The sequence below is a fragment of the Prevotella aurantiaca genome (genome assembly GCF_015262605.1).
In the GTDB taxonomy this organism is placed as follows: Bacteria; Bacteroidota; Bacteroidia; order Bacteroidales; family Bacteroidaceae; genus Prevotella; species Prevotella aurantiaca.
Genome location: NZ_JABZSJ010000001.1, coordinates 115,344 through 173,014 on the forward strand (window position 1 = coordinate 115,344; position 57,671 = coordinate 173,014).

The 57,671-nt window shown below is 42.4% G+C and carries 43 protein-coding genes; 18 read left to right on the plus strand and 25 right to left on the minus strand.

The window, feature by feature from the left end; all coding sequences use genetic code 11:
• Nucleotides 1-218 precede the first annotated feature (218 nt).
• A complete protein-coding gene (locus HXN26_RS00420; RefSeq protein ID WP_024999739.1) occupies nucleotides 219-2,324 on the minus strand; it encodes a prolyl oligopeptidase family serine peptidase in 2,106 nt (701 codons plus the stop codon).
• 176 nt (nucleotides 2,325-2,500) lie between these two features.
• Between HXN26_RS00420 and HXN26_RS00425 the strand changes: the two genes are divergently transcribed.
• Complete coding sequence (locus HXN26_RS00425) at nucleotides 2,501-3,208, plus strand: four helix bundle suffix domain-containing protein (RefSeq protein ID WP_024999740.1); 708 nt, start codon at nucleotides 2,501-2,503, stop codon at nucleotides 3,206-3,208.
• A 224-nt stretch (nucleotides 3,209-3,432) separates the two neighbouring features.
• Here HXN26_RS00425 and HXN26_RS00430 read toward each other — a convergent pair whose 3' ends face one another.
• Nucleotides 3,433-4,392, minus strand: a complete 960-nt coding sequence (locus HXN26_RS00430) for a bifunctional methionine sulfoxide reductase B/A protein (protein WP_273158185.1) — start codon at nucleotides 4,390-4,392, stop codon at nucleotides 3,433-3,435.
• Nucleotides 4,393-4,910: 518 nt separating this feature from the next.
• Here HXN26_RS00430 and HXN26_RS00435 point away from each other — a divergent pair.
• The 10 genes from HXN26_RS00435 to HXN26_RS00480 all read left to right on the plus strand — a co-directional run bounded on the left by HXN26_RS00435 (nucleotide 4,911) and on the right by HXN26_RS00480 (nucleotide 15,436).
• Nucleotides 4,911-5,144: a hypothetical protein gene (locus tag HXN26_RS00435; RefSeq protein ID WP_024999742.1), complete on the plus strand. Its 234-nt coding sequence runs from the start codon at nucleotides 4,911-4,913 to the stop codon at nucleotides 5,142-5,144.
• 821 nt (nucleotides 5,145-5,965) lie between these two features.
• Nucleotides 5,966-6,136 carry a hypothetical protein gene (locus HXN26_RS00440; RefSeq protein WP_159102244.1) on the plus strand — a complete coding sequence of 57 codons (171 nt, stop codon included), beginning with the start codon at nucleotides 5,966-5,968 and terminating at the stop codon, nucleotides 6,134-6,136.
• A gap of 64 nt (nucleotides 6,137-6,200) precedes the next feature.
• Nucleotides 6,201-8,789 (plus strand): hypothetical protein, encoded by a 2,589-nt coding sequence (locus tag HXN26_RS00445; RefSeq protein WP_273158093.1) that lies wholly within the window; start codon nucleotides 6,201-6,203, stop codon nucleotides 8,787-8,789.
• A 346-nt stretch (nucleotides 8,790-9,135) separates the two neighbouring features.
• The gene (locus tag HXN26_RS00450) at nucleotides 9,136-9,621 is read left to right on the plus strand and encodes a ferritin (RefSeq protein ID WP_273158095.1); all 486 of its coding nucleotides are present in this window, start codon (nucleotides 9,136-9,138) and stop codon (nucleotides 9,619-9,621) included.
• Between the two features lie 678 nt (nucleotides 9,622-10,299).
• Nucleotides 10,300-11,403, plus strand: coding sequence for an Mrp/NBP35 family ATP-binding protein (locus tag HXN26_RS00455; RefSeq protein ID WP_273158097.1), 1,104 nt, complete (start codon nucleotides 10,300-10,302; stop codon nucleotides 11,401-11,403).
• A gap of 77 nt (nucleotides 11,404-11,480) precedes the next feature.
• Complete coding sequence (locus HXN26_RS00460) at nucleotides 11,481-12,383, plus strand: hypothetical protein (protein ID WP_273158100.1); 903 nt, start codon at nucleotides 11,481-11,483, stop codon at nucleotides 12,381-12,383.
• Entirely contained in the window at nucleotides 12,370-13,086 is a 717-nt protein-coding gene (locus HXN26_RS00465; RefSeq protein ID WP_273158101.1) for a hypothetical protein, read from the plus strand. The genes HXN26_RS00460 and HXN26_RS00465 overlap by 14 nt, the downstream gene beginning before the upstream one ends.
• Before the next feature lie 73 nt (nucleotides 13,087-13,159).
• The gene (locus HXN26_RS00470; RefSeq protein WP_273158103.1) at nucleotides 13,160-13,879 is read left to right on the plus strand and encodes a hypothetical protein; all 720 of its coding nucleotides are present in this window, start codon (nucleotides 13,160-13,162) and stop codon (nucleotides 13,877-13,879) included.
• Between the two features lie 46 nt (nucleotides 13,880-13,925).
• Entirely contained in the window at nucleotides 13,926-14,645 is a 720-nt protein-coding gene (locus tag HXN26_RS00475) for a hypothetical protein (RefSeq protein WP_273158105.1), read from the plus strand.
• Between the two features lie 212 nt (nucleotides 14,646-14,857).
• Complete coding sequence (locus tag HXN26_RS00480) at nucleotides 14,858-15,436, plus strand: DKNYY domain-containing protein (protein WP_420541264.1); 579 nt, start codon at nucleotides 14,858-14,860, stop codon at nucleotides 15,434-15,436.
• A gap of 160 nt (nucleotides 15,437-15,596) precedes the next feature.
• On the opposite strand, the gene HXN26_RS00485 is transcribed toward HXN26_RS00480, so the two are convergent.
• Genes HXN26_RS00485 through HXN26_RS00495 form a run of 3 tightly spaced genes read right to left on the minus strand, consistent with a single transcriptional unit; the run spans nucleotide 15,597 to nucleotide 17,646 of the window.
• The gene (locus tag HXN26_RS00485) at nucleotides 15,597-15,971 is read right to left on the minus strand and encodes an Imm10 family immunity protein (RefSeq protein WP_273158107.1); all 375 of its coding nucleotides are present in this window, start codon (nucleotides 15,969-15,971) and stop codon (nucleotides 15,597-15,599) included.
• Nucleotides 15,971-16,549: a hypothetical protein gene (locus HXN26_RS00490; protein ID WP_273158109.1), complete on the minus strand. Its 579-nt coding sequence runs from the start codon at nucleotides 16,547-16,549 to the stop codon at nucleotides 15,971-15,973. Before HXN26_RS00490 ends, HXN26_RS00485 begins: the two co-directional genes overlap by 1 nt.
• 38 nt (nucleotides 16,550-16,587) lie before the next feature.
• Nucleotides 16,588-17,646: a DNA/RNA non-specific endonuclease gene (locus HXN26_RS00495; protein WP_273158111.1), complete on the minus strand. Its 1,059-nt coding sequence runs from the start codon at nucleotides 17,644-17,646 to the stop codon at nucleotides 16,588-16,590.
• Nucleotides 17,647-18,028: 382 nt separating this feature from the next.
• On the opposite strand from HXN26_RS00495, the gene HXN26_RS00500 reads away from it, so the two are divergent.
• Nucleotides 18,029-18,586 carry an NAD(P)H-dependent oxidoreductase gene (locus HXN26_RS00500; protein WP_273158112.1) on the plus strand — a complete coding sequence of 186 codons (558 nt, stop codon included), beginning with the start codon at nucleotides 18,029-18,031 and terminating at the stop codon, nucleotides 18,584-18,586.
• An 84-nt stretch (nucleotides 18,587-18,670) separates the two neighbouring features.
• Nucleotides 18,671-19,039, plus strand: coding sequence for an MmcQ/YjbR family DNA-binding protein (locus HXN26_RS00505; RefSeq protein ID WP_273158114.1), 369 nt, complete (start codon nucleotides 18,671-18,673; stop codon nucleotides 19,037-19,039).
• Between the two features lie 210 nt (nucleotides 19,040-19,249).
• Here the strand turns inward: HXN26_RS00505 and HXN26_RS00510 are convergent, their stop codons facing one another.
• The 8 genes from HXN26_RS00510 to ileS all read right to left on the minus strand — a co-directional run bounded on the left by HXN26_RS00510 (nucleotide 19,250) and on the right by ileS (nucleotide 30,204).
• Entirely contained in the window at nucleotides 19,250-19,570 is a 321-nt protein-coding gene (locus tag HXN26_RS00510; RefSeq protein ID WP_273158116.1) for a hypothetical protein, read from the minus strand.
• Between the two features lie 1,145 nt (nucleotides 19,571-20,715).
• A complete protein-coding gene (locus HXN26_RS00515; protein ID WP_273158118.1) occupies nucleotides 20,716-22,353 on the minus strand; it encodes a dipeptidase in 1,638 nt (545 codons plus the stop codon).
• Between the two features lie 50 nt (nucleotides 22,354-22,403).
• Entirely contained in the window at nucleotides 22,404-24,047 is a 1,644-nt protein-coding gene (locus HXN26_RS00520; protein ID WP_273158119.1) for a M23 family metallopeptidase, read from the minus strand.
• Between the two features lie 70 nt (nucleotides 24,048-24,117).
• Nucleotides 24,118-24,333, minus strand: coding sequence for a hypothetical protein (locus HXN26_RS00525; protein WP_273158120.1), 216 nt, complete (start codon nucleotides 24,331-24,333; stop codon nucleotides 24,118-24,120).
• Nucleotides 24,330-25,301 (minus strand): DUF4296 domain-containing protein, encoded by a 972-nt coding sequence (locus HXN26_RS00530; protein WP_273158122.1) that lies wholly within the window; start codon nucleotides 25,299-25,301, stop codon nucleotides 24,330-24,332. The genes HXN26_RS00525 and HXN26_RS00530 overlap by 4 nt, the downstream gene beginning before the upstream one ends.
• Before the next feature lie 38 nt (nucleotides 25,302-25,339).
• Nucleotides 25,340-26,029, minus strand: a complete 690-nt coding sequence (locus HXN26_RS00535; RefSeq protein WP_273158124.1) for a lipoprotein signal peptidase — start codon at nucleotides 26,027-26,029, stop codon at nucleotides 25,340-25,342.
• Between the two features lie 8 nt (nucleotides 26,030-26,037).
• Nucleotides 26,038-26,421, minus strand: coding sequence for a TraR/DksA family transcriptional regulator (locus HXN26_RS00540; protein ID WP_024999760.1), 384 nt, complete (start codon nucleotides 26,419-26,421; stop codon nucleotides 26,038-26,040).
• 114 nt (nucleotides 26,422-26,535) lie between these two features.
• On the minus strand, nucleotides 26,536-30,204 hold the full coding sequence (ileS, locus tag HXN26_RS00545; RefSeq protein ID WP_273158127.1) for an isoleucine--tRNA ligase: 3,669 nt from the start codon (nucleotides 30,202-30,204) through the stop codon (nucleotides 26,536-26,538).
• A 402-nt stretch (nucleotides 30,205-30,606) separates the two neighbouring features.
• Between ileS and HXN26_RS00550 the strand changes: the two genes are divergently transcribed.
• Together HXN26_RS00550 and HXN26_RS00555 are read left to right on the plus strand one after the other, a co-directional pair.
• Nucleotides 30,607-32,451, plus strand: a complete 1,845-nt coding sequence (locus tag HXN26_RS00550) for a DUF2436 domain-containing protein (RefSeq protein ID WP_273158129.1) — start codon at nucleotides 30,607-30,609, stop codon at nucleotides 32,449-32,451.
• Between the two features lie 1,053 nt (nucleotides 32,452-33,504).
• Complete coding sequence (locus HXN26_RS00555; RefSeq protein WP_273158130.1) at nucleotides 33,505-35,343, plus strand: DUF2436 domain-containing protein; 1,839 nt, start codon at nucleotides 33,505-33,507, stop codon at nucleotides 35,341-35,343.
• A 479-nt stretch (nucleotides 35,344-35,822) separates the two neighbouring features.
• On the opposite strand, the gene HXN26_RS00560 is transcribed toward HXN26_RS00555, so the two are convergent.
• Nucleotides 35,823-35,972 (minus strand): hypothetical protein, encoded by a 150-nt coding sequence (locus HXN26_RS00560; RefSeq protein WP_273158132.1) that lies wholly within the window; start codon nucleotides 35,970-35,972, stop codon nucleotides 35,823-35,825.
• Between the two features lie 691 nt (nucleotides 35,973-36,663).
• On the opposite strand from HXN26_RS00560, the gene HXN26_RS00565 reads away from it, so the two are divergent.
• Together HXN26_RS00565 and HXN26_RS00570 are read left to right on the plus strand one after the other, a co-directional pair.
• Nucleotides 36,664-36,837, plus strand: coding sequence for a hypothetical protein (locus HXN26_RS00565; protein WP_273158134.1), 174 nt, complete (start codon nucleotides 36,664-36,666; stop codon nucleotides 36,835-36,837).
• A gap of 16 nt (nucleotides 36,838-36,853) precedes the next feature.
• A complete protein-coding gene (locus HXN26_RS00570; protein WP_273158136.1) occupies nucleotides 36,854-38,860 on the plus strand; it encodes a hypothetical protein in 2,007 nt (668 codons plus the stop codon).
• Between the two features lie 691 nt (nucleotides 38,861-39,551).
• Here the strand turns inward: HXN26_RS00570 and HXN26_RS00575 are convergent.
• The 4 genes from HXN26_RS00575 to HXN26_RS00590 form a co-directional block, all read right to left on the minus strand.
• On the minus strand, nucleotides 39,552-41,036 hold the full coding sequence (locus tag HXN26_RS00575) for a hypothetical protein (RefSeq protein WP_273158137.1): 1,485 nt from the start codon (nucleotides 41,034-41,036) through the stop codon (nucleotides 39,552-39,554).
• An 819-nt stretch (nucleotides 41,037-41,855) separates the two neighbouring features.
• The gene (locus HXN26_RS00580) at nucleotides 41,856-43,343 is read right to left on the minus strand and encodes a hypothetical protein (RefSeq protein ID WP_273158138.1); all 1,488 of its coding nucleotides are present in this window, start codon (nucleotides 43,341-43,343) and stop codon (nucleotides 41,856-41,858) included.
• Nucleotides 43,344-43,751: 408 nt separating this feature from the next.
• Nucleotides 43,752-45,587: a hypothetical protein gene (locus HXN26_RS00585; protein WP_273158140.1), complete on the minus strand. Its 1,836-nt coding sequence runs from the start codon at nucleotides 45,585-45,587 to the stop codon at nucleotides 43,752-43,754.
• Nucleotides 45,565-45,762, minus strand: a complete 198-nt coding sequence (locus HXN26_RS00590) for a hypothetical protein (protein ID WP_273158141.1) — start codon at nucleotides 45,760-45,762, stop codon at nucleotides 45,565-45,567. Before HXN26_RS00590 ends, HXN26_RS00585 begins: the two co-directional genes overlap by 23 nt.
• Before the next feature lie 1,373 nt (nucleotides 45,763-47,135).
• Between HXN26_RS00590 and HXN26_RS00595 the strand changes: the two genes are divergently transcribed.
• Nucleotides 47,136-48,389: a hypothetical protein gene (locus tag HXN26_RS00595; RefSeq protein WP_273158142.1), complete on the plus strand. Its 1,254-nt coding sequence runs from the start codon at nucleotides 47,136-47,138 to the stop codon at nucleotides 48,387-48,389.
• A gap of 543 nt (nucleotides 48,390-48,932) precedes the next feature.
• Here the strand turns inward: HXN26_RS00595 and HXN26_RS00600 are convergent.
• From HXN26_RS00600 to HXN26_RS00630, 7 genes are all read right to left on the minus strand, one after another.
• Complete coding sequence (locus tag HXN26_RS00600; RefSeq protein WP_273158143.1) at nucleotides 48,933-50,765, minus strand: hypothetical protein; 1,833 nt, start codon at nucleotides 50,763-50,765, stop codon at nucleotides 48,933-48,935.
• Nucleotides 50,766-50,925: 160 nt separating this feature from the next.
• The gene (locus HXN26_RS00605; protein WP_273158144.1) at nucleotides 50,926-51,090 is read right to left on the minus strand and encodes a hypothetical protein; all 165 of its coding nucleotides are present in this window, start codon (nucleotides 51,088-51,090) and stop codon (nucleotides 50,926-50,928) included.
• 271 nt (nucleotides 51,091-51,361) lie between these two features.
• Entirely contained in the window at nucleotides 51,362-52,054 is a 693-nt protein-coding gene (locus HXN26_RS00610) for a HEAT repeat domain-containing protein (protein WP_273158146.1), read from the minus strand.
• Between the two features lie 144 nt (nucleotides 52,055-52,198).
• A complete protein-coding gene (locus HXN26_RS00615; protein WP_273158147.1) occupies nucleotides 52,199-52,723 on the minus strand; it encodes a hypothetical protein in 525 nt (174 codons plus the stop codon).
• A 155-nt stretch (nucleotides 52,724-52,878) separates the two neighbouring features.
• Entirely contained in the window at nucleotides 52,879-53,538 is a 660-nt protein-coding gene (locus HXN26_RS00620; RefSeq protein WP_273158149.1) for a ParA family protein, read from the minus strand.
• A gap of 129 nt (nucleotides 53,539-53,667) precedes the next feature.
• Entirely contained in the window at nucleotides 53,668-54,345 is a 678-nt protein-coding gene (locus HXN26_RS00625) for a hypothetical protein (protein ID WP_273158151.1), read from the minus strand.
• A 522-nt stretch (nucleotides 54,346-54,867) separates the two neighbouring features.
• Nucleotides 54,868-55,569, minus strand: a complete 702-nt coding sequence (locus HXN26_RS00630; RefSeq protein ID WP_273158152.1) for a hypothetical protein — start codon at nucleotides 55,567-55,569, stop codon at nucleotides 54,868-54,870.
• Between the last annotated feature and the right edge of the window lie 2,102 nt (nucleotides 55,570-57,671).

The window sequence follows — 57,671 nt, forward strand, 5'->3', positions numbered from 1 at the left end:
GGCTTTTCATCATGTATTTTTTTATCTGCAATCGTTAGAAATATAGAACGAGCAAAAGACTATATTCCTGCTCTATATTGGTAAAATAAATCGCCCCCAACCCCTTGCTGAAGATGCGCAAGTGGTTGGGGGGCGATGCTGTTATCGGCACTATCCTACTGCGTTAGGTTCGCCAAAAGCAGCGAAACATAGGCAGATGGCGTGTCTTCAGTGGGCGTTTATTTAAACTTCATGCCCATGTTGTACATAATAAAGCTGTATATATCGGCTTGTTCCTCGAGCTGTTTCGCCAATGGTTTGCCGCTTCCGTGACCCGCTTTGCTATCGATTCGGATAAGCACAGGGGCTGAACCGCCTTGACATTCCTGCAAAGTTGCAGCGAATTTGAACGAGTGAGCAGGTACCACACGGTCGTCGTGGTCGGCTGTTGTAACGAGAGTTGCAGGGTAGCTTACGCCCTTCTTCAAGTTGTGCAGAGGCGAATAGCCATACAAGTATTGGAACATCTCCTTGCTATCTTCGCTCGTTCCGTAGTCAGGGGCCCAGTTCCAGCCGATAGTAAACTTATGATAGCGCAGCATATCCATTACTCCCACTTGTGGAATACATACTTTGAAGAGGTCGGGACGCTGTGTCATACATGCGCCAACGAGCAAACCGCCGTTGCTTCCGCCCACTATTGCGATGTGATTCTTACTTGTGAAGTTGTTGGTAATGAGCCATTCGGCTGCCGAAATAAAGTCGTCGAACACGTTTTGCTTCTGCATCTTGGTGCCAGCGACGTGCCATTCCTCTCCATATTCGCTACCGCCGCGGAGGTTTACCTGTACATATATGCCGCCATTCTCAAGGAATGGGATACGCATAGACGAGAAACTGGGTGGCAAAGCAACGTTAAAGCCGCCGTATCCATATAGGAATACAGGATTTTTGCCGTTGCGTTTCATGTCCTTTTTATAGGTAAGGAACATCGGAACACGTGTTCCGTCCTTGCTGGTGAAGAACACTTGCTGTGTAGTATACTTGTTAAGGTCGAACTTAACCTTAGGTGCTGTGTAGAGCGTGCTCTTGTTTTGCGCAATGTCGTACTGGTAAATGGTGCCCGGAACAGTGAACGAAGAGAAGCTGTAGAAGCACTCTTTCTGTCCGCGTTCGCTGCTAAAGCCTGCTCGTCCAACGGTAGGGAGCTTTATTTCGGTTATCTCTTTGCCGTCAATGGTGTAGAGATAAAGGTGTGTCGATGCATCTTGATTGTAGGTAAGCACCATCTTATCGTCGGCAAACTCTACGTTGTCGAGCATGTGTTTGCTCTCTGGTACCAGCTCTTTCCAGTCTTTAAAGCCTGGTTTATGTATGTTTGCAACCATCACTCGTCCACGTGGTGCACCGTCGTTGGTAAGCATATAGATGTTATCACCGATGGTTCCGATGGGGTTATACTGCATATCGAGGTTGGAAGTCATCTGTATAAACTGAGCGTTTGGCACACGAAGGTCGCGCACATAGACGTTCTGACCAGAGCCAGCGCCACTCTCGTAGAGGAACATAATGGTTTCTTCGTCGTTGATAGATACCGAATAGAAGCGCAAAGGATAGGCAGGGTTCTGGTAGAACAATACGTCTTGGCTCTGTGGAGTACCTATCTTGTGGTAGTAAACCTTGTGGACTTCGTTCTTAGAGCTAAACTCTTTGCCTTTTTCGGGGGCGTCGTAAGCACTATAATAGAAGCCGTTGCCACACCATTGTGCGCCTCCAAACTTCGCCCATTCTATGTGGTCGGTCAGCAATTCGCCCGTTGCAATGTCCTTCACGTATATTTCTTGCCAGTCGCTACCGCTGCGCGAGATAACGTAAGCCATGTATTTTCCATCTTTAGAGAAGCTTGTGCTTTGCAGCGCAACAGTGCCGTCGTCGCTCAATTTGTTAGGATCGAGGAACTCACGGAGCGGTCCTCCCAGCTCGTCCATTTGGTAAAGAACGCTCTGATTCTGTAGTCCGTTGTTCTTATACACGTACCATTTGTCGTTCTTCTTAAACGGAGTGCTCACCTTTTCAAAGTCAGCCACTTCCTTCAAGCGTTTCAATAGTTTTGCACGGAAGGGTATTTTAGAGAGGTAAGCATTGGTTACTTGGTTCTCAGCCTCTACCCATGCGGCTGTTGCAGGGCTTCTGTCGTCTTCCAAAGGGCGGAAAGGGTCGGCCACTTTCACCCCGAAGTAAGTGTCTATCGTACCGTCTTGCGGTGCTTTAGGATAGGTAATGTTCTGTGCTGTCATTGTTGTTGTTGTCAGCGCGAGTGCCGATAAGGCGATAATTTTACTCATTTTATATATAGGTTAATGTTATTCAGATTTCTCAAACGCTACAAAGATAGTAATATTTTTTATATTGTTGTGGAGTGTTTCCTAAAACTTTTCGTTCCGATACTTGTCGTAAGTACGTTAAATAACTATCTTTGCACGGCATCTTAATAGTTACAATGTTACAAACTACAACTACTATGAACAAACCAGAAGAGGAAAAACATGAAAAAGAGGTAAGTGTTTTGCGAAAGAATGTGCCTTATAACGAATTGTTTTTCTACCAAAAGGCCGATGCTATTTATCAGCTAACGTATGTCTTTTGTCAGCGTTTTCTACCTAAATATGGCGACCGCACGGTCGATCAAATGGTACAAGCGGCTCGTTCGGGTAAGCAAAACATCGTGGAAGGCATAGAAGATGGCAACACATCAACGGAGATGGAGCTGAAGCTTCTTAACGTTGCACGCAGTTCGTTGCAGGAGTTACGCGAGGACTACGACGACTTTTTGCACACTCGTTGTCTTACTCGTTGGACATCAGAGCATTCTCGTTACAATGCCATGCTGCGTTTTTGCAAATATCACAACAAGGCGAACGACTATCTATCTTACGCCAACAAGTGGACAGCAGAGGAGTTTTGCAACACGTTACTGACGCTTTGCCACATCACAGATAAGATGATGTGTAGCTATTTGGCCCGATTGGAGAAGATGTTTATCGAACAAGGGGGCATTAAAGAACGTATGCATGCTGCACGAACAGGCTATCGCAAGGCACAGGACGAGTTACTAAAAAAGCTGCAAACAGAGAATTTGCAGCTTAAAACCGAGCTGGGAAGGCTACAAAGCGAGGCACAGACGCTGCGCCAAGAGGTGGAAAGGCTGCACCAAAAATTGCAAAGGTAGCCAGCAATAATGGGGGTAGCATTAAGGAAAGGGTTTCTTTTTGCTTCCTGCCAATGTTTAGGAGCTATGTTGAAACATAGCCCCTAAAGGTTTTGTTTTCCTAGTTTTCCTAGGGGTTCTAGGGGTTCTAGAGCCCCTAGCTTCCTATCCTTTCTAGGGCTCCTAGGGTTCCTAGAATCCCTAGTTTCCTATCCTTTCTAGATTTCCTAGCCTTCCTAGAAGCACTATTTCTGCCTCGCTTTCCTCGCATATTCAAACAGCGACGAGGGCAGATGGCAATACCCCTGAGGGTTCTTCTCAAGATAATCTTGGTGATATTCCTCCGCCGTATAGAAATTCTTAAGCGGAAGAAGTTCCACTTCGAGCGGCACAGAATACTTGCGTTCTTCCGCATCGAACACCTTTTTAATAATAGAACGGTCGGCTGGGTCGGTGTAATACACCCCTGTTCGGTACTGCGAACCGCGGTCGTTGCCCTGCCGATTATAGCTTGTGGGGTCGATAGACACAAAGTATAGCTTCACAAGGAAGTCCAATGACACCACATTAGGGTCGTATTTGATGTGCACTGCTTCGGCAAATCCAGTGGCATCGGTGCATACTTCTTCGTAAGTAGGGTTCTTTGTGTTGCCGTTAGCATAGCCCACTTCGGTCGATAGCACTCCTTTTATCTGCTTGATGTAGTGTTCTGTGCCCCAGAAACAACCGCCTGCAACGTATATTTCTTTCTCTTTGCGCACCAGTTTGGTGTACGCTCCATAACCTTCTTTCTCCATTTCGGCAAGCGGAATAAAGCGTAACGAAGCACTATTGATACAGTAACGCAATCCGCCCTTATCGGTTGGACCATCTTCGAATACGTGTCCAAGGTGGGCATTGCCTGTGCGGCTCTTCACTTCGATGCGCTGCATACCATGCGAATTGTCGGCTTTCTCTACCAAAAGACGCTTGTCTATGGGCTTCGAAAAGGCGGGCCAGCCGCACCCCGAGTCGTATTTGTCGGTGGAAGAGAATAGCGGTTCGCCCGTAGTAATATCTACATAGATACCTGGACGAAACTCTTTGTCGTACTGATTGGTAAACGGTCGCTCGGTAGCAGCGTGCTGCGTAACGGCATATTGTTCTGCTGTGAGCTGGCGACGGAGTGTTTCGTCGTCGGGTTTGGTGAACTTTCTTATTGTCATATTGCTTGTTTTGTTTGACGTATTATTTTTAATGTTTGTAGAATCGCCCCCTCCATTGGCTGTCCACTTGGTATTATTGCTGCACGACGCACCCATCGCAACGCAACATAATACGAAAAACGACAAAACAAAATGTAGGGTTCTTGCTTTCTGAACACACATTGCCCACTTAAAAATGTAGGGCAAATGCATTGTGTCTGTTATAAAAGTTCGCTTTTTCATCATCTATTCATGTTTATATTTTGGTGATGCTAAAGTACTAAAAAATATCCAACCACATAGCGTTATTTGCTCTTTTTTAACTAAATAGTGATGAAATTAATGTTACTTTCGGTTTGAATTGTTTTTTATAATATTCATAATTATTTCTTAATATTTACTTGCATATATTAAAATATAGTTGTAAATTTGCCGCATAGTTCTCACGTTAAATGCCTAAGAAGGGGATATTTGATAGAAAATATGGTCCCTTTTGGGTTATTTAATTTTCACAAACAACATAAAAATTTATCTTAGTTATGAAGAAAAAGATGTACAAAACGCCTAAAACTAAAGTTTATCCATTGGAGATAGAAGGCTATTTACTTACAGGATCAGGAAGCAGAAGCGGCGCAAAAGGGTTTGAAACGACACTTCCAACAATTCCGGGCGCTATTATAGGAACCATCCCTATCACTGGAAGAACATTAGGAGCAAAGACTGAACAAAAGGAAAACGAAGTAGAAATACAAGACGAAAACAATACAATATAATTATCAGACATCATTGTTTAATATTATAAAATAAGTCGATTTGGGGGAAAGGTCGTGTACCTAATCCCCTTTTTTATTGCTCATAACGTAGATGTTTGCCACCACTTGGCAGATTGTCGTTCGTCATTTGCCCAACCATAGCAGAACAAGAAACGCAGTTTCGCAATGCACTTACCCATACCACGAAAAACAAAATCCAAGTATTTTCAACACCGCAACGATGTAAACATTTTTTCAAACAGACTAAATCGTGTAACTTTCTATATTTCAACGCTTTGCAATACCCATTGTTTTGCAATGCAAAAGCGCCTGTTTTGCACGCCAAAAGTGCCTATATTGCAACGCAAAACAGGCACTATTGCAACGCAAAACAGGCACTATTGCAACGCCAAACAGTTTACTTTCGGATTTAGCATGTACTTTCTTTACAAACTAAACACCTTCTTTGCACCCTCCACACAAATTCTTTCGACTTACTGAAAGGGGTAAAATAGACATTGTTGGCGTAAAACTTATGTAATAAACCGATTATTTTGCCGAATTGTTTTGGTCTTCTGGAATAGTAAAAACCACGCTATCGACACCTGCGCAATTGGCTTTTATAAACTAAAAAGATGTGAAATGAGGTTTCATTGAGCCGAAACGACTTTCCTATACATTTATAATAGTTTTTTAATTTTTCCTTGCATATTAAAGAAAATAGTCTTATATTTGCAGCGAAATTATCGCCATAGGCCCACAATAACTAAGTCAGTATTGTAGAAACTTACCAGTTTTAACGTGTTTGATATTTAATAACAATATAAAATTTTAATTTAATAATGAGAAAAGAAGTGTATAAAACACCTACGACACAAGTATATCCTCTTCAAGTGGAAGGATATATGTTAACCGATTCGCAGCGCCAAAAGCGTATGGATAGATTTGAATCAACGCTTAAACCATTTGCTGACGGCGGTACAGAAGAGTTGGAAGACGAGAATGCTGAATAACCTTTCAACTATAATTCAAAAGATTCAAGACAACATTTAAAAATTAAAACAAGGGAAAAAGAAAATGAATAAAACAAAGAAAGCAACCTATGCGATGTTAGGCATAGTTGCGATTGCAGCTTCATTTGTAACAGCTTGTAGTAATATTGAGGCTCTTCCAAACCCTGAAGAGAATATTACTGAGGGCATCAGATTCGACGTTAACGATGTGCAAGAGACTTCTGAAGCGTCTCTTCCTAAAACTCATGCAGCTTCAGTATATGCAACTCGTACCATCGATTTGCAAGGAGAAGGCTCTGAAGGCTTCTATATAGACGAATCAACCATCGAAGGTGTAAACCCAATGCAGATTACACCAGCTACACGTGGTAGCATTAAGACAGCCGTAGATGCCAACTTTAGCGTCTTCGCAGCTAAGCCAGGAGAACAGCCAGCCTACCTTTATAATGCACAAGTAGGGAGCAACGGCGTGATGGCAACACCTAAAGAATGGAAGGTAAGAGAAGCAAGCGCATTGTCGTTCTATGCCATTTGCCCTGCAACTGCTACTGGTTTGAGCATCACCCCAAATACTGCTACAACACCAACAAAGCCTGTTATCACTTACAGCCCAGCGGTTAATGCAAAGAATCAAGTCGATCTTTTGGTGGCAGCCAACGAGAATTTGACATTCAATAAGTACGAGACTGATAACAAAATCACACTGCCTTTCACCCACGCAACAACTGCTATTATCTTCCAAATCGGTAAGGATTTGTCGTACAATCGTAAGGTTGAGAAGATCGAATTGATAGGTGTTTACGGCAAAGGTAAGTTCAATCTCACCGAACAAAAGTGGGAAGCTGATGGCTATTCAACCCCTACTACCTTCACACTCGACTATGGAACAACTGGCACTTCTACCGCTAATGTAGAGGGAACCATACTGAATCCTAACGAAGGAACATTCCTAATGCTCCCTCAAACATTGCCAAGTACAGCCAAAATAAAGATTACTTTCAATGGCGGTAAGACTTGGACTGCGTCGATAGGAGGCAAGGAATGGGTGCAAGGAACTACTAAAACATATAAGATTTCGAACACTAACGATACGGAAGATCGTGACTTTATGCTCACTGCAACACCAGAATCGAATACTCTCAACTATACACAGACACAAGCAGAGTTCCTTATTCGCAGCTATAGAAGGCCAAAAGGCTATCCTGAAGCAAATACAAACCGCGATAAAGCAGAGCCTTGGGAAGTTGTAGGATACAATCTCGATGGCAGTAATACTTGGATAGCTCCCTCTGCAAATGGCAAAGTAAAAACTGCCACTGCACCTAATTTCGATGGTGGAAGTGCTGGTGTTAAGCTCACAGTAACTGTCGATCCAGACATTATAGACCTATTGGCAGAGCGTAACAAAGTTCTTAAAACTGCTGCAAAACCAACATCAAGACTTGACCTATCAATAGTAAATGGTGTAAGAAGAGCCGCTAACTGCTACATTGTGTCAGCCCCTGGCGAGTATCAAATCCCTATAATATATGGTAATGCATGGGATAATGGTGCCAAAAACGAGCAAGCTTATAAGCCAGGTGGCGTTTCAGGAGACAATGCTTTAAAGATTTTCCAAAGCGGTTGGGGCAATATTGACCAGCCTTATATCACGCAAGGCGATAAGGCTGAGGTGATATGGGAAAGCAAAACAGGACTTGTTACAACCGAAGGCGTAACTGCTAATAGTGGTGAGAACCGCTTTATTAACTTCAAAGTTGACGAAAACAACATCGAAGAAGGCAATGCAATCATTGCTTTAAAGAAGGGTAATACCATCTATTGGAGCTGGCATATCTGGATAACAGGTAAGGAAGTAGCCAACGTTACATCGGGTAATTTCATGCTTGAGCCACTCGGTCTCAAACATGAAACATGGTTTAAGACTGCTTATGACGTTGATCGTACCATACATATTAAGCTAAGACAGACAAGAGCAGATGGCAAGGGAGCAACTAAAATCATTAAGGTTATCCAAACGCCAGGTTCAAAAGAGACTGGTACTGCAATGTTCTATCAATTCGGACGTAAAGATCCGCTGTTAGGAAATAATCCTAAATTCGTAACAAAAGCTAATGGATACTCGTTGAAAGAGGCTGCTCAAAACCCAATAACATGGGCTGGTCAGTGCAACAAAGGCATTGGTGCAAGTACAACAACACAAGGAATGTACGACTGGAACACCGACCATAATAATGATAACTCGTATTACAACCTATGGGATGCTAAGAATACGACAGGCAATTCATACGCTGGTGCGTTCATTAAAACGGTTTACGACCCATCTCCTGCAGGCTTCCATGTACCACGAAGGGCAGCGTTTAGCATTATCCAAGATGGTAAATATGCAGGCAAACCATTCTTGCCAACAGCTGGATACTATAAGCCAGGCGTAGCAACAGACCCAAAAGCAAACGAGAATGGCTATGATATTTATAAAAATGTAGGTACTGGTTACATTTGGACATGCGAAAAACTAAAATGGATATGGCCTGGTCAGACTGCACATCGTGGTATGGCTGCCTACACCAATGGCAACCATTTAGAAATGCTTCCAGACACTTATCCATTAGATTTGCACTTTGGTGTCAACGTAATTCCTATTAAGGAATAATGAATTCATAATATTCTAAATTAATAATCGCTATATATTAACTCGGTAGGGCCTATGCTCTACCGAGTTTTTTATTAAGTTAAAATAAGACCATAGAGATTTAGTGGTAATCAAAGAAAAGGTTTGTTCTTCTTTGATATTAGTAAAAACATGTGTTCATGGTAAAGCAAAACAGATGCTATAAGGCTCAGGCTACACTCAAACGAGGGGGCATTTAGCTTTTGAAACTGATTGTAAAGATTATAAAAAGTATGGATATTATTTGGAAAATTCAGAAAAAATGACTAATTTTGCAACCTGAAATAGAACAATAATACTATTATAATAATATAAAAGAATTGTAATTATGGATATAAACAAGACAATGGAAGCTGCTTTTAACAAGCAGATTGAAGCAGAATTATGGTCAGCAAACATTTACCTCGCTATGGCTTTTTGGTTCAAGAAAGAGGGCTGGAACGGCTTCGCAAGCTGGCTTTTCAAGCAAGCTGACGAGGAAAGAGGACATGCACTTGATATGGCTGACTACTTAATAGCACGTGGTGGAGTACCTACAATTGGCGCTATTCCTGCAGTAAAGAACGACTGGAAGGACGCTAAAGAGGTGTTCGAAGCTGTACTTAAGCACGAACAACACGTTACAGAACTTATCAACGAGTTGGCAGATGTGGCTGATGCAGAGAAAGATCGTGCTTCGCAGAACTTCGTTGCAAAGTATATTGACGAACAAGTTGAGGAAGAGAAGAACGTGAAAAATATTCTCTTGCTCTTCGAGCAAATGCCTTTACACGCGCTTTCACACATCGACCGCAAGCTTGGAGAGCGTGAATAAGAATATTTCATAGTTATACAATGGAACAAAGAGAGGGATAGGCAGTGTGCCTAATCCCTCTTTTTTTCTTTGTGAGTGGGAAGGTATGGAGAGTAGAAGGGTTAGGAAGAATGAATGGGTTAGGGGTTCTAAGGAAACAAGAATGTCTTGGAAAACAAGGAAAAACTATAAACTCGAGGAGATTGATAGAAGCTAAAAGAAAAACAATACCTCTGACCTGCAAGCTGAAAAAGACGTACCTGTAAGCTCAAAAAAACGCACTTGCAGGACCGAAAAAATGTAAACATTTCGCAGTATAGCCTCAACGCTGTAATCGTTTGAGCTACAACGCTTTGCAATACCCCTTGTTTTGCATTGCAAAAGTGCCTGTTTTGCTCGGTAAAAGTGCCTATATTGCAACGCAAAACAGGCGCTTTTAGAACGCAAAACAATTATTATAGTTTTTTCATTGAAGTTTCTTTACAAAATCAGAATCATTTTATGGACTTTCAAACACGGGGCTGGTAGAAGGGAATGGGCCCTGAAATAGCCTTGTTCAGCATTTCTTTTGAATTGTTTTGTAAGGTCAATTGCACCATTAAAAATAAAGTTTCCAATAATATAGGCGCCGTTATTCGTTTGCAACTTCAAGTTTTTTCTGTAACTTTGCAAACACTATACAATATAAACAAGACGAATATGGAATTATATCCAAAACTCATTACCGACGCCTTGGAGCAGGTAATGTATCCCGGAACTAAGAAGAACTTGATAGAAAGCGATATGCTCGCTGACGATATACGCATTGATGGAAACAAAGTAAGCTTTACTTTGGTGTTCCCACGCGAGACCGACCCCTTCATGAAATCGACCATTAAGGCTGCCGAAGCACAGATTCACTACTCTGTTAGTAAGGATGTTGAGGTGGAAATCAAGACCGAATACACGTCAGCACCACGCCCTGAGGTTGGAAAAATGCTACCACAGGTGAAGAATGTAATCGCTGTTAGCTCGGGAAAGGGCGGTGTTGGCAAGAGCACCGTATCGGCTAACCTTGCCATTGCCTTAGCTCGCTTGGGCTATAAGGTGGGTTTATTGGACACAGACGTATTCGGTCCGAGCATGCCAAAGATGTTTGGCGTTGAAGATGCACGCCCTTTTGCAGTGGAAAAAGACGGCCGACAGCTCATCGAACCTGTTGAAAAGTATGGCGTAAAGCTACTTTCTATTGGCTTTTTCGTTAATCCCGACAGTGCAACATTGTGGCGCGGAAGCATGGCTTGCAACGCTTTGAAACAGCTAATAGCCGATGGCAACTGGGGAGAGTTGGACTATTTCATTCTTGATACGCCTCCAGGAACCAGCGATATCCACTTAACGCTGCTCCAAACCTTAGCCATCACGGGTGCAGTTATCGTAAGTACGCCGCAAAACGTGGCCTTAGCTGACGCTCGTAAGGGCATTGACATGTACCGAAACGATAAGGTGAACGTGCCGATACTGGGCTTAGTGGAGAACATGGCATACTTTACGCCAGCCGAACTGCCCAATAATAAGTACTATATCTTTGGCAAAGAGGGTGCGAAACAGCTGGCGAAGGAAATGGAATGCCCGCTTTTGGCACAGATTCCGATAGTGCAAAGCATCTGCGAGAACGGAGATAAGGGCGAGCCTTCGGCTGTAAACATCGACAGTGTAACCGGTCAAGCCTTCATAAACCTTGCCCAAGCTGTTGTAACAGTGGTGAACCGACGCAACAAAGAGCAAGCTCCGACGAAGATCGTTAGTGTAGATAACGAATAAAAACAAACCATATAGGGGTGCAGTCTGACAATAAGCAGACTGCACCCCTGTTTCTTTCTCAATATTTTATGATGCGAATGAAGAAGGTACCATTACTATTAGGAATCATCTACCTCGCCGTGCTATGGGGCGGATTGGTCGTCATTGGATTTAATCTGCCTGACGGTGAACCTCCTTTAGAATACCAATGGGAGCAGGAAAGGGCGGCACGTAAACCGATAAATGTAGACCATTTCGCCATCGAACGTATCAATGGGGCAAAGGAATTATGGCTGCGCGATATGCCAAATGCATCTTATGAAGTTATTGTTACAACTACCAACGACCCACGCAAGTGCTGTATTAAGTACCCGAAAGACCTAATTCAGATTACATTAAACGATGGGGTGCTATACGGAAATGCCACTCCGAAGGGGGAAAAAATAGATACTGAGAAACAAAAACTGATTCACAACTACTCCGATTTCGATAAACGTGTGTTGAATCAATGGGACACTCCCGATTCATTAAAAGAAGAATTAGCCCCCATGAAACACGATGCTGACGACTATACCATCTTCATTTACATGACGGTAATGAAAGATTTCAGCGCCATTCGCACCGATAGTCCGGGCTTTACCTTTAATCTTCTCGATGTAAATTTCACCGATCTTTACTTCACTGCTGCCTATAACACCTTCTTACATCTTTACGGTAACACGAAGATAGACCAACTTTGGGTGGCATGGGTAGACTACCTATTAAACTTTGGACGAGCTAAAATAAAGAACCTCCGCATAGATATTGACGAGGAACAGAACTTCATCGACAAGCATTGCAAGGTGGACACGCTGTTGCTAACAGGCAAAGGCAACGTATCATACCTTACGCGTAAGTCGTATAAAGTAATCGAAGTGCAAGAGAAAAAGCCTGGCGATATTAACTATGGGCACGACAGTATCCCGATGATAAACATTGCTAAGCCTTATGGAAAGAAATAAAAAATACTTTGAGGATAGCCCTTTCATGTTCTATTTACAAGAATTGTGGCTTCTAAGAAAGAAGAAAATAAAGTACATAACATTCGCTTTCATGGGAGTGATATTACTCATTGATGGGTTTATCGGAACTTTTAAAGGCATCGGTTCGCCCACTGGTAACAGTTATTCAATCAGCGAAGTCGGTATGTTATACCCTTTCGTACTGCTTGCTTGTAGCCTTACGGCTTCGCTCGGCACAGGCAGTTCCAACCTGTTATCGGCTCGAAAGCTGTCTACTTTCAAGGAATGGAGCGCTCGTTGGCTATTTTTTGTTGTAGCGCCTACCCTCCTTTACATCTTCTTTGCCCACTTCATAGACGCTGTTTTCCTCTCTGTAGAGAGCCAACCCATGCCTTGGGAGGTTATGCTCGACGATATTTCGCCCAGCTATATCTTGGCTTTCATCTTTTTTTCTACATCGTTCTTCTTCCTCATATCGCTCTATCTCCCTCGCTACACCTTCTTTTTGGGTGTCCCTATAGTGGCTCTTGCCATGTATATAGTGGAGAGTAGCTTTGTGAAATACAGACGTACGGGTAATTTAATAACCGACTTAACGCCAACATTGAACCTTATTTTCATTGGCATAGCGTTGTTCTTACTACTGCTATCGTACAATAAAATAAAGTCGAACAAGGAAGAAGACTACGATTTCGACGACTAATGGCAATGCAACATGCCCACAGAGAGGGAATTGTAACAACCATTTAATATTAAAGAATAGATAATACAACAATATGGAACAACAAAGTTTTTCTGATTCTAACGTATATATGAGGGCCTACGCAAAGGCTTTATGGCAGTCAATCAAAAAGAAACAACGCAACATTACCATCATTGCTCTGGTGCTAATGTTTATTGTTGAGCTCTTCGTCGCATCTTTTCGAGGGTTTGGTTCGCCTACGGGACATGTCGGAAATTATAGTGTTATCGAGTCAATCTACCCCATTATGGTCATTGCTTGTTGCCTTGTAGCCTCGTTTGGAATGAGTTCTAAGAACCAAATATCGGCAAAAAGACTAAGTGCTTTCAAAGAATGGCTGGTCCGTTTCGGCATTTTTGTTGTGCTACCCACCTTGTTTTTCTTTATTTGTGGGCATCTAATAGACCTCTTTGTAGCCAGTCCTTCATGGCAACCAGCACCTTGGGAGATAGGATTTTACCCTTTACAGGGAGGTTGCACCTTACTTATCATATTCTTTCTCATATCGTTTTTCTTCCTTGTATCCACATTCTTCGCAAAGTATTCGTTTGTTTTCTGCTCTGTAATCATATTGTTTTTCTACATCACAGTGCCTGCAATCCTGCCAAAAGAGAAGTTTTGGCACAGCGGTTGGTACGAGGTTTCGCCCCCTGTAATAGCTTTTATCATCGCCATGACGGTGGTATCAATCGTTCTTTCCTACATCATATTATGGTATAACAGAAAGAGCGAGACTGCTAAAGAGGTGCAATAACCACACTTGCAGCTATGTACGTTGAAACAAAAGTAGGTGAATAAAAATGGAACTGGGACATTCTATGGAAGAACGTATGGGAGTAATGGAGGTTGTAAAGGCTTTGTGGGACGCAGCAAAGTGGAAGCAAATCATAGCAATGGGGCTTGCTTTGGTATTGATGACAGTGCCTAAGATGCTCAATTCCTCCTTTACTGACGGCACAGGAGTGGATATTACGCCCGAAGAAACAACGATTTTTTTCAACTATCATATTGCTTTTGTGATTTGCTGCATGATAGCTTCGTACGGCATGACAGCCCTTGGTAGCCAACAAATGTCGAAGTTGGGCATTTCGGTTTTAAAGGAATGGGCGGTTCGTTGGATTCTTTTCGTACTGTTGCCCGTCCTCTTTTTCGTTGCCATCGTTCACCTTTTCGATAATATCGGCGGCGATTCTCCTTACATCACCCACTTGTTTGGAGTTCGACTCTTCAACCTATTGGCGTGTTATACGTTGCCTCTCTTCTTCTTTGGCACGTCGTTTTTCTTCCTCATATCTACCTTTTTCAAGCGTCTTAGCTTCCTTTTCGGTGCGCTTATCCTACTTATCGCCCTCCTTATCCTTCGCACTTTACAGCCTGAAGGGGGCTTTTCTGACGAAGCAATGCAGTCTGCGGCACAGCCAGTTATCGGCTTTCTCGTTGTCGTATCGGTGCTAATGCTGGCGCTTTCCTATTATATAATATGGTGGAAGAGGAAAGAACAGGCTGCAACAACGCCTTAATGGCTGCACGCAACCCCTTTTAGCACTCTACGTGGCAAGTATGTTTTGCTTGCTTTTGTACGTTTATTCGTCACTAAACGACGCAAATCCCCACAACGAAACCGCAGAAAGTCCGATTTTCCTATGGCGTTTTAGGACATTCCCGATGGCAGTATCAGTTTTTACTGCTACCTTTGCAATATCATTAAACCATCAGCCTACGGGCATAAAACATGAAAGGAAAGAATATGAAAAAGATGAACTTTACCAGCCTACGTTGCAGCGTTATCTTATTATTCGCTGCCTTTACACTAACATTGAGCGCACAACCAAAGCAACAAAATAAGAAACTCTACTCGTTTAACCAACAGGGTGTCTACTACGAACGACAGCCAATAAGAGACGCCGACTATCGTACGTTCGTCGATTTAGGCTTCGGTTACGCTAAAGACCGATACAATGTGTACTACATGGGACGTATTCTTCCTTACGTAGACCCATACACTTTCAGTCTACGCATAGCGGTTAAGCCTTACCCAGACGACTATTCGATGGACGATGATTACGACGATGACGACGATTACTATCGCTACATCATCACCAACAACGCTGTTATCTACCGCGGTAATAAGATTAGCGACTCGCCAAGAAGCTTTAAAGACCTTGGTTGGGGATATGGAAAAGACAGCTTCAACGTCTATTACAAGGGTAAAAAGATAGACGGAGCCTTCACAAGCACCTTTAGAGTTCTCGAAAATGGCTATGCCGAAGATACTTTCGAAAGCTATTATAAGGGTAAGAAAATTAAGTAAATAAAAGGTCGGAAGACTATTGCCGACTTACAAAAACAGCACTCTCACTCATTCCGTCTGACCCTCTTGGGTGTCAGCGTCAATATAATTCCAACCCCTACGCAGTTATCTCACCAAACGAGAACTGCGTAGGGGCTTTTCGTTTTAGTAGCTTCGACTGCTATGCTTTTATGCTATCGTCGGATAGTTGCAGCAATTCTTTGAATATTTCCTTGCTGTATTCCACAAAGCGTTTGCTTATTTTTACGTCCGAAACATCTACTACGATGATGCTATCGTCGAACGCAAAGCTCATGGTTTTACTTGTAATTGTTGCCAAACGGCACCCATTGTAACAGATATCGCCGTTACATTCGGCATACAAACCGTTGCTATCGGCGTCTGGGTCGTCGTCTTTGTCCAACTTAATGGGGCGTTGAAACAGAATATACTTATCGTAATTGTATTCGTCGTCAGCCAGTCCCACCATATAATAGTTGTCCCTGCTGCTTTTCGAAGCCGTTATAGCTTTGGCTTTAAACTCTATTTTCTCCATTATTTTTCGCTGTAAACATGATATCCGAATGTGTTGTTCGGTGTCAATTTGTGCCACTCCATGCGAAAGTCGGTGCTTATTTCTCTGAACTTTTCCGTTACGATGTAATGGCTTCTGTGGCTTGCATCGCGCACAATATATACGTCATCGTCGGGCTGTACGTACACATAGGGCGCATCGCAAACCCACGATCCATCGGTAAGTTGCCTTCTGCCAGTTAGTTCCACATCTAATATGGTGGCCTCTTTCAGTATGCGAGCCATGTAGAAAGTAAGTATTTTGTCGTGGAACTGCACCCTACACGGCAAGAAAAGTAGGTCGTTTTTCAGTGTGTCGCCATTCTTTTCTACAAACCGTTCAGAGAAAATGGGAATGGGCAGAATACAGTTTAAGAAGTCTAAACGCTCGAGCTGGCGAAGCGAATAGCCTGTGTCGGCTATCAGCAAGGGGTTCACATATTCTGCACGAATTACATCTTCGTTCTCTACAAAGTACTTCCAATACCTGTCAGAGTCGGCTACCGACTTGAAATTTACAATCTGATCGAATCCTGTTTGTATTTGTTCTATTTTATACATTCGTCTTGTTTTCAATATGTTATGCCCATTTTTCTGCATCATTTCTTGGACGGCGACACCTCCCAATAATGGCTATCGAGCGTACTTTCTACTTGTTTCTCTATGTCGTCGGGCAGGTTACAGAAGAAGTCGATGCCTGTTCGCTTTTCCAATTCGGCTATTGTGATGTATTCGGTAGGCGAGTTCGAAGCTACATGGGGCGACCAAATGCCCATCGCTCTGTACTTTTTGGTAGCACAATCGTAAGCCAACAGCGCCATATAGAAATACTTTGGTACGATGAGATGGTTCACGTTACGTTCGTTTGGCTTTGTTCGTCCCATGATATCGGCTTGGTTATCGATGGTAGCAGCCTTTACAATGTAGAGCGTATCGCACTTTTTTTCTTGTGTTCCCTTCTTGTAGAACCAGCCGTTTTTGATGCGTTGCTCTAACCGCGACCACACTCCTGCGTTATGTCCTTGTAGCTGTGGCTGCATATTGGTGAGGTAGAAGGTTTGCGCATTGGCCTCCGACGAACAGATGCGGTCGTTGGAAGGGCATAGATGACCACGCGAATAGCCCGACTCTACATAGTCTGCCAGTTCGGAACGGTACTTGGCGGGTATGCTGGTATCGGCCTTAAAGGCATCTTTTCGTTTGCCATTCTTTTCGGCAACGGCGTCATACATCTGATAACAAGTCCAACGATTGGCGCGCTTTGTGCCGTCCCATTCAACGGAATAGTTCACTGGGCTGCCTGCCATATCGCTGATGTAATACGACTTTTCGTAGGTTACGTTGCTGCCTTGATAGAAGCGTGGGAACTCTAAACGCCAGCCTTCCTTGTTCTTAGCAAGGTCTTTCTTCGTGTTCTTGTTGGCGTTTCCTGCGACAAGAGGCTGTGTTGTCTGCGACAAAGGGTAGTCTATCGACACCTTCGAGTTCTTGGGATAGACTTTCACAACCACTCCTTCTACGACTCGTATGCTGTCTGCATCTCTGTCAATCGTAAAGGTATAGGTAGTTCCTTTCTTCGTTTCAATGGTTAGTTTGGTTTGCGCTTGCATACCGATAGTCATCATCAATGCAGGCAATAACAACAAGAATTTCTTCATAGCTTGTCCTTTTGGGGTTAGTAAATTTAGATTTTCTTTTCTCTTTCAATACGATTTTGTGCACCACGTGGCAATATGCTGTGTCGGCCTATCGGAAATAATTCGTGCTATCCGATAGAGAATCAGCCTACTATTCCATCGCCATCGCCCCACTCTTCCGCCGAGTTGGGTGCGTCTATGGTGGTGTAAAGTTACAGAAAAAAAGAAATAAAACAAAGAAAAGAATGCACAATTCAGAAAGAATATTACTATCTTTGTCATTACACAAGGCAAATATTTATTTGCAAAAAGAGGGATAAAAAACTTCCATGCCAACATTTTAGATACGCACAAAAGGGCATGGATACAGATAAAAGAATAGTTATTTTAAAGGTAAAAGACAATGGAAACAAACAAATTGGGTAACGTATTGCTCGTTACAGGACATACTTACGAACAACATTCGGTAGCAAACAAGTTGATAATAAAGGGTATTAAGGAACGCATACCATCACTAAAAGAAGACAATTTGGCGCAACTTTATCCCGATTATCGCATCGATGTAAAGGCAGAACAGGAAAAATTGTTGTGGGCTGACACCATTATTATTCAGGTTCCGCTGTTCTGGTTCGCAATTCCATCTATCGTAATGCGATGGATTGAAGAGGTTTTTGTGCATGGTTGGGCTTATGGTAGCAATGGCAAAGCACTGCAAGGAAAGAACATTTTAGTGGGTATCACAGCTGGTTCGCCTACCAATGCATACGAAGAAGGTACTAAAGGTGTGGGCATAAACGATATTAACAAGCACCTAAACACCATGTTCTCGTTCTGTGGCATGAACTATAAGGGGCTAATTTTCAATGGAGGGTTCCGCAATACGGGCGATGGAACTGCCGAAACCACCTTCCCTCCTATGGCAGAAAAGCATGTTTCTGACATCATGAACAAGCTGGCGTAAGGCTGAATATCAAGACAATCGTTGAAATATCGGTTGTAGCTACCACCGAAAGAACAAGGCGGGCTGTGCAAAAACGAATGTTCTATGAACATAGAAGACTTCCGTAACCACTGCTTATCGTTGAAAGAAGTTAGCGAGGAAATGCATTTCGATAAGTCCAAGAACGACTACGACCACAACATACTGGTGTTTTCGATTGGCAACAAGTGGTTTTGCTTGGTGAATATCGAGGTGTTCTACTGCTGTATTCTTAAGTCTTCACCCGATGTTTCTGCCGATTTGCAGGCGGAATACGATGCTGTACGCCCTGCTTATCACATGAATCATAGGCACTGGATATCGGTTTTCTTTAACCAAGATATGCCCGACAGCCACATCATCGAACATGTAGACGAAGCCTACCACCGTGTTCTTTCGTCGTTGCCGAAATACGAATGCCACAAATTGGTGTAGCTTCCCTCAATCGTTAAATTCTATTTAAATTCGCAAAAAGAGCAGGTTTAAAAAACAATAGCGGCTGTTTCGCTTTGCAATAGTACCTATATTGCAAGGCAAAACAGCCGCTTTTAGCGTGCAAAAAATGTTGACTTTGTCTTTAAATATGGTTCAATGCGTTTATTCCTACAATGTTTCAATCATTCAAACAATGGGAAAACAGCTATTTTAATCAAAGTAACTATACTGCCTTTTAAAGAAGTCTTCAATGTCTTTTACCAGTGTTGGGTTGCTTAATAAGGCTTGACGGTTAATCAATAGATACGCGCTTTTCTCTTTATTTTCCATGTGAAGAAAGTATTTATCGCTGAAATAAGTTGCTATAAGAGTGGAATATACCTTATATCTTTTGGTTTCTTTAGGTCCTTCATTCTTACTATTTACACCAATAAACCCAAATGATGCATTGGTGTTTTCCCTATAAATGGTAAGCATTATATTGACACATGTATTGATAATGCGTCTCGGTTCGTATGTACCCGTAAGCATTTGGTACTTGTGTTTAGACCATCTCCAAGCCTTAGGGTAAAACTTTACCGCAAAAATATTGTGCTCGTATTCTTCAACGAGCACAATATAACATATCTTAGACTTTGTAGATGTGAACCTATACAATCTGTTTTGTATGTGCCCATCTTTATTTATATACTCATATTTTATGAAATAAAACGAGTAAGAGTTAGTGTCTGTATTCACAACAAGTACTGATATACAGATATTCTTCTATTCTGAAGCACCTCCTTAGACACATCTGACAATACAAAGTTACTATTTTTCTCTTGCACGTCTTTCTGTTTTTTTAACCTAAGGTCTCCCATAATCCATTCTATATATAGGGTAAATAATGACTAAAAACTAAAATAAAAATGTTGATAAAATATCAAATTTCAAAGAGATATGCAAAGATACATAGAAATAAATAAACAAACAAAGAAAGTAATACAAATAGAATATTAAGCAACTAATTTTATCAAAACAACATAAAAAGTACGCATTATTCGTTTAAAAGCGCAGATCTTCTTTTATCAATGAATAACTGCGGGTTTGCGCAAATTTTTCTTCAGATGAGTGAAATAAATACTTTTATAAATCCTTTATGTCTACTCAACTTTGTAAAGAAAGTTCCGAAGAAAAACGATAGTTTTGTTTTGGCATTGCAAAAGAGCCTGTTTTGTCGTTCAAAACAGGCTCTTTTATCGTGCAAAACCTATGCTTTTAGAGTGCAAAACAATGGGTATTGTAAGGCATTGATAACATGATAGTTAGACAGAAATCATACTTATGAAAAATATTTACACCTATATTACTGCTTATTCACTCAAAAAAGTAGATTGCTTTCTCCTAATTTCCGTTGCTCGTTATTAGGGTTTTAAAATAGAAAACATCTTTTACAGTGAACTTAAAAACGGGAAAATAGTTTCGTAAGCTTTGGTTCTGAAACAAAAAAACAGCCCCAAACATGATGGTTTGGAGCTGCACTTATTGAAATGTTAGGGTTCAGTTTTATAGACTTTCTACATCTATATATCGCAGAAACTTATTTTTTATTGTGTAAAACACACTTTTTTATTTTGCAAGAACCGAAGAAATCGGTCGTAAAGCGTTTGTTCTTATGGTTTCCGAACCCTGCTTTTTTATTCTGCTGGTACTTCGAACTTGTCGCCAGTTTGCTCGATGAGCGCCTTGCGAGCGGCTTGGCTCATGCCTGGACGTGCTGGACGAGCGCCCCATCCCTCCTCTGTACGTTCGAATTTACCGTCTTTTTCTGGTTTCACAGCCATATCGTTGTACTTCACGATAAGGTAGGTTGCGAGTTTTTTCCACTCTGCAAGCATTTCATTACTCTTAGCAACTGAGTAGTCGTTGAGCAACTTTATAGCTGCAGCCTTATCGTTCTGGTAGAGTTGTTGCGCTCTTTCTTCAATCAACTTTTGGTTGGCTGCATAGCCTTTTTCCAAACGATCGCGCACTTCCTTAAGCGATGGGAACATCTGAGAGTAGCGTGGATAAACCATGTTTGCCACCCAGTTGCATACCCAGAATGCGTTTTTGTCTGAGAAAGTAACGGCATCTGCGCCTGGTGTATTGAAACATTCAGCACGCTCTACATTGCTACAATAGATTGGAACATACGCTGCCATGTTGCTATCGTCGTTTGCAAACCAGATGATACCACCGATTTCGCGTGGCAACCATGAGCGTAACTGGCACACATAAGAGAACGCGCTCTGCTGTGTAGAGGCTGGACGCTCTGTGAAATACTTCTTTCCGTTGTACTCAAATGTCAATGGTGTTGGGCGATATGGCATCTCCCAAAGTCCTTGACCGCAGTCGTTAAGGGTGCTAAGTGCTGTTCCTTCGTAGTGATCGCGCATGCTCATCTGCATATCAGCGAGTGTTAGCTTGCGGTCTGGTTGTATCCAAAGAGGCATATCTTCGGCGTTTTTGTCTTTACCAAGCGCCCAAGGCAAGTAGCGAGACATATCTTTGAAGTGGTTGAAGAAGCTCCATACGCGTGCATCGCAGTAGCGACGGCCGCCGAAAGTGGGTGCTGCGTAAACCATTTTCCAGTTAAAGTCTTTGTCTTTACCGTTGAACCAGCCCTTCTCACGAGCGTATTTGATGCAGTTTTTAGATGTCATTACATCGGTGTTGTAGGTAGAGAACTGACCGATACGGGCTTGATTGGCGTGTCCTGAAATCATTCCGTCAGGGATACGCACAGCAACCCATACCACCTTTTGCTTCTTATCGCCACCGCAACCCATCATTTCGAGAATCCAAACCTCGTTAGGATCGGCTATGGTAAAGCTTTCGCCACTTGACTGGTAGCCGTATTTTTCTACCAATTCGGTCATCACTTTGATGGCTTCGCGAGCTGTCTTGGCACGTTGTAAGCCTAAATACATGAGTGAACCGTAGTCGATAATACCTGTCTTATCGATCATTTCTTCACGTCCGCCATAGGTTGTTTCGCCAATGCTGAGCTGATACTCGTTGATGTTACCGATAACATTGTAGGTTTCGGCAGCCTCATCGATAAAGCCATGGCGTTCGCCTGAGTCGTAATCAATGATTTCGCGCTTTGTTCCCTTTGCGTGTTTGCCAGCGGCATAGTGGCAAAGATTGGTGAACATACCGTAGTCGTCGGCACTGTAAGTAACGTAAACCGAGCCGTCGGTGGTTGCACCACGTGTTGCAATAAAGTTTGTACAAGCCTCTGCCGTTGCGTATGTGCAGATGGCAAGCACTGCTAATAGTAGTTTCTTCATAATTATGTAGGTTTTTAAAAATATTACTTTCACATTATATATATAGTTCGTCAATAAACTAATTGCGTTGTATAGGTGGCCACATTCTCCCTGCGGTCGGTAACGACAATGCGCAGCGTGCGTTGCGCTTTCGTAGGTGGAAGGGGCGTTTTGCGCAGGTCGCAGAAGATGATAGAACGGTCTTTGCCTTGTTCGAACAACACAAACTTGTTGTCGAGATAGGCTTCGTAGCTCTTCACTCCGCTACCTGTGTCGGTCAGTTGGAAGGATAACGACGTCGGACTGTTGGACGTTTGTCGGATTACGGGCTTCGTATTGTCGTACGCAGCATAGTAAACCAGACCGAGTTCGCGTATGTTTCCTTGTAGCCAACCGTCTTTATAAGTGCCTCCGCAGAACATGGGCGGTGTGCCAGGACCGCTCGTTGGCGACTGGGCAGCCATGTATAGCTTAGACGGAACGGCTGGAGGGGTGGCTATTCGTACCTTTAAATCGGTGTAACTGAGCAGTGGGAACGACATCGGAGCAAAGCGATAGCCTGGCGATAAGGCACCTGGAACATTGTATTGCTGGGGGTGTAAGAGGCTGTTTCGAGCCAAAAGGTCGCCCTTTACATGGAGCAAAGCTGCACCAAAAGCTACGTTGTTGTTGCGGTTTACGAGTAGGGCTGTGTTGCCATTGCCTATGGGCTGTGCGGGCGGAATGGCATGGGGAGTGCCTACTACATATATATCTTTAATGGTTTTGTTACCGTAGTAGTCGCGGAAAACATATTGAAGGTGGTACTCTCGCTGTTGATTGAAGTCGATAATTCCCTTCGATGCATTGGTCTTAATGAATGGAAGGCGGTTTCCTGGTTCAACAAACGATTTCAAATACCATGTGCGATGACTTGAGAAATAGTCGTAATCGCCCCACACATTAATCATTCTGTTGCACTTCTGGGGTATGTTGTTCACATCGCTTTTATAGATAAGCTTGCCGTCGCAATATAGTTCTGTATAGCGAACGCCATAGTTGTTGTACACGCTATCCATGTGATCGTAAGCCCATGTGCCGAAACCTACCTTGCCCCAGGCGGGGTATCGGGTTTCGCCAAACGAGCAAATGCGACTTTCTTGTGTACCTTGAAAGACGCCTTGCCCCTGCTGTGGGTAGGTTCTAAAGGAATAAGCGGTGGGTGCTTGTGTATCAGGAGCGATGTGGGAAAGCCAGTTCAGGGGGTCCATCAGGTTGCCGGTGGCGGTTTGGTGTACCTCTAAATGGAGGTGCGGACCTTGCGATGAACCTGTGTTTCCGCTAAGAGCGATGAACTGTCCTTTGCTTACTGGGAGTTCACCAGGGCGGAAATGTATGTCGCCATTGAACTTTTTATGTGCATATTGCCAGCGTTCTACGGCTGCTTGCACCTGTGGGGCAAAGCGATTGAGGTGGACATAGAAACTGGAATAGCCGTTGGGGTGAGCCACAACAAGGGCGTAGCCGAATCCATATTCGCCTACGATGGCTCGAGAAATATAACCATCGGCTATAGAATAGATGCCGAAGTTTACGCCACGCTCGGTCTTTATGTCGATGCCACAGTGGAAATGGTTGGGTCGTGGTTCGCCAAAATTGCCGGCAAGTTGCACTGGTATGTGTACAGGCGAGCCGAAAGAGAGGGCTGAAAGCAGTAAACTAACAAAGAGTTGCATTGGTTTTTAACTCGTTTTCTTTATTCTTTTGTTGTTGTTTTATTTTTGTTTTGTTGTTTTGTTTGTGCCTTTACAAAGCATGTTCGGTGAGCATTTTGCCATCTTTATAGGCACAGAGGTTGCCCTCATGGTCTTGTATCTGAACCTCGCCGCCTATCCATTCGGTCATGGCAAGCTCCTCTTTGAGGGGGAAACAACGCACTACGGCGTTGCCAACGAGTTCTATAACGGCAGGTTCTATGCGTTTATCGTTGCATATTGCCGTGTTTGCGGCTACCCTTCTCATCGTGTTTGGGGCGTGGGAATGCCTCTTTCTATACGGGCTTCCTCTGGTGTTCGCACTTTCTCAATAACGGGTTGGCCTCCGTTTGGGGGTATCTGACCTTGATCTTTGCCCACTGGTTCACCGCCAACGTTGCGTATTGGATAGTTGTTATCGACAGAATCGGACGGCACAACGGCTGGCGGCTTCTGCTGATGCATGCGAATAAGCTTGATATTGGTGATGGCTAAGAGGCGGAAAGTGGTTGTTTCTTCTTTCGGTGGCGGCATGTAGAAGAAGCCACGCACCCTCTTTATACCCAGACGAGCGTCGTCTACGATAGCCACTACTTGGTGTCCATCGTTGAAGAAGCGTGCCGTTTCGATGGCAACACTGTCGTTTTTGAAGGTTACAGTAAATACTGCCACACCTTCGCGGGTACCATCTTGCACTATGAACAAGGGGTCGAACTCAAGCGTTAGCAGGTCTCCTCGGTGGAAGGCGGTATCTGTTTTGATTTCAAAATAGTCGTAGTTGTAAGGCGATTGTGGTAATAATACCATCGATTTGGCCTTGTCCCACACGTTTGTAGTGTCGCCATTGAGTGTCGTTCCACCGTATTGACTGAAGTCGGAGGCCGTTGCTCCTTGTGCAATGGCTTCTTTTTTCAACCTGTCGCCTATCTTTTCGTACATCTTTTTCAGGCGTTCGGTGTGGCGGGTGTAGTATTTTAGCGAGTTGTCGAACTCGGTTTGGTCTATTCCGTAGCGCTGGAACACCGCCAGCTTGTAGGCTTCTTGCTCGGTGGGTGATACGCCTTTAACCGATGCCATCGACATGGCAACGTGGTAATCGTACAACAAATCTTCCATCTCATCAGGCTGAATGTATTCTGAAGGTACGGTTGGCTTGCACGAAACCAACACAAATGCGAGCAAGACGAGGAGTTTTGCCCAACTTCTTTTACGCTTATTGTGTGTTTGTACGTGCATTGCTGTTGTTGATTTTTATTTGTTTGCTGTTGTTTGTGTTATTCTTTCGTCTGCGTAGGCTCGTTGTCTTCAACCACACATTCGTCATCTTCTGCTACCAATTGTGCGGATCCTGTATTGTTAAAGTCGTTTCGATAGAACAAGAAAAGCACTACTACTCCCACAGAAATACAGGCATCGGCAAAGTTAAAGATGGCTGAGAAGAAGGTGAAATCTTCGCCACCCCACACTGGGAACCAGTCGGGGAAGGTGCCATGGAACAGCGGAAACGAGAACATATCAACTACATTGCCCATCAGTATCGATGCGTAGCCTTCGCCCCATGGTACGAGTTGGGCAGGCGGTAAGTTGCTATAATAAGGGTGCGAGGCCGTAAATATTTCGCCATAGACAAGTGAATCGATGATGTTTCCAGCCGCTCCAGCGTAAATCATGCTCAGTACGACGATGTAACCCATGCTTGCTCCCTCTTTGATTTTTTTATAAATGTACCACGTTAGGCCTCCTACAGCAACGATACGGAACAAACTTAGGAAGAGTTTGCTACCGATTTCCATGCCGAAAGCCATGCCGCGGTTTTCTATAAACGAGATGCGAAACCAGTCGAATATGACGATTTCCTCGCCAATATTCATGTTTAGCTTCACCTCTACCTTTATTATTTGGTCAATCAACAGCAGCAACCCGATGATTGCTGCTGCGATAACACTTTTCTTTTTGGTGCTCATTTGAACCTTTAATGGTCTTTATTAGCCTGCTTCGATGCCACGCTGAGTGTTGCGTGTGGCACTATTCTGAGGCGTTCCTTGGGAATTAGTTCTCCCGTTATTCGATCTATACCGTATGTTTTATTATCTATACGTATCAAAGCTGCCTGCAAACCTTGAATAAACTTCTGCTGACGCTGTGCCATTTGTACGAGTTCTTCCTTGGATTGATTGGTGCTTCCTTCTTCCAAAGTCTTGTAAGTGGGTGATGTATCATTTACATCGTTGGTGTTTTTGTTCATCAACACCTTCATGGTTTCCTCATAATCAGACTTTGCAATCTCTAATTTCTGATTGATAATAGCGCGGAACTCCTCGAGTTCTTCATCGCTATAACGCTTCTTTTCCTCCATAGTTTTTAGCTTAATAGTGTTTTACTTGGAACTTTTTCCTTTTATCTTAATATATAATAAGGTGTACTGCGTTGTGGTGGAAGAGCGTTCAGCCACCACAAGCAGTCCTCCTTCTTATGCTTTTTGTACGAGAATGTTGAGCTTGAAGTCGTCGAATTCCACTTCTGTTCCATTATTTTCAGCCACCAAGATGTCGTTTGCGAGCACCTGAGTCTTAATGTCTTCGCCAAAGACAGCGATTGCTGCAGCAGCTTCTTCATGAGGTGCTATGGTAACAATGATGCGGTCTGTGATTTCGAAACCAGTTTCCTTGCGGAGATTCTGAATACGATTGATAAGTTCACGAGCCATTCCTTCCTTCTTCAACTCGTCGGTTAGCTCAACTTCGAGGGCCACTGTGAGGTTGCCTTCGTTGCTTACAAGCCAGCCTGGCATGTCTTCTGAGATAATCTCAACATCGGTTACGTCTACGCTGATAGGCTCTCCTTGCAAATCGAAAGCGAAGTTTCCGCTCTGTTCGAACTGCGCTATCTCTTCCTGACTGAGGCTGTTCATCTTTGCAGCAACGTCTTTCATGAGCTTGCCATACTTCTTTCCCATGACACGGAAGTTACACTTCACTTTCTTCACAAGTATGCCTTGACCTTCTACGAAGTTAAGTTCTTTCACATTAACCTCGCTCTTTATGAGGTCTGCCATAGCTGTAATGTGCTGGCGTTGTGTGTTATCGATGGCTGGAACCATGATTTGTGCGAGCGGTTGGCGCACTTTGATGTTCACTTTACGGCGCAAAGCCAATACCATAGAAGTGATGCGCTGTGCCATATCCATACGTGCTTCGAGGTCGAGGTCGATGTTTGCTTTATCAGAAACAGGCCACTTGTCGAGGTGAACACTCTCTTTCTTGCCGCCAAGGTCGTGATATAGTTCGTCAGCATAGAATGGAGCGAATGGTGCAACAAGCTTAGCAACCGTCATAAGACATGTATATAGCGCGTCATAAGCGCTGCGTTTGTTGCCACTCATCTCCTTTCCCCAGAAGCGTTTGCGGTTTAAGCGCACGTACCAGTTGCTCAAATCGTCGTTAACGAAGTTGTCTATCAAGCGTCCAGCGCGTGTTGGGTCGTAGCTTTCAAGCTCTTTTGTAACCTTATCTACCAACGAATTGAGTTTAGAAATAATCCAACGGTCAATCTCGGTAGCATCTTCAGTCAGCACAGGAGTGCCTTCAGCAGGCAGTTCGTAGTTATCTACGTTTGCATAAAGGGCGAAAAAGCTATACGTATTATATAATGTGCCGAAGAATTTGCGGCGACATTCGTCTACACCATCGGGGTCGAACTTAAGGTTATCCCATGGTTCGCTGTTGGTCATCATATAGAAACGCACTGGATCGGCGCCATACTTCTCCATCATTTCGAACGGATTAGTAACGTTGCCCACGTGCTTACTCATCTTATTACCCTTTGCATCGAGCACGAGACCAGTTGATATTACGTTCTTAAATGCCACCGAATCGAACACCATAGTAGCGATTGCGTGCAGTGTAAAGAACCAACCACGTGTTTGATCAACGCCTTCGTTGATGAAATCGGCTGGGTAGAAAGCTGGCGGAACAGCTATTCCGCTGTACGAAGAGTTTACAAGTTGCTTGCGATATTCCTCTTCTGAGAGTCCAGTTTTGGCCAAACCCTCTTTATTTATTTCGCCTTCGAATGGATAATGGAGCTGTGCGTAAGGCATAGAACCACTATCGAACCACACGTCGATAAGGTCATCTTCGCGTCGCATAGGCTCTCCTGCGTCGTTAACGAGTACGATTTCGTCCACGTAAGGGCGATGTAAGTCGATACGATCGTAGTTTTCTTGACTAAAATCGCCTACTATGAAGCCACGATCCCTTAGTGGATTGCTCTTCATAACGCCTGCTGCCACTGCATTATCTATCTCTTTGTACAGTTCTTCAACCGATCCGATGCACTTTTCGTTGCGTTTATCGTCGCGCCAGATAGGCAACGGCGTGCCCCAGAAGCGCGAGCGGCTCAAGTTCCAGTCGTTAAGATTCTCCAACCAGTTGCCAAATCGGCCTGTACCTGTAGACTCTGGCTGCCAGTTGATGGTCTTATTAAGTTCCACCATACGTGCTTTTGCGTCCGTATCTTTGATGAACCAGCTGTCAAGCGGATAGTAAAGAATTGGCTTATCGGTACGCCAGCAGTGCGGATAGTTGTGCGTATGCTTTTGAATATTGAATGCTTCGCCTGCTATTTTCATCTCCATGCAAAGCATAATGTTAAGGTCTTCGGCCTTTTCCGAGCCTGTTTTGTCCCACACACCATCTGGATTGAAGCGTGGATCGTATGCATTCTTCACGTAATCGCCTGCATGTTTGCCGTAAGCATCAATGTTTACGCAAGCCGAAACGAAGTTTTTGTCGAGCTCTTCAATGGTATAATACTTGCCTTGCAAGTCTACCATAGGACGTGTTTCGCCCTTTTTCGAGATAAGATAGAGTGCTGGAATATTCGCATCCTTCGCTACTTTGGCGTCATCGGCACCGAAAGTTGGTGCAATATGTACGATACCAGTACCGTCTTCGGTAGTAACGTAGTCGCCAAGTATAATGCGGAAGGCTTCGCTTTCCATCTCTACGAATGCGTCGCGGCCGTCCTCGCTTTGGAAGATCTTATCTTTATGTGTGTCAGCGTAGTTGTTTACGAATGCAGGAGCGAGCTCTCCGATTCGTTCAACAGGCTTAATCCATTTCATAAGTTGCTCGTAGTGAACACCTTCGAGGTCGGTTCCCATCACCTTACCCACGATACGGTAAGGCAAAACCTTATCGTTTGGTTCGTAAGCAGGCATTTCTCCTTCCTTCACTTCGCCTTCTGGCTTGAAGTAAGCTGCCACTCTTGTAGATGCTACTACCACTGTTGCCTTGTCGGCAGTATATGGATTGTATGTTTCAACTATCCAATATTCAATCTTCGGGCCCACACAGAGTGCCACATTCGATGGCAATGTCCATGGAGTAGTGGTCCAAGCGAGGAACGAAGGTTTGCCCCACGCATTGGTTTTGATGCCTTGTTTCTGGCAAAAAGCCTTCCAATCGTTTTCTACGATGGTAAAGTGTACTGTTGCGGTAGTATCTTTTACGTCGCGATAACAACCTGGTTGGTTCAGCTCGTGGCTTGAAAGTCCTGTACCAGCACCTGGTGAATAAGGTTGAATGGTGTAACCTTTGTAAAGCAATCCCTTGTTGTAGAGCTGTTTTAAGAGCCACCATAGTGTTTCAATATATTTGTTATCGTAGGTGATGTAAGGGTTGTCGAGGTCTACAAAGTATCCCATTTCTTCTGTAAGTTTACGCCATTCTTCTGTAAACTTCATCACGTTTTCACGACATTTGTGGTTGTATTCCTCTGTCGAAATATATTTTTCAGACGCTTTATTGTCTATATCTTTCTTCGTAATGCCCAGTTCTTTCTCCACACCGAGCTCTACTGGCAGTCCGTGTGTGTCCCAACCAGCTTTGCGATGTACCTGAAAGCCCTGCATTGTCTTATATCTGTTGAACGTATCCTTAATGGCTCGCGCCAGCACATGGTGTATTCCAGGGTGTCCATTAGCTGATGGAGGACCCTCAAAGAAGATGAATTGCGGTTCACCTTCGCGTTCATCGATACTCTTATGGAAGATATCGTTCTTCTTCCATGCTTCTAATACGTCTTTATTGGTACCTACCAAGTTCAGTCCGTTATGTTCGGCGAATTTCTTTACCATAGTCGTATGTTTCTGTTACCTATTTTCTTTAGAAATGCAAATGTACGTATTTTATTTTAATTATGGGGGAGAAATAATGAAAAAAAGACGAAACGAAACTCCGATAGAAACTGAAAGGTGGCGCATACAGGGTCTTCTTGGCTTATCGGGGTGGCTCTAAGGGCTGCAACACCCCTACTCTGACGTTGCAAAACGATTAGAACAGAAACACGACAATAGTAAAAAAATTACAAAAAAACAATGCTATTTATTTGGTATTAAGAAGATAAAACGCTATTTTTGCGAAAGTTTCATACATTAACTTAATAGAAAACGAAATGTCCTGATTACCCAACTAAACGCCCAAATCTCCGATTCGGCGTGGCTCCTAATAGGGAGTTTCAACAGGGAGACACTGCTTACATGAAGCCTAATTTACTTAAACACGCTTACGCAACGTTTGTTGCGATGTTCATCACAATGCTATCGATGCCTGCAATGGCGCAATCTGAAGGCAAAGCGAGGATTATTCTTGAAGCTCACAACGTGTGGAGCGATGGCAGCGGATACCAAATGTTGCTCGATGCCGACCACAATTTGTATGGCGATAAGATACCTGCGGAGGGACCAATATGGGACGATAAGAATCCGCCTGCTAATCTATACGATGGCTTCGAGTATAAAATTCCTGCACAGGCCGACCCTTCTACCACGCCGAAATATATGGTGATGGACGGCGAAGACTATGTGGACATTCCTGCAGGTATATACGATTTCTGTATCGTTGCGCCTCAAACGGATACTAAAATATGGATTGCGGGCGATGCTGACGGCCCTACAAGGGGCAACGATTATAACTTTGAAGCGGGCAAAACCTATCGTTTCACGATGCATATCGTAACGGAAGTGAACAACGATGGGGCGAAACTTGTTATCACTGAAGGCGGTAAGGTTACTACATACGACCTCTGGGTGGGCGGAACTCAGGTTACTTCGGAAAACTGTAACGACCTTCCGCACTCGAAAGGCACTGTGTTTTACGACCCTTCAACGAAGACTTTGAACCTCTACGATGCTTATATCAACATCTACGGAGCCGATGAAGCCATCAGAACGAATATGGACGGCCTCACCATTCACGCTGAAGGAACGAACATGCTCGCCTCTACCGATGGCGCAGCTATCAAGACCGACAACGCAAAGGTTACGATTACGGGGGGTGGAGCGCTAACTTTAACAGGTAAAAAGTTTGGTTTGCACGCTGCCAACAAGTCGTCGCTGCTGCTCGACAACTGTACAATTTCGTGCGAAGGTACCTTCGGTAACGATGCCAACGATGCGGCCATCAGTATCAAGCAAGCCACCGTTATAGCGAAAGGCAATAAACTTGCGAGTGTTTGCGGTATTCAATCGCTCGACCTTAGTGGCGCTTCTATCTCGCAACCTGCTGGTGCTTACTTCGATGCAACGCTTGGTGGCATTGCGCTCAACGGACAATTGGTGAACGATAAGGTGATTATCAAGGCGAAGGATATTGTGTATTACGACCTCGAAGTGGGCAGCCGAAAGGTTACTTCGGCTAACTGCGACGACCTTTCTAAACTCGATAACGTGAGCGGAAAGGCAAGTTACAACCCTGAAACAAAGGTGCTTACTTTCGAAAATGCCGATATTTCTGGCACCATCAATGCCATTGTATCGCACATCGATGGCCTCACCATCAAGCTCATCGGCAACAACTCTTTCGTTACAGAATATGTTGCAATTAGCATTACTAAGCCTTTGACCATCACAGGTGGTGGCTCTTTGAAGGCTAAGAGTACGAGAGATTGCGCTATTTACGCCAATCAAACCGACCTGCACATCGAGAATTGCACCGTGAATGCGGAGAGTCCTGTGTACGGAATAGCTGGAGATGGCGGCACTAACGAACATCTTAGCATTAAGAATGCAAATGTTACAGCCATCGGAACCGAGTATGCTTCTATCGCAGACTTGGCTTCTCTCACGCTCACCGACTGTATTTTAGTTCAACCTTCTGGTGCTGCCTTCGACCCAGTGAAGCACTGTGTGGCTCTTAACGGAACTCCTGTGAAGAGCAAGGTGGTGATTACGAACGACCCGAATGGCATCGTTAGTCCTTCGGCTGATGTTCCAACGACTGCTCAAGGGGTTTATACGCTAAGCGGAGTGCGCCTCTCTGCCGAACCAAAAGACTTGCCGAAGGGCATCTATATCGTCAATGGCAAGAAGGTGGTGAAGCCTTAAACAACGCTGCGGGAGTGCAAATTGGCGCACTCCTGCCACGCTTTTCAAAAATAATATCCAAGGATATAGTTTCTATATATACTCTAATTTTTTTCATGTCCCGGCTCAAACTTTAATCTACATCACAAGGGGCGCAACGCTATTGCGCTCCTTTCTTTTTGTCGCCTTGCTTGTTTTTCTGTATGGCATCAGCCCTAAAACTTTCTTGCTGAAGTATGCAAACATTGGAATAATTATGCAAACACAATGTTTGCGCATATCTTTCGTGTAACCATCTGACCTACAACACTTTGCAATACCCCTTGTTTTGCATTGCAAAAGTGCCTGTTTTGCTCGGTAAAAGTGCCTATATTGCAACGCAAAACAGCCGCTTTTGCGAAGCCATACCGCAGGTATTGATTTGCCACAGCATATTTTTCGCAAAACAACGCAACTTTATACAGAAAATCGTTCCGATGGGGTGGCGTTCCTGAAGCGGTTTTTTACGAATGGAATATTGGGTGAATGAGGGAAGAAAAATGGGAATTTAAAATGCGCAGAAATGCTTTTTTGTAAAACATCGAGTATATTTGCATTCATCATCGCAAGGGATATTATCGTTCAACGCAATGATTTAAAAGAACGAAACAACCCTAAGCCGCACGTTATCAGCCTGCAACGTGGACACCTTAAACCGCCTTGCACGCTGAAAAAATACCATCTAAACACTACTTTTCAACTTCGCTAATCGTGCAAAAAATGTGCTTCTACCGCAAAAACGCACAATGAAATGCCACAAAAACGCACATTGAAACACCACAAAAACGCACAACGAAATGCCACAAAAACGCACAATTGGGATACTGAAAGGTAACGAACGAAGGGTGGAAGCGTAGAAAAAACAATAAAAAAATAAGACAAATTATTTGGAGTTTAAAAGTAAATATGCTATTTTTGCGAATGTTTCATACATTAACTTAATAGAAAGCATTTCTTAATTAACCTACTTTACGCCCACATCTCCGACACGGCGTAACTCCGAAGAGGGAGTTTCAACAGGGAGAAACTGATAACATGAAACCAAATCTACTTAAGAACACGGGCGCAACTATGGTTGCATTGTTCATCGCTATGCTCGCTCTAACAACTTCAGCTCACGCTCAAGGCACAGCAAGAATTATTCTCGAAGCGCACAACGTATGGGGCGACGGCAGCGGATACCAGCTGTTGCTCGATGCCGACCACAACCTTTACGGCGAAAGAATACCTTGTGGCGGACCGCTTTGGAAGGACGCTAATCCGCCAGCTGACCTCTATAACGGCTTCGAATATAAGATTCCAGCTAACGCTGACCCCTCTACTACTCCGAAATACATGGTGGTTGATGGTGAAGACTACGTGGATATTCCTGCTGGTATATACGATTTCTGCATCACAGCACCGCAGGCTAACTCGAAAATATGGATTGCGGGAGATGGCGATGCGCCCACAAGGGACAACGATTACAAGTTCGAAGCGGGCAAAACATACCGCTTTACAATGTATAGAAGTACGGAAGATGAGAACGACGCAGCCAAGCTTTCGATTACTGGAAGTGGCGAGATTACAACCTATAAACTATGGATTGGTGGCACACAGGTTACTTCTGATAACTGCAACGACTTGCCTCATACCGACGGAAACATTAGCTACGACCCTGCCACAAGGGTGCTAACGCTCGACAACGCAACTATCAACGCAACTGGAGAGAATGATGGTATATGGTCGAAAACTGATGGTCTGACAATTATTATTGTCGGAAATAGCACCATAAACGCTACGGGTGGCGCGGCTATCAAGGTGGAAGAATCGCACTGCACAATGGGTAGCGGCGACAAACTGAACCTTTCGGGAAAGAAATATGCACTGAATGTTACGGCTAAAGCAAACCTATTCCTTAGTAATTGTACCATCGATTGCGATGGTTCGTTCGGCAACGACATCAACGATGCAACGGTTTCTATCAACAATTCGAACATTACGGCTAAGGGAAAGGGCACCGAAAGTGTGCGCGGAATAGAGAAATTAACGCTCGAAGGTTGTGCTGTTACCAAACCTGCAGGGGCTACTTACGACCCAACATTGTGTGGTGTAGCGCTTAACGGAAAACTTGTTGCCGACCAGGTAAGTATCTCTACCATTGCTGCTTACGACCTTGAGGTGGCTGGAACAAAGGTTACGGCAATGAACTGCAACGACCTTTCGAAGATTGAAGGCTTGAAAGGTAGTGCCCATTACGACCCAACGACAAAGGTTCTGACGCTGAACAACGCTACCATAGACACGGAAAGCGAAAACGCTATCCTCTCTAACATCGACAATTTAACCGTGAAATGTATCGGCACCAATACGCTAAAGGCACAGAAAGCAGCCATTAGTTTGAAGAGTTCGCTAACCATTAATGGCGGCGGAATACTGAATGTGGAAAGCGAGAAAGATTGTGCCATCTACGTAAACAATGCCAACCTTGTTGTGGAGGACTGCACCTTGAACGCTAAGAGCAAGCTCTACGGCATTTCGGGCAACAACGGTGAGAGCGAAAATCTGACCATCAGAAACGCTAACGTAACTGCTGAAGGTACGGAAAGAGGTTCTATTGTGGACTTCGCATCGCTCTTTATGGAAGGTTGTAGCATAACGCAACCCACTGGAGCGAAGTTCGATAAGGCGAAGCATTGCGTGGTATTGAACGGCGAAAAGGTGAAAACAAAGGTGGTAATAGCGAAGAATGCCAATGCCATCGACACGCCATCTGCCGACGAGGCAACGGCGACAACAATTTATAACCTTAACGGTATGCGTCTGTCTGCCGAACTAAAACAGCTTCCAAAGGGCGTTTATATCGTGAATGGCAAGAAGGTTGTGAAGCCATAAAGGCACTGGGCAGAACATATTCGCACCCCTGTACTGACTTATCGGACCGACTTTGATGTATAAATACAATAATAGGAGCGTGGGAGAACTACGCTCCTATCATTGTATATGGATTAAAAACATGGTGAAAGAACGGCGAATCCACTTAGTATAATCGTTACAACCGAATTGTATTTAGATTAAAAACATCGTACAAAAACAGCAGGAACAAAAGGGTGAGGCAACTCCATCGGCTGCCCTACCCTATACTTTTGCAAGACCAAAGTATGAACGAGGCGGCACAAAAAAGGTCTCACCATTGTTACGATGAGACCATATTGAGTTAATAATAAAGTTATGCGACAAGGGTTTTTCTTAATTTATACATCGGCATTGTCGTTCGTTAGGTTTACCGATTCGAAGTGGATACGAGTTGGAATGCTCGCATCTTGATCCTTTAAGCGTGCCAATTTGGCTTAATCTCCGAAAGCAGTATTGAACTATGCAGCCGTTAATGCAACGGGAAGAGTAATGAAACTCCACAGATTTTGGGTCATTTTGCGCTTCAATAGCAGCGTATAAGCAGGGGCAGGGTTAAGTCCTTGCTTTGTAACATAGGCGAGCGAGGTTTGCATTTCGTCCAAAACCATGTCGTTATCGCCGCAGTATTCGTGGTGTTTTGGTATCGTTTTTGAATGTTAAACATTGGCAAACTACACTTTAGGGAGAAAATAATGTAATTAAACTGTGGGTGTTTAAATTATTTATTGTGCCTCGCATATACTCGAGAACACCTAATGTTTGAGCAGTATAGAATGTATTTAATAAACACATAGAGCAGTTTCCGTTGTTAGTTGTAATAATTATCGCAAGGCTTTTTAAGTTATTTAATCTATACAAAAGGCTGTTTTATTAACACTTTTCTAAGATCGAGACAAAGGTATATAATAATTTTTAGATACACATATTTATATTGTAACAATTATAAAACATTAGGAAATAACGCCAAAAATAAGATTTTTGTTTCCAAAAAAGAACATTTTAACACCACAAAACCGATATATTGACCACTTTTTTCAACTTCTTTTGCAAAATAATATCCACTTTGTTAAGTCATGGTAACGGCTTCTGTATATTACTGTTACCATTTGTTGAGAATTTATAAATAATACGTTCATATTGCCATCTAAGTTGCAGTTATTATAAAAACTATTTATCTTTGTCCCATAACTCTGCAAGACTCAAAACAGAATTAAATCCATTTTAACTACTATTTATGCCTAAGCAGAGTTCGAAACAAAGATATATGCTATTCAATTCACGTTAACTTAACTTTTAAAAATGAACAAAAAATTTTACATTCACCCCGATTGTAAGACCTATCGGTGTATGAAAGAAGTTGCATTACTTGCAGATTCTACTGATATTGGCAAGGGCGATCCAGGGCACGGAGGCGAGGATAACGCAGCCAAACCAGGCGTCTGGGAGTTCGACAGTAACGAAGAAACCAATTAAAAAAAACCAAAACACTATGAAAAAGAGAAACAAAACACTACAAGCTACCTGTGTAGCGTTGTCGTTGTTGGGCCTTTTTGCTTGCAGCGACAAAGACGAATTGAACGACGGAAACGCTGAAAAACAAAGCTATACCTACGAAATTGAGCTGACAGCTAACAATAATGGCAACGACGAAGGCAGCAGTTCGGCAAAGGATATGACACGAACGCTTGAACCAGATGAGAACAACGACATCGTTTCTAACTGGGCTGTAGGCGATAAAGTCTTTGTTTACAACCTCTCGGATAACGATAGGAGCACTGAACTTTCCTATAGTTTAATGACTGCTAAGTCGGCTAATGGAAAGATAGCAACCTTTAAGGGCGTTATAACCAGCCGTCAAAAGATGAACACTACCGACAAACTTGCGTTCTTCTACCCTGCCGATGCCCTTGAAGAACCACGTACAGTGGAACAAGTTGACCCTACTATTCATTCAGAAACTGCGGGTATTGGTGCTAATGCAAATACGATAAAGTACCACGTTTCCCCGAAAAACAATACCATTAAGAGTACTGTTTCGCTGAACATGACGAAGCAAGACGGTTTGCTAAAGACCATCGATAAGAAGTTCGATTACAACTGGGGAGTTACTTCTCCAGAGCTTATTACCGTGAGCGGCAACCAAAGTCGCTTGCTCAAAGCCAGTGTTTCGCTGCAACGTAAGGTGTCTTTCTGGGGCTTAAGGTTTAAGAAATCGGACGGAACCTTTATCTCCGACATCGATAGTGTAAAGGTTTACGGCTTGCGTTCGTACGATGTGCTGAGCTTGAAAGATGGTTCTTTCGTTGGAACAGATGACGAAAAGGAACACTATATCAACATAACCATCAAGGATAAGGCTGCCATTGCTGCTCAAGGTGGCTTTGTATGGTTGGCATTCTTGGCCGAAAACCAGTCTACCAACTTCACCGTTACGGTTTATACGCCACAGGGTGCCTTCTCGAAATCGGCTTCTAAGTTGTTCAAATCAAACTTCGATTACCGCACGAATGTTACTGTTAACAACATCGTACCGAAGCCATTTGTAGAAGTAAACGGCGTGAAATGGGCGACGGGCAACTTCATTCACTACGTAAAAAACGGCAAAGAGTACTGGGGAATAGCCCCTGCGCAATGGTGGATTAGTAGCTATGGCGAAAATCCTGGTCCAGAACACAAGGCCAACGGTAAGGAAATTAAGCATAACGGCTTGGGTTCTCAATACTGGTACGTAGACGACCATACAGGAAGATTCGCACAAACGGCTAACGATTTAGACCTTTTCCAATGGGGAGTCATCAAAGATGCGCTGAAGTTTAACGGTGTTTACTACCTCTTAGGCATTAGTTCGTACGACTTGGCAGGTAAGTATTATAATGGAAGAGGAAATGCTTTGATAAACCCAACCCCTATTACCGACAGAAATGCGGCTACGCATGGCGACATCGTTAAGTACTGGACGGAAGACGGAAAGCACACTTATCATTACCAATATCCGTCTGATGCCAACTTCGAATCGTTGTTCAGGGCCAGCACTATCATTCCTGCGTACTGCTATACCGATAAGGGTAACAAGATTTACGGGGCTTACTTTAGCGATACGAGGTATGCGGGAATGAGTCCGAAGCCTAAGTTCCCTACTGGCAGAAAGCTATGGAAGTATCAAGATGTAACGGGTTTGGTGGTGGCTAATCAGGGTTTATTCCTCCCTATTGCGGGCCGACGACCTATTAGTAGTGCCTTTGTTGAGTTCCGACATACGGCAGAAGACAGCGGTTTCTACGGACAATACTACACGGCACAAAGCACATCATACTCTATTCCGCATGGTGTCTTCTTCGGAGCTGCCTTCAAAATGAACATCGCAGTGCCTTCTAAGGACCAAGGAAGTTCTATCCGCCCTGTCTATGTGGGTACCGATGACGAGTCGAAACCTGTTGATGCAGCCAACTTTGAGCCTTTCCACAACATCATAACGCCATTGGAAAGGAAGTACTAAGCGGCTGAAACTACCCTCCAGCGTAACGCCCTGCTAACCTAATCGGGGCTGGGCGAAACGCTCGAAACATAAAGAAAGTGCAGAAAGATGCGTAGAAAAACCATCGGTCTGCACTTTTTCTATGCTCAAAAATAGAGGCGAACTATCCTCGCCCATGCCTTACTTATCCTGCCATACTCTCCTGCTCGTTTCACCATTTTTGTCGTCTTACACACATGAAAAACCTTGACAGAAAAACCATACCGATTGTTTTGTATTCTAAAAGCGCCTATATTGCAACGCAAAACAGCCGCTTTTACCGCGCAAAACAGGTCCTTTTGCAACGCAATATAGGCACTTTTGCAAAACAAGGGTGTAGGCATTGATTATCAAATAGTTAGAAAACAGCAACCGAAAGAATATTTGTAAAGAAATTGCAGGTACCTTTTCGCATGGCTCTCCCTATCGTGAAACGCCGTTATGTTGGCGTTCCAGTACGCTCAATCGGGTGCGAATGTTGGGAGGCTGTATTATTTTTGCAGATGCTTTCAGTCAGCGAAGCAAGGCAAAGGTACAAAAAGAGGAGTACAAACCAATTGCACTCCTCGTGTCGTAAGTTAGAGTCTGAAAACCTAAACAATGAAAAAAAATGTCTTACAATATATGCCATTCAAGCTTAGTAAAGCGCAATCGCTGCGCCCTTACAAAGCAATTACATTTTCACTTGCTTCTTTCCATTCACGATATACACACCTTTTGGCAGGTCTTCGAACTTGCCTGAAACGCGCATACCATCAATGGTGTATATGTTTTGTACGCCGTTCGCCTTCTCTGCGTTAGTTGCAGAGATGCCCGTTGGGTCGTATTTAATTTCTACTAAGTCGGTTATTACCTTGCCACCAGCGTTTGCGAGTGCATAGAACTTACCGTATCCGTCGTTAAACTCCTTCCATTGAGTACCCTTTGGAGTAACTACCGAGCAGCCAGAGAAGGTTGGTATCTTCTCCATATACGAGATACTACCTGCAAATGGGAACTTAGCGTCGCCTCCAGCCTTTACTTTTACGTTGCAACGATCGAACACCCACTCTCCATAACTAAGGCCATTGACACCTGCATTGCCCTCGATGGTACACTGAACCACCTTCACAATGCCGTGATTTTGTAGCACTTGGCGACCTGGTTTGTCCTTTGCTTCAACAGAACCTTGTAGGTTCAAGGTTGCGCCATTGCCTGAAATAGTAAGCATACATGCGTCGTTGTTGTAGATAGCGTTGTTCAATTTCGATGAAATGCTGTTGGTTCCAACGAGCTTAATGGTTACGCCGTCCATGAAATTCTGTATGCCATAGTATATATCTGTGGTAATAGTAGCGTTCTCAAGCGTCAGTATTCTGGTCTGAGGGTCGAACTGTACGTTGCCTTCCACGCCTTCAAGAGACGAGAGTTTCTTGCAATTATCAAGCGTAACCTTCTTTCCTGCCACCCATAACTGGTACATTGTAGGGTCGATAACGATTTCTTCTTTCACCAACGAGCCATTTTTTGCCATACCCATGAGCTTGCTATCGTATGCAGCACCCTGTGGTTGAAGTAGCTTACAGCCAATAAGCGAAACGCCTTTGAGGTTCGCCATCGAAGCCATTTCCTTACCTTCGGCTCTTACGGTAGCATATTTTATGGTGAGTCTTTCGTCGTGTTTGCCGTCTTTACCCACGATTCCGTGGTTTCCTCCCTTAGCGATGACGGTACAAGCATCTACTATCAAGCTGGCAGCATTGGCAAAAATAGCGTCGCCATTGGCGTTTTCAACGTTCAATGTTCCGCTTCCTGTCATAATCATACGCTCTGTAAGTTGGATAGTAGAGGTGTTATTAGAACTCAATTGGTTCTTTCCTAACACGTGAATCTTCAATCCGTCTATCTTAGAATAGATAGCATCGGCACTTCCTCCGTTAATTTTTGCGTTCTTTAATATCAGCATGTTGTTTTCAGGTTCGTACTTCACAGTGCCTTCAACACCCGATATTACGGTAAGGTCTTTGCAGTTGCTCGATGTAACTTGAGTACCTGCAATTGTCAAATCATACTTTGTTTGAGCTTTAGCTTGCTGTGCACAACCGAACATAGCAACCATAATAGATGCCAACATTACTACAACTGCGCATCTGCGGCTACGTAGTAGATTGTTTTTCATAACTAAATTGTGTGCCTACCCTATTGGAACTCTTGCGGAGCAACGCCGTTTCGGAGGCTTGGGCGTTAGGTTATTTTATTCGTTATTCTCTATTTTATGACTGTCTCAGATGTACTTGCGCCTCGCGCAATAACCGTAGTAAAGGTATATTTTTCTTATATTTACCCTATTTATGTGGCAAATTTAATAAAAGACTATGATACTTCCTAATATTTTCCCAATATTTTTCATATTTTATTATTACAGCTATTATGTTCACATTTAGTAAGAATTGCTACCTCTTTTTGTGCTTCCTACTTTCGATTTGTCGGACTTTGGGGGTGGAATGGGGGTGAAATTCTGACGAAGAAGGGGCGAAAACGCTGCATTTTAGGGCATCGAAGGCTACAAAAGGACAATGCGATGACGGTATGCTTTTTTACCTTTTAGATGATATTTTGCACCTTATTATAATAGGTGGGGATTGATTTTGCACGATGTGGCGATAATTTTTATTGTGTAAATTTATACATTTTATAACGTGTATCTACACCTATTACAATAAGAGAGGGGCAAAAAAGGAAGAGAGGCAGATGGGTGTCGCAACACGAAAAGAACAAAAACCTGTAGCCACCTTGCCGCTTCTGCAAAAGAAAAGAAACTAAAATAGGTAGCCAGTGTGCCGCTTCTGCAACAGAAAAGAAACAAGAAAGGAGCGCAAAATATGCGCTCCCTATTTGTAGATTATAGTTTTATAAAACCTAAACAATGAAAAAAAATATCCTAAAAACATGAATTACTAAAGCTCGAATACGTGCAATCGCTGCACCTTCATGGAGTTTATTTATGGTTTACCACCTTCTTTCCGTTCACGATATACAAACCTTTGGGCAGCTGATTAGGCTCGCCAGCAAGGCGTACACCGCCAATGGTGTATGTGTTTTTAACCGTTGTAGCTGTCGAAACAGCTGGATTGGCAATACCAGCAGGGTCGGTTGTAATGGTAACCCAGTCGGTAATAGGTTTCTCGGCTGCATCAACGAGCGTATAGTTGGTACCGTATTCGTCAGAAAATTCCTTCCAATGAGTTCCCGATTGTGCCACAAGTACACAACCCGTAAGCTCTGGCACCTTCGCCAGATAGGCGATACTGCCTGCGAAACGATACTTTTCGTCGCCTTCTGCCTTGGCGCGTACATTGCAACGGTCGAACTTCCACTCGCCAAAACTAAGGGCATTGATGCCTGCGCTGGCCTCGATGGTGCATTGACTGATGCTTGCCGTGCCATGATTTTGGAATGCCTGACGACCTGCTTTGTCCTCCGATGCAGTGGCACCCTGCAGGTTTAGTCGGGCATTAGGGCCAACAACGCTGATCAAACAGTCGTCGTTGTTATATATAGCATTATTCAGTTGGGCTGTAATTGTATTTGTTCCAGTAAGTTTTATGGTTAGATTGTTCATGAAATTGAGTATGCCGTAGTGCTTATTTGTGCTGATTGAGGCATTGTCTAACGTTAATGTGCGGGTCTTAGGGTCGTAGTTTACCTTGCCTTCTACGCCTGGAATGGCGGTGAGGTCGGCGCAATTGTCGAGCGTTACAATCTTTCCTGCTATCCAAAGTTGGAACACTGTGGGGTCGATAGTTATCATGTCTTTCACCAGTGTACCATCTTTTGCGACGCCATGTAGTTCGTCGCTGAATTCAACACCCTGTGGTTGTGTGATTTTACAGCCCATAAGTGTAAGGTATTTGAAGCACCCTATCGATGCATCTTTCCCTCCTTCGGCTGTTACTGTGGCATATTTAATGGTAAGTTTTTCGTCGTTTCGTCCGTCCTCTCCTACTATTCCGTAGTTGGTTCCTCGTGCGTTTACGGTACAAGCGTCTATGGTTAGGTTAGTGCAATTGGCGTAAATGGCGTCGCCATTGGTGCATACCACGTCTAAAGTGCCGCTGCCTTCGATGGTCATAGGCTCGATAAACTGTATGGTTGAGATGTAATCGGACCGCATTTCGTTCTTTCCTGCAACGCGCAAGGTTAGTCCTTCGAGTTTAGAATAAATGGCATTGGCACCTTTTCCGTCTATTTTTGCATTCTTCAAGAATAGTGTTTTCGTGTTCGCATCATACCTAACGGTTCCTTCCACACCCGAAATTGCAGTGAGATCGTTACAGTTTTCCGACGTAACCCACGTTCCGGCGATGGCGAAATCGTACTTTGTCTGTGCTGTTGTCTGTTGTGTTAGGCCGAAAAATGCGATGAACAAGGCTGCGAAAGTAGCGATGGCGGCCTGTCTGCGTCCATACTGTAGATAGTTTTTCATACCTTATGGTGTGCCCACCCAGTTGAAACTCTCTTGGAGCTACGCCGTTTCGGTGGCTCGGGCGTTAGGTTAATAAAAGTATTTTTTCATTATCATACATCTTTATACGATGCCTGTACGCTTTTAGTGTTTGTTGTTTTATTCTGCTTTTTTCTTTTACTTATTAGGTTAATATTGCAAATTTAAAGAAAAATAATTATACTTCCTAATATTTACACAATAATTTTCATAATTTCTTTCTGGTGTTATTAAAATATATTCATGTAGTTTGTGTATTTTCATTCAACTTGTGTTGCTTTTCGTATAGAACGGAAATAGCCCATTGGCAGTATTGAAACACGCACCGAAAGGTGCCATGTTCTTGCTGCCAATGGGCTATGTGGTTGGTTTAAAATATCGCTTTGCCGCTTAGTTTTTGCGGAACTTAGCGATGTTTAGTATAGGTGCGCCGTCCTCTTTTTCGAACTTTTCGACGGAAATAGAGAAACTTGTAGGTGTTATTTTTTGGAACCAAAGGAGGTAAGCACTGCTCTCATTGAAGGCAGTTGAAGTCCAATAGTGTCCAAACTCGCCTGGGTTTATCCACACACGCATATGCGGTTGGGTTTCAGGTTTACCATAAGAGCCTGCCGCTGGTAGGAAGATGTAGTTGGCTTTCTGCGTCTTTGTGGGTCTGCCCGACTTATTAACGCTGTTCAATTTAAGGTCTTCGGTGGCGGTAGTGCCTAAGCGATAGTCGGCTGTTACGTTGCTTCTGCTTGTAAAACTCTGCTTTAAATCAGCTTCCGACTTGCCCAAAGCTGTTGCAATGGTCTTAAGATTCTTCACCCAAATGCCTCCGTTGTAAAGGTGTCCCTTCATGATATACATCATATCATCGTCCCACATGGGTTCTCCTTTATATACTAACCAGAGGGCTTCGTTCACGTTTAAGGCTGTCGAAGCGCTTCGTGTGGCTACGTTGGCGGTTGCGCCAGAGGCTGCTGCCACTGCTGTTCCGTCGAGTTTGCTGTACCAACGTGGGTCGGTATCGCTTTTTGCGAAGCCCGAAGTCTTTGTTGCGTCTACCTTAGACCTGGGTTGTTGTGCTTCATTTCCCTTCCAATAGTACTGTCCTTCGGCTGCGTCCCACATGTAAAAGGCGTTCATATCGTAGACATCTAACGAGAAATTCTTCGCTATTTTGCGGTTCTGACCCGGCTTTAGCGTTACTTTTCCGCTGAAAGTTTGCTTGTAATAGCCATAACCTTGCGTCATTGGGTCGATTAAAGCATATTCTATTGTAAAGTTGGTGTACTCTCCTGGAGGCAACACAATGATGATTCCGTTCTTCGAAACATTCTCTTGCGATGGGATTTGAACGGTTGCGTTGCTACTTAGAGCAGCCATTGAGAGGTCGGAACGGTCGGACATTTCGTTCTGATAGAACCACGCTACCGTTCTATTATCGGCTGTTGGAGCTGGTCGTGAGCTTAGGTTTACGCCGTTATTGTCGAATGAAAACTTACCACTAAGGGCCTGGTCGGCTGTTACATATACGGCACGTACGCCCACATTGATGTCGAGATTAAGGTCTGAATATGGGTTCAACACCAAGTAAGAAGCCTTGTGTTCGAGTGTAAAGTTATAGCGTCCGCCTGCCTTTGTGGCTATTGCAATACCGCAATCGCCGTATTCGCCCAAACGACTGGCATTGTTGGGTTCGTCTTGAATTTGCTTATTGGCAAACGTAACCTCGTTAGGCGAAGTGCTATTACCCGTGTATCGAATGTTGTATTGTGCTGCATTGAGTGCTCCGTTCAGGTAAAATCTGGCCTTATTGGTAGGGTTTCCCACTACCGTCTTACTTGTTTTTTCGTAGTTGCCAGCCGTTTTTTCCACCCAAACGCCATCGGTTCCAGTCCAATAAAACACGTTTGCGCCCTTCACCGAAGCCGATGCGCCAGGCTGATAAGAGGCTCCTGTACGTGTTAAAACGTCGTCGTCGATAATGAAAGGTGCCCCTTTAGACTGAGCAATGGCGGCAGATGTTGCTGCATCGTCGCCTGCAGCAAACTCAGTAAGTCCTGTTAAATCATCGTTATCTACTGTGTTCTTCTCTTCGTTTACTATCTCGGAAGAACATGCTGTAAAGCATGCTACTGTGAATAAAGATAAGAAAAGCTGTCCTGTTATTTTGTTCATATCTTTCATTTTGAATTGTTTTGTTATTAAGTTAGGTTTAGGCACGATTCTGATCTTCATCGTCTTCGTTCCAATTGTCGTCGTCATCGTCTTCGGCTATACCTGCGCCTCCATCTAAACTGTAACGCAACAGCATTCCTTCAACGTCGATCTTAATTTGTTCACACATAGGCGCAACATACTCCTCTCTATGCGAAGAGAGCAGCGTTTGCACCGTTTTTACGGTTTTCATCATAATAAATTTGTCTTTAAAACTATAATTTGTAAATTAGTCATGCATTTGGTTCTACCACAATACTCGTAGGTTTGTAAGACGAAAGTCTTATTTGCGATTTTTCACAATGTGGCGTATAAATGTCAATACAAAGTTAATATTTCTTTAAAAGAAACGCAAACTTTTCGCATTTAATTTGAAAATATTACACAAAGATGCCGCTTTCTTGATTTAAAAACATTTTGTTTCCATCGCCAAATACACCTTATAATATAATAGCAGAGGCATTCGTGAAAGTCATTTTTTTGTCGATTGTTTCGCAAGGGGTGCGATTCGTGAGAATATTTACAATGTGTCGGCAATTGTAAGGTTATTTTCTTGTAGAGCGTTAAAATTGCTTTCGCATCGCACGAGCGCAAACGTTTGCACTCAAAAATATGCAAAAAAGAAGGTAATTGTGTAGGTACTTTCAGATATCCTGCGTACCTTTGCATCAGACAAAGGCCGAGATAGGTTGTAAAGTCTAAAGGTAAACAGATTTTTCATGATAATTATTAACAGGTAATTTAATCAAATAGAGACTTAAAAATCAAATGAAATATTTTGAATACTTCATGTAAATAGTTTTTCATAGGTATAAATTCAGATTATATTTTTGGTTCTATGGGTCCCATAAGCTGTGAAGCTTGTGGGCCTTTTTTATTTATATAGGTTAGTGCTTTCGACTATCCTGCCCCACCATCGCCGCAAGGGGACAATTCGGTTCGAGGAGGAAAAGAGGTCGGAAGCGCAAGGAGGAAAACACAAAAACGGAAAGACGAACAGCTGACAACAGCAAAATGAAAACACGCTATCGGATAGACGATGAGAAAAAAGCGAGAAGAGGAAAACACGAAAACGGCAGACTGGAATTGCAACTTCAGACTGATGAAAACACAAAAAAGGAAGACTGAAAACACGAAAAAAACACCCTTATTTTCTGAAAAAATCACGCTCGTGTAACACGCTAAGTATCAACGCGTTGCAATACCCATTGTTTTGCGTTGTAAAAGTGCCTGTTTTGCACGGTAAAAGAGCCTATATTGCAACGCAAAACAGGCGCTTTTGCAAAACGAAAGAATTTAGAGTGGTTTTAGAGGGGCATATTTAGCGCAGGTAAAAGTGCAAAAAGGGTGTGTTCGACTGTGCGGTTCGGGGGGTTAGGATAACTGATGCGTGTGTGTTTCGCTTAGTGTTTTTTAACTACCCATATTTGGTTATACCACGTTAAATTAGTTTCTTTGTGGACACATTATTATATTAGCAAGATGTTGAAGGAGAACAAACGATACGGGTTATCATTTTTTTCGTAGACACACAACTAAGCTATAATTTTTTAAAATAGATATAACTTTATGAAAAAAACTTTATTCGCGGCTATCGCTGCATGTTGCATCGCAACGACATCGTTCGCTCAAGAGAATTGGGTTATGAAGGTTCATACCAACTCGGGAGAGATTAAGGAATTCCAATGCAAAGACGTTAAAGAAGTAACTTTCGATAAACCAGGTAGCAACACATACTATGCTGATGTGGCTGCAACCAACACTTACAACATCTACTACGGCTCTGTAGCTGAAGACCTTGCTGCATATACAATACATTTAAGCGACGGCAACCTTACAACTGGTGGCCTTCCAACTGAAATAAACAAGCACGTTCTTCGCTTAACAATACTCTCTCACCCATCACAAAACTCGTATAGTGCGGTTATTCCTGATGGTAATTACAAGCTGATTGATAACACCGACGAACTGGGTGTGTACTACAAGCAGAGTGTTTACATCGAAACGAACAAGATGAACAGCAGTGGTAAGCCAGACGGATTCCTTGATTCGCTCAACGTTTGCAACCTTAACGTGCAGAAAAGAGCCGATGGCACATACAAATTGGTAGTGGAAGGCGAACTGAAAGCACACGGAAAGGTACGCTTTACATACGATGGTAAGTTGCAATTCGTAAACAAAGACCCTGAATCGAAATATCAACCAATTACGGATAACGTTACTTTCGTTCCTAAGAAAATGAGCGGTAGATATGTAAAAGCTACAGACACATACTGCGACTATGCCCTTACTTTCCTTAATGCAGAGGTAGACGGCGAAGGATTTATCGTTGGAGCAGGCGAATATCTAAACCTTGTGTTGCTCACAAAGTTCAATATTCCAATGGATATCAACACCATTACAGGTACATACGACATTGTAATGCCTGTTAACGGAGCTGTTTATAAAGAGGGATTGTTCGTGGGTGGTACCATGTTTAAGCGTGGTCAGATGACTTATCCTGTGGGTTCTTACTACAAAGAATTCGACGGACAGGGCGACGAAAAATTTGGTTTGTTCAGCGCTGGTACTGTAACGGCTACTAACAACAATGGTTCTATCCACTTCGTTGGTAACTGGACAACACCTGAAGGTAAGACTGTTAAGATGGATTACACCGCTAACGTGAGCGACATTGTAGACCAATCGCAACAGCAGGACGCTAAACCACAAGCACAGTTCAATAGCCCTGCTGCTAACTTTAACAACGCTTCGTTGAACCAACGCGTAAATATTAATGACATTCAGAACGCAGGCAACAAAATCGTTATGATTAAACGATAAGCCCGCCAACCTTCTACTGCCGCACCAACATGGTTTCTATGCTTTGCTGGAAGGCAGGGGAAATAAAAACAAAAAATGCTAAAGTCAATCGACTTTAGCATTTTTTTTGTGGCTGGTAAGGTTGGTGAGGACAAGCAAACACCCACTGAATGTGATTGATAATGGGCTTCTATCGTATAAAACGAAACGCAAATATTTTCTGATGTAGGCATTTACGAGACATACAAGAGCCATTTCGGCATTGAATACAAACTTACTCCACTACTCCACCCTACGCTGATTAAAGTTGATAAAAAGAGGTATTACAAAGAAACTATACGATATAAACGAAACGCAACACCTTCTGATATCGGGTAATAATCAACGACAAGCATTCTCTCGACGTGCATACAACAACGGAAACACAACACTTCTGCTTATCTATATAGTACAAAAAAAAGATTTCTCACTGCCATATAGCAATGAGAAATCCTTATAATCGATTCGGATTTAATATATCCGTGTATCATCAAATAGCAATAACTGCCTTATTCTATTCCAATTTTAAAGGTTCTGAACCAATCTACTCATACAGCCTTGGCCTGGTGCAGAGCCATCGTTAGTATTATGAGAACCGTCTTTCAACAAAGCATGTATGATGCCTTTATTTTTGTATGATGAGGTAAAATAGTTACCATGATTTCCCCACTGAACAAGTGTGGCGTTACCAGGGGACCTGTAAGCCGTTAGCGGAATGAAGACAGCGCCGCTGTTTTTAATCTTTTCGTATGTCGTTGGATTATTATTTGCATTACCACTTCCGAACGTTGGGTTTGCTTTAGTAAAGGCTTTTTTAGCATCTTCAAGCGTCATGTTGTCTGGAAAGATAAGGTAACCGCGCAACTCTGCGGGGTTTGTACCTCGTGATCCATTTCCGTCCTCATCGATAAAACATCTTGCCCATTTCAAAACCTTAGTCCCACCATCTATCCAAATACGATTGTTCGACTTGCTTGTATTCTGTGGTATGAGGTAACCCCATTCGTCTGATGTTAGCACACGTGTCTTTCTATTACCCACAAGCAACTTATTACCGAAATCGTACTGCGTGTCTACGCCCGTACCCCAACTTAACTTAGAGGTATATGGAAGCAACGTTGGGTTGTCGATTGTTCCCCATGATGGAGTGTCAAAATAACGATACGTCTCGGGAGAAATATATTTTTGACCACCTACAGTAACCGTTGCATAAGTGTAACTACCACCTCCTGAAACATTTTTAGGCATTGCTAATTTCCACTGTTCAGGTGCTAATCTGTAATAACCAGCGTGTGTTGTGAGCTTACCTTTGAGCTTGATAGGTTCTAAAAAAGTCTTTCTAATAAAGGCATTAGGCTCCAACGTGTTTGACTTCATCTTAGAAGTATATGTGCTAACAGGCATTACATACTGCATATTGCCATTGGTGATGGCTACTTTCTGATGGTCGCTAACTGAGAAAACAGCTTTACTACCTTTATAATAAACGAATGAATTTTCTTCAGCATAGTTGTGCGCTTGTGGCACAGTAGTTATAACACTGGAATAAGAACCTGCATAATAAGCATCGAAAGCTGGTGCAACAGCTCCTGGCACAAACACTATATAGAAGTCTGTAGCACCATTAGGGAAGAAAATATTGGCATCTGGATCTACTTCTAAACCTGCTTCAGAAGTTCCAACAGCCTCTCCGGTGTTCAAATCTACACTTGCAGCGTCGTAAACACCTGCACCGCGTAATCCTATTTTGGTAATTGCAGTTCCGTCAGCAGTACTCATTGCGAAATGCGCAATGGCGAAAGAGTTCTTCAATGTGATAGCTCCTTCAATATCAGCCTTTGAATTTTCAACGACAATCTTACCCATTCCAGAGAGTACACAGTGTTTCTTCAAATCTGCTAACTTGCCACTTTGGCTTGAAAGGTCGATTTCAATTTTACCTGTTTGGGCTTCTGTGGCAGTGATAGTTCCTTTACCTACGTAATAGAAACGATAGGTATTTCCACTTGTTACATTATCTTTTGGGATATTACCAGTAAACTCTCCTCGTGCCTTACCTGCTGACGACGGCTTCAATTTAAGCTCGGTAACAACCTTACTACCAGAAGGATTGGTCGTTATAACTTGTATCTTATCGTTTGCTTCCCACTTCCATGGACTGGTTTTACCTGCCTCTTCCGACAACAGAGCTCTTGTTGTTGTAGTGTCTTCACCTGTTCCTGCAATTACAGTGATAGGTATTGTCTCTACTGCTGGGGCACTTTCTTGTTCTGGAAGATCGGTAAGTTCAGAAGAACAAGACGTTGTTAACATTGATGTTGCCAAGCATATTGCTGACAAAAAGAATATCTTTTTCATTATTGTTTTCATTAATAAGCTCAATTAATTAAGTGTTATAAACTTCATCTAAATAATTTCTTTCTTCAATAGATGCCCTCAAAGATTGAGAGAGCAATGTGTTTTTGTGTATTATCGGTATAATGTCCTTAACGTAAACTGATAACAACAACGTTATCTGTTAATCTTGTTCAGAGTACCAAGGGTCATTGGGATCATTACCAACATCTTTGTTGTCGACACTACCTCTAACACTTCCAGCCATCAAAGACTGGTTCTCTAAATAGAAAGTCTTACTTACGGGCTTTACATAAGCCTGTTTCTTTTCACTTAAAATAGTTTTCATTGTCATTAAATATTTTTGTTATCTTGATTCAAAATTATTTAGGAAAATCCTGAAACTCGTGATTCTCATTACTAATGTTATGCAAATATAACATAATAAAATGGGCCTATCGAATTCTTGAAAAATATTTAACAACAATTATTTAATATCATGATATAAATCAATCTTTTGAGCTTAAAAGCTTAAAATAGACTTTGAATGGCGGCTAAAAAATAGTTCTGTCATGGTGGGTGGCACATTCTCTAATTGCCACAGCACCACGACAGAACTCTTACAATAGTTTTATTTTCTGGAGCAACTTGCTCTTTGCTTTTGCAATATCGCCCGAAATTTCGCCCGTACTGCCGTTTTCGCGAAGACCATAGCGAACGTTTGTGAGGTCTTGAAGCACTACAATCATGACTGCTATTACCTCGTCGGCGGTTTCGTTGGCAATATTTTGGCTGACAAATTCCACGATTTTGTCTTTCGTTTCCTTGTGTCTGAAGTATATTTGGCGCAGGGCTGAAACGGTAAATGCCCGCAGCTGGGTGTTGGTTTCCAGTGTATAATGAGCCGTAAGTAGGTCGATGGCTTCGTTATCGCCCAGCCAGCCGCATGCAATAATGGCTTTAAAACGCACCTCTTCGTCCTCTTCGGTAAGGAACGGAGCCACGATGGGCAGGTATTGGCGGTTGTACGACAAGCCGATAAGGTGGATAACGTTCGACCTTTTCAGCTTGTCGGTTTCTGTTTTCAGCTTTTCCGCTAAGTAAAGCAGTCCTTCTTGTCCTCTTTTTAGGAAGCCATTGCCCAATATTCGTTTCAGAGTTGCATTATCGGTGTCGTTGAAAAAGGTGTAATGACGCTCGATTCCAGAGGGCGAAACATCTTCCAACAAAAGTTTCAAGAACTCGTTGTGCATCGTAAAACTATCTGTTTCGGAAGCCTTTTGGTATGCCGTTAAAACATTATCGCTGTTCATTTTCAAAGTAATATTTGTTTAAACTCTCTCCTATCTCAGTTGGAGATATAGGTAGTTTAGGGCTTTTAGACGTTCTAAAAGCCCTTTTGTGTATAGAATTCTAATTCGTCCTAACGCCTCAATAAGCCTTAGAACGCCCTGCAATTAAAGTAAACTATCGCCGTAGATGGCTTCTTTGATGTTCTTCTCGTGGTCGAAAACGAAGCGAGCAACGATTGAACTGAGCAGCGCTGTAGATGGCATCTTTATGCTATTTGCCGACTTCAATCGGTCGAGAACGCTCTTTAAGTCTGAATCGATATACACGGTTGCGAGCTTAGAATCGCGCAACTTGTACTCTTTAGCAAGGTCGAGGAACATCTGCCAGCTATCTTCTGTGTCGCCTTGGGCCAACGTGTACTCGCGCGCAAGCTCTTTTCCTTCGGCTTTGGGCAACTTCTTTGCTGCGGGAGCCGAACGGTCTTTCTCGTCAGAAACAGCTGTTGGCTTGGTGTGCAGCGTGGGTTCGGTGCGCACGGGTTCAGCAACTGGGGCTGGCGCAGGGGCTACTTCTTCGGCTGGTTCGGGCTCGGCTGGAGCACTTATCAATGGTTTCTCTATGCCTTGAACCTTGTTTACTAAGCCAGAAATGCCTCCCGGCATGATTACTCTCGTCTTTTTCTTTACCATAATAATTATGTGTTGTTGTTATTTTCGTTTTGTTTAAGCGGACTATTGCTGCCCTACCCTATTCGTTCGCTTGCCTTTTTCGGATTCCGCTCGCCGTTCTATCTGACTGACTTACGGCTGATACCAACGGGCGAAAACGAACGAACAAGGACGTTTTACTTCATGCGACGTATCATAAACTCGAAGGCGCCTTTCACTGCTTCGCGCTGTGTAGCAAGGAGTTCAAAGGTGTTGATGCGCTTCAACGTGGCACGACTGTTCACCATTGGCGTTACTTTGCCTATCTGAGAGAAGATGTCGTTGGTGTCGCTCCACATGCGTTGCTCTTCCGATGTTCCTATTCTTGGATCGATACGGTTAGGCACAAAGAATATCTGAGCGTGCATTTCGGGGTTCACTTCCTTTAAAGCGTTCACCACTTGCACAAAGACTCCCGTTGAATCTAAGGTCTTATCTTCGTATTCGTAGGGGCAAACGATGTAGTCGGCATTGGTGAAAAGTGGTACAAGACCGTCTTCGCTGACGTTACCTGGTGAGTCGAATAGAACGTAACCTTCTACTTGTGAGGCTGAATCCATAAGCTGTTGCATTAGCTCTGGTTCGCTTACGTCGAAGCTTTGCACTACGTATGGCTCTTCGCCTTCGTATATCTGAACATCTTTCTGACGCTGCATTAGAATGGTTTTCTGCAAGTCGGTGTCGATAATACACACGGGCTTGCCCTTCCAACTGAGATAGTTGGCAAACAGCATACATAGTGTGCTCTTCCCTACTCCACCTTTCTGATTGGCAAATACTACCTTAATATTTTTCATTACTTCTTACTTTTATGTTATTTATTGTTTTGTTTTGAATTCTTATGTAAGTCGTTTGTTCCTTACAACAAAGTCCTTAAGTACTTTATTTCTCGCTTGTCTTTCTTCTCGCTGCATAGCCATCGCAACTTAAGATTGCTCTAAATTTTGCTCGATTGCATCGCCTTTGTACTTCAAAGTACGGCTGAGCATGACGAAAATACAGCAGATGGCGATGAGCGTAATGGCGCCTGAAACGAATAAAACGCCGTCGGGCAGACCAGCAAATACTAAAAATATCAATGTCAAAATTAGTGCTGTTGCTACACAAAGTACCACGCTTACACGATTGAGATAGCGCCCTAATACCCTGCCACTATGCAACTTAATCCACGTAAATACAATGGTTATGAGCAACATAAATAGAAGATATACAATCGTTACTGCCCAATCAAGGACTACGGGAAACTGTTCGGTGCCGTAATAGAATAGCGACAACTTACCGAAAACGATGTAGGTGATGCCTAAAATAATGGCTGCTGTCAGCAAATTCACTCGTGTGGCTACTCCTTTGATGTCTCCTACCCTTTTCAAACCATTGCGCGCAATGACCAGCAAAACCACCATTGACGTGTAAAGAAGTGATTCGCATACTATAGAAATGGTGTCGGAAACTTGTACACTGCCTTCTGTGAGCTTACCTCCGCTCTGATTGAACACGGCAAGAAATAGGCCCAGTGTGCAAAAAACAAATACAAACTCCAACACGGTGAGCAGCTGTCGCTCGACAGGGCGGAGGTTGAAGTGGTTGATTACTGATTGTTTCATATTTTTATATATTTACTTTTAAAAATCTATTTATACTTAAACAAACTGCCAAAACTATTTTTTTACATTTTTAATAGAATGCTTTCGATGTACAGCTGGCTCAAAATTGATTTGCTTATGGTGCGTTATTATGTTTTTATATATTTACGTTTAAATCTTGAAATATAGTAAACCGTTGTGAAGTATTCACTTGTTTACGTTTTTATATATTTACATTTTAAAGTCTATTTATATTTAATCACGCTGTAAAGTCGTTATTTTCAATATTCTATATATTTATATTTAAACTTTTATTTCTATCTTTTTATCTACATTTAAACGTATTTCAGCAAACTTATATTTATGCTTTCAATATCGTTTAGTATCATTTTGAATATTCTTTCAAAGAGGTTTGGTAGGATTGTAGTTACGTTTTGTAACGCTTGTTGTAGACTCAAAACAGATAAATGAACCTTGTTTTCTGTAAATATTTTTGGCATATTATATTCCATTTCAAGCCATATTTTAGAACGTTTGTACCTCTTAATAAGTCTCTTCCTTCTCCTCTATCGGCTTCATTGTGCGATTTCGAAGCAATAAAAGTGCAATTCCTATCGCAGTTTGGAAAATTAGTATCATCGTGTTATAGGTACTCAAAGTTTGCAACGTGAGTCCTCCCACATTATTATATAAGTAGAGATACAGCTCGCCAGAAAGGAAAGAAAGCACCGGTAGCACTGCTAAAGCAATGCCATATTGGCGAATTCGACCACCAAAACAGCGCGCCAAACCAATACCTAAACACAAATTACTTAAGCTAATCACTATATTAATGTAGAAAGGGAGCGCAACTTGGAATCTCAGAAACGTACCGTCTACACCTGGAACGGCATCGGTATCTATCATTTCGGCAGGTACTAACCCAACAAGCAAGCCTAAAACTGTCAGCACCATAACTACTATCTGCGCCAATTGTAACCAAAAACGATTTAATTTATACAGAGCATGACGAAGCTGTTCCATCGTTAATAGCGAACAAACGATAAAGGCAAAAGAAACCAAACCATATAATTCGGTCTTAAAATCACCAGCTATATTTGTTGCAAGTATATCGTATGAATCGCCATCTACATTGTTTCCCAATGATTCGGATAGCATAATCAATAAAAAAACAATGCCCATACCAACCGACCAGCCCAAGATAGAGATGCGACGCTTTGTTATTTCGAATATATTTATCTTCATATTTTTATATATTTATAGTTTTACTTTTTTATGTTTGTACTTTTATACATTATCGTTTCTTTATGTTTCTACTTATATAAACTTTTGTTTAATTACGCATTCATATATCTTTTTAATTACATTATATTATATAAAGGTATTTAATGGAATATGTTTAATTCAATTATAAGCGTAGAATTAAAAACTTAAATCTATTTTTATATATTTAAACAAATGAACAATAATATATTAAAGCAATTATTCAAAGAACGCGTAATTGGTTATTATAAGTGAGCAAATAGTATGCAAATAAAAGCGTTTATATTTTTATATATTTACTTTATATATTATATTTCAACGTTTTACAAAGCTATTGATGCTTGTACGCGCATCGCGCTGCACTTGAAAACCGATTGCATAAGATTTCAAAGATATATTTATATAAAAATATAATCTTCAAAATTCACATACAAATACAAATATACTACAAAACATTTAAATAGCAAAACGTTTATACTTTTTTATAAACTAACACACAAAAATAGAAATCTTACTTTATATCTTTATAGGTTTGTATTTTTGTTTTTATATATTTATATCTTTCAACGAATAAGTATTAGAGATTAATATATTTTTACCGAAAACCTTATTTCTATCTTTTTGTTTCTTTGTTTTTATATATTTATATTACTTTACTTTTATCTTTATATTGAAAAAGAAGATGTGTTTCATAATCATATAATATGGATTATTTAGCATTGGCATGAGAATTTTAAGACGAAAAGATGAAAATAGATAATTAGGAAAGAAGAAAATACAATGGAAATAGAGTTAATTTTTCAATCATAAAATAGAGAAATGAAAAGAAACAAAACGTCAATCGAAGTCAAAAAAATAAACTTCGACAAAAAGAAGAAGATGATTCTGCAAAATAAAATGAACTCAAAAAGGTTGTGCAGAAGGTCCTGCACTTTTTGTGAAATGTGTGCGCAATATTACTGCATGTATACAGCAGCATTATTGCAATTACAAAACAATAATTTGGCAGGACAGAAGTAACAAACGAAAAATAATTGAACGAATACAGAAAAAAATCTCATAGAAATGGAAAAAGGGTAGGGGAGAGAGGAAAATATTAAATCGTTCTGCTTCCTTATATATAGATGCGAAAGTGTAAAACACAGATTTTTATATTATATTCTTGCGTATTATTATTCGTAATGTATATAATTTTATTCATTTTTTTTATTTTGCAAGTATATACATATAGTTTGAATTATGCTGTATAATAATTCTGAATGAAAAATTAAAGATGTTATTTCAGAATTGGAAAAATATCTCGAAATTTTATCATATAGTAGATTTGATAAGATAAAAAAATAAGTACTTCTACATTTGTAAAATGAAAACGAAATGGGAAAGATGTCAAAACAATCAATTATAAAATAAGAATAGAAAAGCGGTAATAGTTATTACAACAAACCAATATTGAGAAATGAAAACCTGCTGGGAAAGTTTTGAAATCTTAAATATAATGATTTGGAGAGGGTGGGGAGCAGTTATTTAAAAACGAAAATGAAAGGGTAAGTATATAAAGATTAGAAAAATACGGTTTAAAGTAGAAAAAAATAGACATTAGAAAATATGTTTTTAGTTAACCAAAATAAAGATTAAAAACTGAAAACTCAAATATCTGAGCGACAAATATGGAGGAAATTTTGATGCAAAAAAGTTTGGGTAGTTTGACAACAAAATAGAGAAAAAAATATAAGAAAGTTTAGATTGTAAAACAAAAAAGAAATGTCAAATTAGTGAAATTGTCGGTATGGAAATAAAATAGATTAGTCATTTCTTCGGAATAAGATAGATTTCGTGCGACAAAAAGGGAATAAGAATAGGGTGAAACCTATGTGCGACAAATGGGGAATATACGTTTTAGGTGTGTAAAAGACATCGTAACTCATTGATATACATAAAGGATAAGCGGTGTATTAAAGGCGAACGGCGACAAAAAAGTGAAAAGTTTTGTGAATACTTTAACCTTTTCTGTAGTCCAAAGCGTTATTTATCTGTATTTAAACAGGTTAAATTAAGTGCGATAACGTACGATTCTGCATTATTTG

Excerpts from the sequence above, each read along its gene's own strand:
- HXN26_RS00525 (WP_273158120.1), bottom strand. The coding sequence starts at position 24,333 with ATGAGAAGGGTAGCCGCAAACACGGCAATATGCAACGATAAACGCATA.
- HXN26_RS00600 (WP_273158143.1), bottom strand. The coding sequence starts at position 50,765 with ATGAAAAAGATATTCTTTTTGTCAGCAATATGCTTGGCAACATCAATG.
- HXN26_RS00615 (WP_273158147.1), bottom strand. The coding sequence starts at position 52,723 with ATGGTAAAGAAAAAGACGAGAGTAATCATGCCGGGAGGCATTTCTGGC.
- HXN26_RS00515 (WP_273158118.1), bottom strand. The coding sequence starts at position 22,353 with ATGAAGAAACTACTATTAGCAGTGCTTGCCATCTGCACATACGCAACG.
- HXN26_RS00440 (WP_159102244.1), top strand. The coding sequence starts at position 5,966 with ATGAGAAAAGAAGTGTATAAAACACCTACGACACAAGTATATCCTCTT.
- HXN26_RS00540 (WP_024999760.1), bottom strand. The coding sequence starts at position 26,421 with ATGGAGGAAAAGAAGCGTTATAGCGATGAAGAACTCGAGGAGTTCCGC.
- HXN26_RS00630 (WP_273158152.1), bottom strand. The coding sequence starts at position 55,569 with ATGAAGATAAATATATTCGAAATAACAAAGCGTCGCATCTCTATCTTG.
- HXN26_RS00445 (WP_273158093.1), top strand. The coding sequence starts at position 6,201 with ATGAATAAAACAAAGAAAGCAACCTATGCGATGTTAGGCATAGTTGCG.
- HXN26_RS00555 (WP_273158130.1), top strand. The coding sequence starts at position 33,505 with ATGAAACCAAATCTACTTAAGAACACGGGCGCAACTATGGTTGCATTG.
- HXN26_RS00610 (WP_273158146.1), bottom strand. The coding sequence starts at position 52,054 with ATGAACAGCGATAATGTTTTAACGGCATACCAAAAGGCTTCCGAAACA.
- HXN26_RS00510 (WP_273158116.1), bottom strand. The coding sequence starts at position 19,570 with ATGCTTACGGGTACATACGAACCGAGACGCATTATCAATACATGTGTC.
- HXN26_RS00435 (WP_024999742.1), top strand. The coding sequence starts at position 4,911 with ATGAAGAAAAAGATGTACAAAACGCCTAAAACTAAAGTTTATCCATTG.
- HXN26_RS00470 (WP_273158103.1), top strand. The coding sequence starts at position 13,160 with ATGGAACAACAAAGTTTTTCTGATTCTAACGTATATATGAGGGCCTAC.
- HXN26_RS00430 (WP_273158185.1), bottom strand. The coding sequence starts at position 4,392 with ATGACAATAAGAAAGTTCACCAAACCCGACGACGAAACACTCCGTCGC.
- HXN26_RS00450 (WP_273158095.1), top strand. The coding sequence starts at position 9,136 with ATGGATATAAACAAGACAATGGAAGCTGCTTTTAACAAGCAGATTGAA.
- HXN26_RS00500 (WP_273158112.1), top strand. The coding sequence starts at position 18,029 with ATGGAAACAAACAAATTGGGTAACGTATTGCTCGTTACAGGACATACT.
- HXN26_RS00420 (WP_024999739.1), bottom strand. The coding sequence starts at position 2,324 with ATGAGTAAAATTATCGCCTTATCGGCACTCGCGCTGACAACAACAACA.
- HXN26_RS00565 (WP_273158134.1), top strand. The coding sequence starts at position 36,664 with ATGAACAAAAAATTTTACATTCACCCCGATTGTAAGACCTATCGGTGT.
- HXN26_RS00575 (WP_273158137.1), bottom strand. The coding sequence starts at position 41,036 with ATGAAAAACAATCTACTACGTAGCCGCAGATGCGCAGTTGTAGTAATG.
- HXN26_RS00425 (WP_024999740.1), top strand. The coding sequence starts at position 2,501 with ATGAACAAACCAGAAGAGGAAAAACATGAAAAAGAGGTAAGTGTTTTG.
- HXN26_RS00520 (WP_273158119.1), bottom strand. The coding sequence starts at position 24,047 with ATGCAACTCTTTGTTAGTTTACTGCTTTCAGCCCTCTCTTTCGGCTCG.
- HXN26_RS00530 (WP_273158122.1), bottom strand. The coding sequence starts at position 25,301 with ATGCACGTACAAACACACAATAAGCGTAAAAGAAGTTGGGCAAAACTC.
- ileS (WP_273158127.1), bottom strand. The coding sequence starts at position 30,204 with ATGGTAAAGAAATTCGCCGAACATAACGGACTGAACTTGGTAGGTACC.
- HXN26_RS00495 (WP_273158111.1), bottom strand. The coding sequence starts at position 17,646 with ATGAAGAAATTCTTGTTGTTATTGCCTGCATTGATGATGACTATCGGT.
- HXN26_RS00625 (WP_273158151.1), bottom strand. The coding sequence starts at position 54,345 with ATGAAACAATCAGTAATCAACCACTTCAACCTCCGCCCTGTCGAGCGA.
- HXN26_RS00585 (WP_273158140.1), bottom strand. The coding sequence starts at position 45,587 with ATGAAGATCAGAATCGTGCCTAAACCTAACTTAATAACAAAACAATTC.
- HXN26_RS00620 (WP_273158149.1), bottom strand. The coding sequence starts at position 53,538 with ATGAAAAATATTAAGGTAGTATTTGCCAATCAGAAAGGTGGAGTAGGG.
- HXN26_RS00485 (WP_273158107.1), bottom strand. The coding sequence starts at position 15,971 with ATGGAGAAAATAGAGTTTAAAGCCAAAGCTATAACGGCTTCGAAAAGC.
- HXN26_RS00505 (WP_273158114.1), top strand. The coding sequence starts at position 18,671 with ATGAACATAGAAGACTTCCGTAACCACTGCTTATCGTTGAAAGAAGTT.
- HXN26_RS00460 (WP_273158100.1), top strand. The coding sequence starts at position 11,481 with ATGAAGAAGGTACCATTACTATTAGGAATCATCTACCTCGCCGTGCTA.
- HXN26_RS00580 (WP_273158138.1), bottom strand. The coding sequence starts at position 43,343 with ATGAAAAACTATCTACAGTATGGACGCAGACAGGCCGCCATCGCTACT.
- HXN26_RS00465 (WP_273158101.1), top strand. The coding sequence starts at position 12,370 with ATGGAAAGAAATAAAAAATACTTTGAGGATAGCCCTTTCATGTTCTAT.
- HXN26_RS00535 (WP_273158124.1), bottom strand. The coding sequence starts at position 26,029 with ATGAGCACCAAAAAGAAAAGTGTTATCGCAGCAGCAATCATCGGGTTG.
- HXN26_RS00475 (WP_273158105.1), top strand. The coding sequence starts at position 13,926 with ATGGAACTGGGACATTCTATGGAAGAACGTATGGGAGTAATGGAGGTT.
- HXN26_RS00560 (WP_273158132.1), bottom strand. The coding sequence starts at position 35,972 with ATGGTTTTGGACGAAATGCAAACCTCGCTCGCCTATGTTACAAAGCAA.
- HXN26_RS00590 (WP_273158141.1), bottom strand. The coding sequence starts at position 45,762 with ATGATGAAAACCGTAAAAACGGTGCAAACGCTGCTCTCTTCGCATAGA.
- HXN26_RS00490 (WP_273158109.1), bottom strand. The coding sequence starts at position 16,549 with ATGTATAAAATAGAACAAATACAAACAGGATTCGATCAGATTGTAAAT.
- HXN26_RS00550 (WP_273158129.1), top strand. The coding sequence starts at position 30,607 with ATGAAGCCTAATTTACTTAAACACGCTTACGCAACGTTTGTTGCGATG.
- HXN26_RS00455 (WP_273158097.1), top strand. The coding sequence starts at position 10,300 with ATGGAATTATATCCAAAACTCATTACCGACGCCTTGGAGCAGGTAATG.
- HXN26_RS00605 (WP_273158144.1), bottom strand. The coding sequence starts at position 51,090 with ATGAAAACTATTTTAAGTGAAAAGAAACAGGCTTATGTAAAGCCCGTA.
- HXN26_RS00480 (WP_420541264.1), top strand. The coding sequence starts at position 14,858 with ATGAAAGGAAAGAATATGAAAAAGATGAACTTTACCAGCCTACGTTGC.
- HXN26_RS00570 (WP_273158136.1), top strand. The coding sequence starts at position 36,854 with ATGAAAAAGAGAAACAAAACACTACAAGCTACCTGTGTAGCGTTGTCG.
- HXN26_RS00595 (WP_273158142.1), top strand. The coding sequence starts at position 47,136 with ATGAAAAAAACTTTATTCGCGGCTATCGCTGCATGTTGCATCGCAACG.